Annotated in this window: 59 protein-coding genes (1 of these 59 running past the window's edge); 36 read left to right on the plus strand and 23 right to left on the minus strand. The window is 33.3% G+C overall.

Annotated features, from left to right (window positions below):
• Window positions 1-70: 70 nt before the first annotated feature.
• Window positions 71-706 carry a sulfotransferase family protein gene (locus EIG86_RS04940; RefSeq protein ID WP_127845051.1) on the minus strand — a complete coding sequence of 212 codons (636 nt, stop codon included), beginning with the start codon at window positions 704-706 and terminating at the stop codon, window positions 71-73.
• Window positions 707-902: 196 nt separating this feature from the next.
• Here EIG86_RS04940 and EIG86_RS04945 point away from each other — a divergent pair, with 196 nt between their 5' ends.
• The gene (locus tag EIG86_RS04945) at window positions 903-1,250 is read left to right on the plus strand and encodes a DoxX family protein (protein WP_127845052.1); all 348 of its coding nucleotides are present in this window, start codon (window positions 903-905) and stop codon (window positions 1,248-1,250) included.
• A gap of 4 nt (window positions 1,251-1,254) precedes the next feature.
• Window positions 1,255-1,533, plus strand: a complete 279-nt coding sequence (locus EIG86_RS04950) for a TIGR03643 family protein (protein WP_127845053.1) — start codon at window positions 1,255-1,257, stop codon at window positions 1,531-1,533.
• Here EIG86_RS04950 and EIG86_RS04955 read toward each other — a convergent pair whose 3' ends face one another.
• Window positions 1,534-2,304, minus strand: a complete 771-nt coding sequence (locus EIG86_RS04955; RefSeq protein ID WP_127845054.1) for a S1/P1 nuclease — start codon at window positions 2,302-2,304, stop codon at window positions 1,534-1,536.
• Between the two features lie 149 nt (window positions 2,305-2,453).
• On the opposite strand from EIG86_RS04955, the gene EIG86_RS04960 reads away from it, so the two are divergent.
• Window positions 2,454-2,720 carry a hypothetical protein gene (locus EIG86_RS04960; RefSeq protein WP_127845055.1) on the plus strand — a complete coding sequence of 89 codons (267 nt, stop codon included), beginning with the start codon at window positions 2,454-2,456 and terminating at the stop codon, window positions 2,718-2,720.
• A gap of 46 nt (window positions 2,721-2,766) precedes the next feature.
• Here the strand turns inward: EIG86_RS04960 and EIG86_RS04965 are convergent, their stop codons facing one another.
• From EIG86_RS04965 to EIG86_RS04975, 3 genes are read right to left on the minus strand one after another with little or no spacing between them, the layout of a single operon-like run.
• Window positions 2,767-3,534 carry a DUF4369 domain-containing protein gene (locus EIG86_RS04965; protein ID WP_127845056.1) on the minus strand — a complete coding sequence of 256 codons (768 nt, stop codon included), beginning with the start codon at window positions 3,532-3,534 and terminating at the stop codon, window positions 2,767-2,769.
• A 12-nt stretch (window positions 3,535-3,546) separates the two neighbouring features.
• On the minus strand, window positions 3,547-4,809 hold the full coding sequence (locus tag EIG86_RS04970; RefSeq protein ID WP_127845057.1) for a DUF819 family protein: 1,263 nt from the start codon (window positions 4,807-4,809) through the stop codon (window positions 3,547-3,549).
• 57 nt (window positions 4,810-4,866) lie between these two features.
• Window positions 4,867-5,676, minus strand: a complete 810-nt coding sequence (locus tag EIG86_RS04975) for a Cof-type HAD-IIB family hydrolase (RefSeq protein ID WP_127845058.1) — start codon at window positions 5,674-5,676, stop codon at window positions 4,867-4,869.
• Window positions 5,677-5,808: 132 nt separating this feature from the next.
• Between EIG86_RS04975 and EIG86_RS04980 the strand changes: the two genes are divergently transcribed.
• Window positions 5,809-6,705 carry a tryptophan 2,3-dioxygenase family protein gene (locus tag EIG86_RS04980; protein WP_127845059.1) on the plus strand — a complete coding sequence of 299 codons (897 nt, stop codon included), beginning with the start codon at window positions 5,809-5,811 and terminating at the stop codon, window positions 6,703-6,705.
• Between the two features lie 19 nt (window positions 6,706-6,724).
• A complete protein-coding gene (locus tag EIG86_RS04985) occupies window positions 6,725-7,249 on the plus strand; it encodes a hypothetical protein (protein ID WP_127845060.1) in 525 nt (174 codons plus the stop codon).
• Between the two features lie 38 nt (window positions 7,250-7,287).
• Here EIG86_RS04985 and EIG86_RS04990 read toward each other — a convergent pair whose 3' ends face one another.
• Window positions 7,288-8,451, minus strand: coding sequence for a THUMP domain-containing class I SAM-dependent RNA methyltransferase (locus EIG86_RS04990; protein ID WP_127845061.1), 1,164 nt, complete (start codon window positions 8,449-8,451; stop codon window positions 7,288-7,290).
• A 111-nt stretch (window positions 8,452-8,562) separates the two neighbouring features.
• On the opposite strand from EIG86_RS04990, the gene EIG86_RS04995 reads away from it, so the two are divergent.
• From EIG86_RS04995 to EIG86_RS05015, 5 genes are all read left to right on the plus strand, one after another.
• On the plus strand, window positions 8,563-9,228 hold the full coding sequence (locus tag EIG86_RS04995; protein ID WP_127845062.1) for a ZIP family metal transporter: 666 nt from the start codon (window positions 8,563-8,565) through the stop codon (window positions 9,226-9,228).
• 145 nt (window positions 9,229-9,373) lie between these two features.
• Window positions 9,374-10,765 (plus strand): dihydrolipoyl dehydrogenase, encoded by a 1,392-nt coding sequence (gene lpdA, locus EIG86_RS05000; RefSeq protein ID WP_127845063.1) that lies wholly within the window; start codon window positions 9,374-9,376, stop codon window positions 10,763-10,765.
• 74 nt (window positions 10,766-10,839) lie between these two features.
• The gene (locus EIG86_RS05005; RefSeq protein ID WP_127845064.1) at window positions 10,840-11,628 is read left to right on the plus strand and encodes a TrmH family RNA methyltransferase; all 789 of its coding nucleotides are present in this window, start codon (window positions 10,840-10,842) and stop codon (window positions 11,626-11,628) included.
• A 36-nt stretch (window positions 11,629-11,664) separates the two neighbouring features.
• Complete coding sequence (locus EIG86_RS05010; protein WP_127845065.1) at window positions 11,665-13,377, plus strand: M23 family metallopeptidase; 1,713 nt, start codon at window positions 11,665-11,667, stop codon at window positions 13,375-13,377.
• Between the two features lie 4 nt (window positions 13,378-13,381).
• Complete coding sequence (locus EIG86_RS05015; protein ID WP_192901707.1) at window positions 13,382-15,838, plus strand: TonB-dependent receptor; 2,457 nt, start codon at window positions 13,382-13,384, stop codon at window positions 15,836-15,838.
• On the opposite strand, the gene EIG86_RS05020 is transcribed toward EIG86_RS05015, so the two are convergent.
• Window positions 15,835-16,980, minus strand: a complete 1,146-nt coding sequence (locus EIG86_RS05020; RefSeq protein ID WP_127845066.1) for a cysteine desulfurase family protein — start codon at window positions 16,978-16,980, stop codon at window positions 15,835-15,837. The two genes, EIG86_RS05015 and EIG86_RS05020, sit on opposite strands and share 4 nt — an antisense overlap.
• An 83-nt stretch (window positions 16,981-17,063) precedes the next feature.
• Between EIG86_RS05020 and EIG86_RS05025 the strand changes: the two genes are divergently transcribed.
• Window positions 17,064-18,002, plus strand: a complete 939-nt coding sequence (locus EIG86_RS05025) for a hypothetical protein (protein WP_127845067.1) — start codon at window positions 17,064-17,066, stop codon at window positions 18,000-18,002.
• 6 nt (window positions 18,003-18,008) lie between these two features.
• On the opposite strand, the gene EIG86_RS05030 is transcribed toward EIG86_RS05025, so the two are convergent.
• Both EIG86_RS05030 and EIG86_RS05035 read right to left on the minus strand, forming a co-directional pair.
• The gene (locus EIG86_RS05030) at window positions 18,009-19,436 is read right to left on the minus strand and encodes an SDR family oxidoreductase (RefSeq protein WP_127845068.1); all 1,428 of its coding nucleotides are present in this window, start codon (window positions 19,434-19,436) and stop codon (window positions 18,009-18,011) included.
• Between the two features lie 2 nt (window positions 19,437-19,438).
• A complete protein-coding gene (locus EIG86_RS05035) occupies window positions 19,439-19,864 on the minus strand; it encodes a hypothetical protein (RefSeq protein ID WP_127845069.1) in 426 nt (141 codons plus the stop codon).
• Between the two features lie 88 nt (window positions 19,865-19,952).
• On the opposite strand from EIG86_RS05035, the gene argS reads away from it, so the two are divergent.
• A complete protein-coding gene (argS, locus tag EIG86_RS05040; RefSeq protein WP_127845070.1) occupies window positions 19,953-21,731 on the plus strand; it encodes an arginine--tRNA ligase in 1,779 nt (592 codons plus the stop codon).
• A gap of 349 nt (window positions 21,732-22,080) precedes the next feature.
• On the opposite strand, the gene EIG86_RS05045 is transcribed toward argS, so the two are convergent.
• The 4 genes from EIG86_RS05045 to EIG86_RS05060 form a co-directional block, all read right to left on the minus strand.
• Window positions 22,081-22,722, minus strand: coding sequence for a hypothetical protein (locus EIG86_RS05045; RefSeq protein WP_127845071.1), 642 nt, complete (start codon window positions 22,720-22,722; stop codon window positions 22,081-22,083).
• A 408-nt stretch (window positions 22,723-23,130) separates the two neighbouring features.
• Entirely contained in the window at window positions 23,131-24,672 is a 1,542-nt protein-coding gene (locus EIG86_RS05050; protein WP_127845072.1) for an acyl-CoA carboxylase subunit beta, read from the minus strand.
• Window positions 24,673-24,674: 2 nt separating this feature from the next.
• Entirely contained in the window at window positions 24,675-26,132 is a 1,458-nt protein-coding gene (accC, locus tag EIG86_RS05055; protein ID WP_127845073.1) for an acetyl-CoA carboxylase biotin carboxylase subunit, read from the minus strand.
• A 10-nt stretch (window positions 26,133-26,142) separates the two neighbouring features.
• Entirely contained in the window at window positions 26,143-26,628 is a 486-nt protein-coding gene (locus tag EIG86_RS05060; protein WP_127845074.1) for a biotin/lipoyl-containing protein, read from the minus strand.
• 141 nt (window positions 26,629-26,769) lie between these two features.
• Here EIG86_RS05060 and EIG86_RS05065 point away from each other — a divergent pair, with 141 nt between their 5' ends.
• The 11 genes from EIG86_RS05065 (at window position 26,770) to EIG86_RS05115 (ending at window position 38,343) form a co-directional block, all read left to right on the plus strand.
• Window positions 26,770-27,717 (plus strand): DUF302 domain-containing protein, encoded by a 948-nt coding sequence (locus tag EIG86_RS05065; RefSeq protein WP_127845075.1) that lies wholly within the window; start codon window positions 26,770-26,772, stop codon window positions 27,715-27,717.
• A 91-nt stretch (window positions 27,718-27,808) separates the two neighbouring features.
• A complete protein-coding gene (locus EIG86_RS05070; protein ID WP_127845076.1) occupies window positions 27,809-28,324 on the plus strand; it encodes a DUF4199 domain-containing protein in 516 nt (171 codons plus the stop codon).
• A gap of 4 nt (window positions 28,325-28,328) precedes the next feature.
• Window positions 28,329-29,279 (plus strand): glycosyltransferase family 2 protein, encoded by a 951-nt coding sequence (locus EIG86_RS05075; protein WP_127845077.1) that lies wholly within the window; start codon window positions 28,329-28,331, stop codon window positions 29,277-29,279.
• 10 nt (window positions 29,280-29,289) lie between these two features.
• Window positions 29,290-31,011 (plus strand): phospho-sugar mutase, encoded by a 1,722-nt coding sequence (locus EIG86_RS05080; protein ID WP_127845078.1) that lies wholly within the window; start codon window positions 29,290-29,292, stop codon window positions 31,009-31,011.
• Between the two features lie 23 nt (window positions 31,012-31,034).
• A complete protein-coding gene (locus tag EIG86_RS05085; RefSeq protein WP_127845079.1) occupies window positions 31,035-32,864 on the plus strand; it encodes an ABC transporter ATP-binding protein in 1,830 nt (609 codons plus the stop codon).
• An 11-nt stretch (window positions 32,865-32,875) separates the two neighbouring features.
• Entirely contained in the window at window positions 32,876-33,415 is a 540-nt protein-coding gene (locus tag EIG86_RS05090; RefSeq protein ID WP_127845080.1) for an RNA polymerase sigma factor, read from the plus strand.
• 32 nt (window positions 33,416-33,447) lie between these two features.
• Window positions 33,448-33,963 (plus strand): hypothetical protein, encoded by a 516-nt coding sequence (locus EIG86_RS05095; protein ID WP_127845081.1) that lies wholly within the window; start codon window positions 33,448-33,450, stop codon window positions 33,961-33,963.
• Between the two features lie 3 nt (window positions 33,964-33,966).
• Window positions 33,967-34,401: a hypothetical protein gene (locus tag EIG86_RS05100; protein ID WP_127845082.1), complete on the plus strand. Its 435-nt coding sequence runs from the start codon at window positions 33,967-33,969 to the stop codon at window positions 34,399-34,401.
• A gap of 30 nt (window positions 34,402-34,431) precedes the next feature.
• Complete coding sequence (locus EIG86_RS05105; RefSeq protein ID WP_127845083.1) at window positions 34,432-35,646, plus strand: RsmB/NOP family class I SAM-dependent RNA methyltransferase; 1,215 nt, start codon at window positions 34,432-34,434, stop codon at window positions 35,644-35,646.
• Window positions 35,647-35,652: 6 nt separating this feature from the next.
• A complete protein-coding gene (locus EIG86_RS05110; protein WP_127845084.1) occupies window positions 35,653-37,572 on the plus strand; it encodes an endonuclease in 1,920 nt (639 codons plus the stop codon).
• A 195-nt stretch (window positions 37,573-37,767) separates the two neighbouring features.
• Window positions 37,768-38,343: a hypothetical protein gene (locus tag EIG86_RS05115; RefSeq protein ID WP_127845085.1), complete on the plus strand. Its 576-nt coding sequence runs from the start codon at window positions 37,768-37,770 to the stop codon at window positions 38,341-38,343.
• Between the two features lie 104 nt (window positions 38,344-38,447).
• On the opposite strand, the gene EIG86_RS05120 is transcribed toward EIG86_RS05115, so the two are convergent.
• From EIG86_RS05120 to ruvX, 5 genes are all read right to left on the minus strand, one after another.
• Window positions 38,448-38,936, minus strand: coding sequence for a DUF4168 domain-containing protein (locus tag EIG86_RS05120; protein ID WP_127845086.1), 489 nt, complete (start codon window positions 38,934-38,936; stop codon window positions 38,448-38,450).
• A gap of 115 nt (window positions 38,937-39,051) precedes the next feature.
• A complete protein-coding gene (gene mazG, locus EIG86_RS05125) occupies window positions 39,052-39,825 on the minus strand; it encodes a nucleoside triphosphate pyrophosphohydrolase (protein ID WP_127845087.1) in 774 nt (257 codons plus the stop codon).
• A 95-nt stretch (window positions 39,826-39,920) separates the two neighbouring features.
• Window positions 39,921-40,355, minus strand: coding sequence for a DUF5606 family protein (locus tag EIG86_RS05130; protein WP_127845088.1), 435 nt, complete (start codon window positions 40,353-40,355; stop codon window positions 39,921-39,923).
• Window positions 40,356-40,409: 54 nt separating this feature from the next.
• Entirely contained in the window at window positions 40,410-41,000 is a 591-nt protein-coding gene (gene def / locus EIG86_RS05135) for a peptide deformylase (RefSeq protein WP_127845089.1), read from the minus strand.
• A gap of 121 nt (window positions 41,001-41,121) precedes the next feature.
• On the minus strand, window positions 41,122-41,526 hold the full coding sequence (gene ruvX, locus EIG86_RS05140) for a Holliday junction resolvase RuvX (RefSeq protein WP_127845090.1): 405 nt from the start codon (window positions 41,524-41,526) through the stop codon (window positions 41,122-41,124).
• 86 nt (window positions 41,527-41,612) lie between these two features.
• On the opposite strand from ruvX, the gene EIG86_RS05145 reads away from it, so the two are divergent.
• Genes EIG86_RS05145 through EIG86_RS05155 form a run of 3 tightly spaced genes read left to right on the plus strand, consistent with a single transcriptional unit; the run spans window position 41,613 to window position 44,426 of the window.
• Window positions 41,613-42,428, plus strand: a complete 816-nt coding sequence (locus EIG86_RS05145; protein ID WP_127845091.1) for a 2,3,4,5-tetrahydropyridine-2,6-dicarboxylate N-succinyltransferase — start codon at window positions 41,613-41,615, stop codon at window positions 42,426-42,428.
• 15 nt (window positions 42,429-42,443) lie between these two features.
• Window positions 42,444-43,523 (plus strand): glycosyltransferase family 9 protein, encoded by a 1,080-nt coding sequence (locus tag EIG86_RS05150; protein ID WP_127845092.1) that lies wholly within the window; start codon window positions 42,444-42,446, stop codon window positions 43,521-43,523.
• 42 nt (window positions 43,524-43,565) lie between these two features.
• Window positions 43,566-44,426 (plus strand): ATP-grasp fold amidoligase family protein, encoded by an 861-nt coding sequence (locus EIG86_RS05155; protein WP_127845093.1) that lies wholly within the window; start codon window positions 43,566-43,568, stop codon window positions 44,424-44,426.
• Here EIG86_RS05155 and EIG86_RS05160 read toward each other — a convergent pair.
• Complete coding sequence (locus EIG86_RS05160; RefSeq protein ID WP_127845094.1) at window positions 44,423-45,256, minus strand: glycosyltransferase family 2 protein; 834 nt, start codon at window positions 45,254-45,256, stop codon at window positions 44,423-44,425. The two genes, EIG86_RS05155 and EIG86_RS05160, sit on opposite strands and share 4 nt — an antisense overlap.
• 236 nt (window positions 45,257-45,492) lie before the next feature.
• On the opposite strand from EIG86_RS05160, the gene EIG86_RS05165 reads away from it, so the two are divergent.
• Window positions 45,493-46,284, plus strand: coding sequence for a glycosyltransferase family 2 protein (locus EIG86_RS05165; RefSeq protein ID WP_127845095.1), 792 nt, complete (start codon window positions 45,493-45,495; stop codon window positions 46,282-46,284).
• Here the strand turns inward: EIG86_RS05165 and EIG86_RS05170 are convergent.
• On the minus strand, window positions 46,268-47,023 hold the full coding sequence (locus EIG86_RS05170) for a lipopolysaccharide kinase InaA family protein (protein ID WP_127845096.1): 756 nt from the start codon (window positions 47,021-47,023) through the stop codon (window positions 46,268-46,270). The genes EIG86_RS05165 and EIG86_RS05170 overlap by 17 nt on opposite strands.
• Before the next feature lie 170 nt (window positions 47,024-47,193).
• On the opposite strand from EIG86_RS05170, the gene EIG86_RS05175 reads away from it, so the two are divergent.
• The 6 genes from EIG86_RS05175 to EIG86_RS05200 all read left to right on the plus strand — a co-directional run bounded on the left by EIG86_RS05175 (window position 47,194) and on the right by EIG86_RS05200 (window position 52,911).
• Window positions 47,194-48,264 (plus strand): glycosyltransferase family 4 protein, encoded by a 1,071-nt coding sequence (locus tag EIG86_RS05175; protein WP_127845097.1) that lies wholly within the window; start codon window positions 47,194-47,196, stop codon window positions 48,262-48,264.
• A gap of 3 nt (window positions 48,265-48,267) precedes the next feature.
• The gene (locus tag EIG86_RS05180) at window positions 48,268-49,170 is read left to right on the plus strand and encodes a glycosyltransferase family protein (RefSeq protein WP_127845098.1); all 903 of its coding nucleotides are present in this window, start codon (window positions 48,268-48,270) and stop codon (window positions 49,168-49,170) included.
• 1 nt (window position 49,171) lies between these two features.
• The gene (locus tag EIG86_RS05185; RefSeq protein WP_127845099.1) at window positions 49,172-49,732 is read left to right on the plus strand and encodes an L-threonylcarbamoyladenylate synthase; all 561 of its coding nucleotides are present in this window, start codon (window positions 49,172-49,174) and stop codon (window positions 49,730-49,732) included.
• Between the two features lie 2 nt (window positions 49,733-49,734).
• Complete coding sequence (locus EIG86_RS05190; protein ID WP_127845100.1) at window positions 49,735-51,162, plus strand: CCA tRNA nucleotidyltransferase; 1,428 nt, start codon at window positions 49,735-49,737, stop codon at window positions 51,160-51,162.
• Window positions 51,163-51,257: 95 nt separating this feature from the next.
• On the plus strand, window positions 51,258-52,286 hold the full coding sequence (locus EIG86_RS05195; protein WP_127845101.1) for a COX15/CtaA family protein: 1,029 nt from the start codon (window positions 51,258-51,260) through the stop codon (window positions 52,284-52,286).
• Between the two features lie 103 nt (window positions 52,287-52,389).
• Entirely contained in the window at window positions 52,390-52,911 is a 522-nt protein-coding gene (locus tag EIG86_RS05200; RefSeq protein WP_127845102.1) for an IS1096 element passenger TnpR family protein, read from the plus strand.
• Window positions 52,912-52,913: 2 nt separating this feature from the next.
• Here EIG86_RS05200 and EIG86_RS05205 read toward each other — a convergent pair whose 3' ends face one another.
• Window positions 52,914-54,080, minus strand: a complete 1,167-nt coding sequence (locus tag EIG86_RS05205; RefSeq protein ID WP_127845103.1) for a sensor histidine kinase — start codon at window positions 54,078-54,080, stop codon at window positions 52,914-52,916.
• 143 nt (window positions 54,081-54,223) lie between these two features.
• Here EIG86_RS05205 and EIG86_RS05210 point away from each other — a divergent pair, with 143 nt between their 5' ends.
• Genes EIG86_RS05210 through EIG86_RS05220 form a run of 3 tightly spaced genes read left to right on the plus strand, consistent with a single transcriptional unit; the run spans window position 54,224 to window position 56,436 of the window.
• Complete coding sequence (locus EIG86_RS05210; protein ID WP_127845104.1) at window positions 54,224-55,381, plus strand: 5-(carboxyamino)imidazole ribonucleotide synthase; 1,158 nt, start codon at window positions 54,224-54,226, stop codon at window positions 55,379-55,381.
• Between the two features lie 7 nt (window positions 55,382-55,388).
• A complete protein-coding gene (purE, locus tag EIG86_RS05215; protein ID WP_127845105.1) occupies window positions 55,389-55,868 on the plus strand; it encodes a 5-(carboxyamino)imidazole ribonucleotide mutase in 480 nt (159 codons plus the stop codon).
• A 55-nt stretch (window positions 55,869-55,923) separates the two neighbouring features.
• Window positions 55,924-56,436, plus strand: a complete 513-nt coding sequence (locus EIG86_RS05220) for a DUF4136 domain-containing protein (RefSeq protein WP_127845106.1) — start codon at window positions 55,924-55,926, stop codon at window positions 56,434-56,436.
• A 22-nt stretch (window positions 56,437-56,458) separates the two neighbouring features.
• Here EIG86_RS05220 and EIG86_RS05225 read toward each other — a convergent pair whose 3' ends face one another.
• Together EIG86_RS05225 and ppk1 are read right to left on the minus strand one after the other, a co-directional pair.
• Window positions 56,459-57,367 (minus strand): Ppx/GppA phosphatase family protein, encoded by a 909-nt coding sequence (locus EIG86_RS05225; RefSeq protein ID WP_127845107.1) that lies wholly within the window; start codon window positions 57,365-57,367, stop codon window positions 56,459-56,461.
• A gap of 1 nt (window position 57,368) precedes the next feature.
• A protein-coding gene (ppk1, locus tag EIG86_RS05230) for a polyphosphate kinase 1 (protein WP_127845108.1) crosses the window boundary here: on the minus strand, window positions 57,369-57,671 show its end. Its footprint extends 1,773 nt past the window's final position; the window shows 303 of its 2,076 coding nt (coding positions 1,774-2,076); its start codon lies beyond the right edge, outside the window; it ends in the stop codon at window positions 57,369-57,371.

Raw genomic sequence — 57,671 nt, forward strand, 5'->3', positions numbered from 1 at the left:
CCAAAACCTCCACTATATCCATAAATGAATATCCCTTCGATCTCAATAAAATTAAATAATGAATGCACACTTAACTCATATTTTTTAATAGCAGAATCAATTTCTTTTTAAGTTTTTGAAAAAAGGTTAAATCTTTTGCATTGATATTCGCTTTAGGAAAAGCAACTTTTGGTGTTTCAACATCTAAAAAGCTACAAAGCTTATCCCACGAATCGCCCTGAGTGACGTCAAAAACCAATATATCGCTTTCACGTCCCTCAAAATATTCGTAAATTGACTGATGATGTCTTTTAAAATGTACAGACCAAGCTTCACGATCTATCTTTAACCAAGATTTTTTCATTCCAAAATTTGCCGAAAAACTCTTTTGATTCCTGCGAACATGTTTTTCACGACTATTAAGCCAAGAATCCAAATCTCGTGTGTTTAAAATGAATTTACTATTTGGATATTGTTGATCAAAAAGTTTGAAAACTTTATGAGAAGTTTCATCACGATCCCAATCGGAAAAAGCTTCGTAATGTGAGATTCCTTTCAAAACATGTTCATTATTGTGGTAATTTCTTTCTATGATATCTTTAATGTTATTGCCCTTATCATCAAGAAAATGAACACTTTTGAATCCTAGAATTTTAAAAGCTTCATGCAGAGATGAAGTACCGGTTTTATTCAACCCGATGCAAAATATTTTAGTGTCTGATGTCATATCTTACAAATATAATTTGTTTTGAAATTTCATTTTAAAATTAAGAGACTTATTATTGATGTAACCTTTGCGAAATAGAATTAGCAATGATTATAAAAAAGTACCTAACGAGATAATTTTTAGACAAATTCATAAATCTAGTTTAAATCTGCTATTCTAAATCTTTCAGTTGAAAATATTTCAATACTTTAGTGTAATGAAGTGGGATTTAATACTTATGGCTGCCATATATCTATTTGGCGGAATTATGCATTTTATTAAACCAAAAGCTTACGTCAAAATTATTCCTAAATTTCTACCTAAAAGGCGTACCTTAAACTTAGTTGCAGGCGCTTTTGAAATTATTTTAGCGTTAGGATTGCTTTTTCCAAAAACTAGAAGTTTCGCTTCTATTGGCATCATTTTGATGTTAATTGTCTTTTTAATTGTTCATTTCAATATGTTGAGGGGTGGAAAATATTCATTAGGTTTTCCTAAATGGATTTTAATTTTAAGAATTCCTCTCCAATTTTTTCTAATTTGGTGGGCATATTTATATATTTAAATTTATGAAAGAAAATTTTACAGAAAGAGAAATAGATAGGATTATTGAAATGGCTTGGGAAGACCGCACGCCATTTGAAGCTATTGAATTTCAATTTGGCGTTACGGAAGCAGAAGTTATCAAAATTATGAAACGTGAAATGAAAGCCTCTAGCTTTAGAATGTGGCGAAAACGCGTCCAAGGCCGTTCTACAAAACACCAAAAGTTGAAGCCAGAAAACACCAAAAGATTTAAATCTTCTAGACAAAAACATATCAGTCATAATAAAATTTCTAAGCGCTAATCAGCCATAGATTTCATTTAGAATTTTTGCCAATCTGATACCTGATTTATGAAGTTGCAATTTCAAAACATCAAACCAATCGTACATATAGCGATAACCTAAATAATCGTTTTGGCTTGCTGAATCATAAACTTTTTTAGTCAGTTCTCGATTATCGGCTACCCAATCCAGCAAATCGCCTTTTGTAATGAGTTTAATTTCAGTTTGACCCAGTACTGGCAAGTTTTTAGAAAGTTCAGAATAACTCATTTTGTAACTTTCTATCATGTGCGAATCCCAGACGCGATGTAAGTTTGTAGATTCTCCAAACCAACTGACTTTAAAATCATTAGCACCTCTATCTTCTTCCAATCCAAAATGAAGTGGTTGATGCATGTCTCCAACTAAATGAACCAACATTTTTAGGTAAAATGCTTGATCTTCAGCGGAAGTAGTTTCTGATTTTAGTTTTTCAATACAAGTTTGAATACCTTGAACAACATCACCATTCAAATTTTTTTCTACTTCAGAGTATTTTTTATCAAAAGGCACATTTGCATAATGCCAAGGTTTAAATTGGTCATACTTGTCATCACTTTTTATTTCGTCTGCATAAGTTGAAACTAAAGCTAATGATTTATGATTCAAAATTTTATCTATTTTTCTCTTTGCTTTTTTGCTTAGGTATTGCTGAGCAACAGCACCAACTGTTCGATGTCCATTTTTCCCCCAATCTTCTGAGGCGAAAAGACTTGTTGATAAAAAGTATAGAATTAGTAAACAATAATTCATAGTCATTTTTTTCTTCAAATATAAAAGCGGTTTTTGTAAAAATTGAATTTTAAGTTTAAGTAATTGATAAATTTGAAAGCTGTAGATTTCGAAAATAGCTTTTGTAAACAGAATTAGTTTACTTTTGTGCCCAAATTCAAAAAATAATTATGGGAAGTATTAAAAACTTAAAAAAAGACCTAAACAACGTTTACGGAGAAATTATAGATGCTGTGATGATTCACCAAGAAACGATGGCTCCAGAAGACCAAACTAAATCTGAAGCTTTAGTTGATGACATCATCGCTTCTTTTGATGATTTGGTTGAAAAAATAAATAATAAATCTGTTGAAAAAAGAGCTTCACATTTGAAATCAGTTCAGATAGAGGTTGAAAAACAATCTAATGATTTCATAGAAAGACTGAATAATCTTTAATAAAATAAAACGGCTCAATTTCTTAAGAATTGAGCCGTTTTAGATTTTAAACTATAGAATCCTTCGTTGTTTCTATAGTTTCTGTTTCAAGTGTATTTTCTTCTTTGTTTTCTAACTTTTTTCTAGATTTTATCAAGTCTTCTAACTTTTCTCCGTAAAGAGATTTTCTCACTTTTCTGTCCAAAGAATTGTAAACTGTATCCAAATATTTCACATTAGCATCAAAGGCTTCAGAAAGAATAACGTAAGGTGCGACTTCCAAATCCTTATTATTAATAGCAAAATTAACAGTGTACAAATATTTACGCTTCAAAACATTATTATAAGCTTTATTGATGCTGTCCAATTTTTCTTCGTTATTATTTTTACCCGCTTCAAAATTAGCTTCTACCAAATCTAAATGTTGATTATTAAAACGCTTAATCGTTATTCTGAATTCGTCGTATTTTTGTTGATTTTCAAAATTTGAAATAATTTCCAAATCTATTCCAAAACGTTTTAAAGAAGTTTTGAGTTTCATTTCACCAGGTTCAGCAAAAAAACTTAGAATATCCTCGTAATTATCACCATCTTTTTTGTCCAGTTCTATAAATAAAATCTGCGGTTCTTCTATATATGTTTCGAAAACAAAATTGGATTCACCACTAATTTCAATTGAATCAATATCAACCAAATTAGTATCTACGACCTTCTGTAAATATAATTTTCCTTTTTTGAGGCCTTCAATTTCACCATTGATAGTCAGATTGGTTTTTTCAGATTGACAAGCAAAAAGAAGTGCAGCGATACAAACAAAACAGAATATATTTTTCATATTAAAATTGAATTAAACATTTGAAGCGATTTCCATTAAAATAGTGCAACCTAAAGCAGCGTAAGTCCCCACTACATATCCAAAAACGGCTAGCAAAACACCTACACTTGTCAAAGATGGATGAAATGCTGAAGCCACAACTGGCGCTGATGCCGCACCTCCAACGTTTGCCTGACTACCAACAGCCAAGAAAAAATATGGCGCTTTAATTATTTTTGCAACAATAATTAAAAGCGCAGCATGAATAGTCATCCACACCAATCCAATAGCAAGTAAGCCAGGATTTTCAAAAACTGTAGTTAGATCCATTTTCATACCAATTGTTGCCACTAAAAAATAAATAAATACGCTGCCTATTTTACTGGCGCCAGCACCTTCATATGTTTTGGCTTTAGTGAAAGACAACCCAACTCCAAAAGCGGTTGCCAAAGTAATCATCCAGAAAAATTCTGAAGTGAATGAAGCCAAAGAGGAAGATTTATCATTAAAAACTTCAAAATTAGTTTTCAAAAATGTTGAAACACTATCCGCACCATAATGTGAAATTCCAACAGCTGTGAATGCCAAGCCAAGCATAATCATATAATCTTTTAAATCTGCTTTGCGCGAAACACTTTCAGAGTAATTAGACACTTTTTCTTTCAGTCTTTCAATGGCAGAAGTGTCAGACTTTAGCCAAGTATCTATTTTATTTTTACGACCAATACCTAGTAGAATGATAGCCATCCAGAGATTGGCGATAACGATATCTACCAAAACCATTCCGCCATATTTTTCAGGATTGTATTTGAAAATTTCCAACATTGCAGCTTGATTTGCGCCACCGCCAATCCAACTTCCTGCCAAAGTAGATAAACCACGCCAAACGGCATCAGGCCCTACCCCACCAACGGTTTCCGGAGAAAAAACTGAAATAAGCAAAATAGCAATGGGTCCGCCAATAACAATACCCACGGTTCCGGCAAAAAACATAATCAAAGCCTTATAACCTAAGTTGGCAATTGCTTTCAAATCTATACTCAAAGTCATTAAAACCAAAGAAGCTGGTAAAAAATAACGACTCGCAACGTGGTATAAACTAGAACTTTTGTCATCTATTATACCCAAAGAATTGAAAATAGCTGGTAGTAAGTAACACATCAAGAGTGCTGGGACAAATTTATAGAATTTTTGCCAAAACCCTGTTTTTTGGGAAGATGTGTAAAAAATAAATGCCATTGAAAGCATCAAAACGCCTAAAACAACCGCATCATTAGTAAAAAGTGTTTCTTCCATGGAATTAATTTTGGGTAAAATTAAAAATTCTACTTAATTCTTAAGCTTTAAAATACTTTATTTAAAATTGAAATGGCTATTTAGAAAATCTGCAACACCATCTTCTTTGGCATAACCTATAGTTTGGTGTGCAACTTGTTTGACTTCAGGCTTAGCATTTGCTACTGCTAGTCCTAAACCTATGCTTTTCAACATTTCTATATCATTGTAATTATCCCCAAATCCCATAATTTTATCAAGAGTCAAATTGTATTTTTCTTTTGCTAAAAACTGAATTGCAGACAATTTTGAAATTTGCTTGGGTGCAATTTCAATATAAGTGGGTTTGGAACGGTACAAATGCAAAAATTGGCCGAATTCATTTTGAAGTTTGCTATATATTTTCTCAACAGAATCTGCATCTCCCATACACATGATTTTGTGAGCACCTGTTTTTGAAGCAGACCATAAATCCAGAACTTCAGCATTGGATTTTATTTCTGGATTCACTTTCGTATTGTTAATTTCACGTTCGGTCCAGGTGTCCATCTGCGGTGCAAACCAATCATCTTTGTTATAAAAACTGAGATGCAAATTATCTGTATTCAATTTTGAAATAGCTTTAAGTAAATCAAATTCAATACAAGTGCTTTGTTTTTCTTCACCATCTACTAAAATCAGTCCGCCGTTGTAAGCTATAATTGGCAAGTCTGAAATACCAATTTCAGCTTGCAAATGTTTCATAGCTGAAGGCATTCTGGATGAAATCAAAACAATTGGTAATTTTGCCTTCAAATTTTGAAATGCAGAAATTGTTTTATTTGAAAGTTCTCGCTCCGCATTAAGCAAAGTACCATCAATATCGCTACAAATCAGTTTTATTTCCATTTCAAAATTGAGTTTTAAAATGACAAAGTAAAGATTTTATTCTTGAAAAAGTCTGATGAGATTTGAAGTTTATTTTCAAATGAAATCCACTCTGCTGAACAAATTTTAATAAATTTGTGAAAAATTGAATCAATGAACGACGATCTTCTGAAGAAAATTCAAGATAAATATGAGTCTATGGGTGAAAACCCAGATACTTACCTGAAAGGTTTACTTCACGCCAAACCTATAAATTACTGGGATTACATAGAAGTTGACAGTTTATTGTCGCTTCAAAAACCGAGAACAAATTTTAAAGATGAAAGCGTTTTTATTATCTATCATCAAGTCACAGAATTGACTTTAAAACTGATGATTCATGAAATAAAACAACTGACAGAAGCACCTGCAGAAGAAGCAATTTTTATTGAAAAACTGAGACGTTTGGTGCGTTACACAGATATGCTAATCACTTCTTTCGACGTGATGAAAGACGGCATGAGTTATGAAGATTACAATGAGTTCAGGATGACATTGGCACCTGCAAGTGGTTTCCAAAGTGCGCAATTCAGATATTTAGAAATCTATTGCACACCGCTTATCAATCTGATAAATGAAGAAGGTCTGAAGCATTTACCAAAAAACCCGAGCACAGAAGAATTATTTCAAAATATTTATTGGCGTGACGCTGGTTATGATAGAAAAACTGGTAAAACAACCCATACTTTAAATGCTTTTGAAGATAAATACTTAGCAGATTTTATTAGATTGGCAAACGCTTATAAAGGTCAAACGCTCTACGAACGCTTTGAAGAATTTGACAATCCTAGTGAAAATTTGAAACGCCAAATGCAGGCTTTTGACCATCAATATAATGTAAAATGGCCATTGGTACATTTAAGGACGGCGACCAAGTATTTGGATAAAAAAGGTGAAAACAAAAAAGCAACAGGCGGTTCTGAGTGGAAAAAATACCTTCATCCAAAATTTCAACAACGCACTTTTTTTCCAAAATTATGGAAAGATGAGAGTATGCTGGATTGGGAATAGTTTTTGTTATATTTGAAGTATGAAGTACAATATTTTATTTTTCTTATTACTATCGTTAAATTTTACTTTTACTGCAAAAGCACAAAGTGAATTTGAAGAATTTCAAATGTTTGATATTCGTGAAATGACGAGTTTGAGTTTTTCTCAAGATCCGTTTAGTGTTGCTACTATAGGTAGAACTTTCAACTTACCAGAAGTCGATATTTTTAAAGATAAATTTTCTGTTCGTCCAAAAATAAATATGGTGGAAGCTGCGCAACGCAAAAGTTTTCAAGCACAACAAAAACAAGAACAAGAATTTTCTTTCATAGAAAGACAAACAGCAATGTTCAACGCATTCAAGCCTAAAATAAATAATAACAATTCTTCACCTTGGGCTCCCAACTATAATAATCAGACAATTTATTCTGATTTAAATCGAGTAAAAAATTCAGTTTATGAAGATTTAGGTGATAAATACAGAAGAATGTCTCCGTTTTTTCAAGGTTCTCCTTTCAGAAGTCGTCAAGGCGACGGAGTCTTTTTCAGAGTCAACCGCTATTAATTTTAGGATTTTTCTTATTTCAAGATTCAAATTTTTACTTACGAATCTATATTTTTCTTGGCTTTTTTGGAACCTTCATAAATTTCATATTGCAAAAATCTAGACTCTAATTTTGCATTATATAATTTTATTTTTCTGGAAGGTCTCAGTCCGACATGTTTGATGGCTTCTAAATCTGCCACAATGAACCAAGCGGAAGTTCCTGGATAATTTTGTTTCAAAGTATCCCCGATTTTAGCATAAAACTTTGGTATATCTATATCCAATCTTACGCCATATGGTGGATTGAAAACCATATGCAAATGTCTTTCTGTAGTTTTAAAACTTTCAAAAAAGTCTTGGCGTTCTACTTTTATAAATTCAGATAAATTAGCATTTTCGACATTTGTTTGAGCTTTTTCTACTGCTGAAGGTGCTTTGTCATATCCTTTAATTGTAAAATTGAAAGATCTTACCTTTTTTAAAGCAGATTCGGTAATGATAGCAAATAAATCTTCGTCAAAATCTTGCCATTTCTGAAATGCGAATTTCTCACGATTGATGTTGGCTGGAATTCGGCAAGCAATCATGGCTGCTTCTATCAGTAAAGTTCCGCTTCCACACATTGGATCTAAAAAATCGCACTGTCCATCCCAACCAGATTTCATAAGTAATCCTGCGGCTAAAACTTCATTAATAGGTGCAATATTGGTCGCAGATTTATAGCCTCGTTTAAAAAGTGGTTCACCTGAACTATTCAAAGCGATCGCACAATCGCTTCTGTCAATATGCACATTGACAACACAATCTGGATTATCTGTATCGATATTTGGTCTGGTTTCAAACTTATCACGAAAACGGTCTACAATCGCATCTTTTGCTCTAAAAACCACATAACGTGAATGAGTGAAAATTTCTGAATTCACCGTAGATTCTACAGCAAAAGTTCCGTTTTTGTCAATTAAATTTTCCCATGGATAATTATAAATCGCTTTATAGAAATCTTCTTCGTTAAAAATTTTGAAGTCGAAAATTGGTTTCAGAATGCTAATTGCTGTCCGCAAACTTAAATTTGCCTTATACATAAAACCTTTATCTCCTACGAATGAGACATGCCTTACTCCTGGTTTTACATCCATTGCACCAAGATGTCTCAATTCTTTAGCTAACTCTTGCTCAAATCCGTATAGAGATTTAGCAATCATAGTATAATTATTTTCCATGAAGAAATCATTTTGAAGTGCAAAAATACATTAATTTTGTGGCTTGATTTCATTCAAACATTACCAACTGAACTTCGAATACGTTTTCAAGTTTTATTTAAGTCAATATAAATGAGTCTCATTTTACCAATTATAGCAGTTTTTATCGGTTTTGGTATTGCCTATTTCATTTATCAAAAATCATTAACAATCAACTTAATACTGGCCTTTAGCGGTGCTTTTTTACTTTCTGTCACGGTTTTAGAATTTTTACCAAGCGTGTACAAAAGTGAAACGCCACAGATCGGTATTTTTATTCTGGCAGGAATTCTTTTGCAAATTATTTTAGAATATTTGTCTGGTGGTGCAGAACACGGTCATCTTCATATTTCTAAAGAAAAGCAAACTTTCCCTTGGATTCTGTTTATTAGTTTAAGTATTCATGCGTTTTTGGAAGGTATGCCAATTCATCATAACGACCATTTGCTTTACGCTGTAATCATACACAAAGTACCAATAGCCATTATCATTGCTTCATTTCTGTTCAATACAAGTATGTCTAATTTCAAGGTTTTGGTGTTCTTGGTATTGTTCGCAATTATGACGCCTTTGGGAAGTTTTGTCCAAACTGAAACTGATTTATTGAGTGGATTATCAATTTATCTAGATGCCATCGTTATCGGAATTTTCCTTCATGTTTCAACCACAATTCTATTTGAATCTTCTAGAGATCACAAATTCAACATTTATAAATTTGGAATTATTTTGATTGGAATTGCCCTAGCTTTAGTGATTTGAAAATAGATTCACGAAATGTACTCGTCAAATAGCTTAACAAAAGCCTAAAAGTCAAATTAAAACTGCTTTATTCAATAATTACTCTTTCAAATTTACCTATTATTATTAATTTAGCGTTTTTAAAAATCTTAGCAAATCAAATGTTATGAGTAAATACGATATTATTGTTTTAGGAAGTGGTCCAGGTGGTTATGTCGCTGCCATAAGAGCTTCGCAGCTTGGCTTTAAAACAGCCGTAATTGAAAAAGAAAGTTTAGGCGGTGTTTGTCTCAACTGGGGTTGTATTCCAACAAAGGCTTTACTAAAAAGCGCACAAGTTTTTCAATATTTAAATCATGCTGAAGATTACGGTCTAAGTGTAGAGAATCCTGATAAAGATTTTACAAAAGTTGTCAAGCGCAGTAGAAATATTGCTGAAGGCATGAGCAAAGGTGTTCAGTTCTTGATGAAAAAGAATAAGATTGACGTCATTATGGGTCATGGAACACTAAAAAAAGGAAAAAAAGTTTCAGTAAAAGACGATAAAGATAAAACCACTGAATACGAAGCAGATCATATCATTGTAGCAACAGGAGCTCACTCCAGAGAACTTCCTAGCTTGCCACAAGATGGTAAAAAAGTGATTGGTTATAGAAAAGCAATGACTTTAGAAAAACAACCAGAATCTATGATCGTTGTAGGATCTGGAGCTATTGGTTCTGAATTTGCCAGCTTTTATAATGATATGGGAACAAAAGTGACTTTGGTAGAATTTTTACCAAATATAGTTCCATTAGAAGATGAAGAAGTTTCAAAGCAATTTGAAAAAATCTATAAGAAGAAAGGCATCAAAGTAATGACCAATTCTTCGGTAGAAAGCGTAGATACTTCTGGCAAAAAAGTGAAAGCTAAAGTGAAAACCAAAAAAGGTGAAGAAACCTTAGAAGCAGATATTGTATTGTCTGCAGTTGGTATTAAAACTCACATCGAAAACATCGGCTTGGAAGATGTTGGTATCAAAACAGAAAAGGATAAAATTACAGTCAACGATTTCTACCAAACCAACGTTCCTGGATACTACGCAATTGGTGATGTAACTCATGGTCCAGCTCTTGCTCACGTTGCTTCTGCTGAAGGAATTCTGTGTGTAGAGAAAATTGCTGGTCACAAAGTAGAAGCTTTGGATTATGGTAACATTCCTGGATGTACGTATTCAAGTCCTGAGATTGCAAGTGTTGGTATGACTGAAAAGCAAGCCAAAGAAGCTGGATATGATCTTAAAATTGGAAAATTCCCATTTTCTGCTTCTGGAAAAGCTAGTGCTTCTGGTGCTAAAGACGGTTTTGTGAAAGTTATTTTCGATGCTAAATACGGCGAATGGTTAGGTTGCCATATGATTGGTGCTGGCGTTACAGACATGATTGCAGAAGCAGTTTTAGGTCGAAAACTAGAAACCACAGGCCACGAAGTGCTGAAAGCAGTTCATCCGCATCCAACTATGAGTGAAGCGGTGATGGAAGCTACTGCAGCAGCTTACGACGAAGTGATTCACTTGTAGTTTTTGAAAATATAAATTCTTTATATTTGAAAGCTTCTGATAAAATCAGAAGCTTTCCTTTTTAGTTAAAATATATGAAAGAAATTTCAAGTGTAAATAATCCATTGGTCAAACAAATTATTCAACTTCAGAAAAAGTCAAAACGACGAACTGAAGAAAATTTGTGCATCATAGAAGGAGTCAAAGAAATTGAAATGGCAATTTCTGGAAACTTGAAAATTAAAACAATTTTAGTTTGTCCGGATATCTTTAATAATGAAATAAATATTGAAAATCTTCAAACTGAAATCATTTATGTTTCCAATCAGGTTTTTGAAAAAATTGCTTACCGCAATTCAACAGGCGGAGTTTTAGCAATTGGAGAAACCAAAAATTTCAGCTTACAAAATTTAAATTTAAAAACTAAAAAACCTTTGATTTTGGTTGCCGAAGCTCCTGAAAAACCTGGCAATATCGGTGCTTTTCTTAGAACTTGCGATGCAGCAAAAATCGATGCAGTAATTATTGCCAATCCTAAAACCGATTTATACAACCCAAACATAATTCGGTCAAGTTTAGGTACAGTATTTACAAATGAAATCGCTTCTGGTAAAACTGAGGAAATCATTGAATTTTTAAAAAATAAAAATATCGATATTTACGCTGCAATTTTACAAGAATCCGTGTCGTATTTAGAAGCTGATTTCACAAATTCTTCTGCCATTGTAGTCGGAACCGAAGCTGTCGGGCTTTCAGAAGCTTGGCGAAAAGCAGCGAAGCAAAATATCATCATACCTATGGAAGGAAAAATAGACTCTATGAATGTCTCAGTTTCTGCAGGTATTTTGATTTTTGAAGCCAAACGTCAACGCAAAACACTTTAATTTCATAATTTAGCTAAAAACCAACATGTCCTATTTATGAACTACAAAATCAAATTGAGTGTAATTGCTCTCATGCTGTGCAGTTTTTTTATTACCAAAGCACAAGATATTCCAAAAGACTATTTCAGTAAGCCATTAGAAATTCCCATTTTACTTTCCGGCACGTTTGGTGAATTGCGTAGTAATCATTTTCATGCAGGTTTAGATATAAAAACCAAAGGTCGCGTTGGCTTTCCGGTTAAAGCATCTGCTGAAGGTTATATCGGAAGAATTAAAGTACAACATTTTGGTTATGGAAAAGTGTTATATGTTTATCACCCAAATGGTTATCAAACGGTTTACGCTCATTTGAATGAATTCAATGATGAAATTGAAGCCTTTGTAAAAAAACAGCAGTATAAAAAAGAAAGTTATGAAATTGAACTTTTCCCTGATGAAAATCAATTGAAAGTTAGCCAAGATGATATTATTGCATTTAGCGGAAACTCTGGCTCAAGTGGCGGTCCGCACTTACATTTCGAAATTCGTGACCACAAATCCAGACCGATGAATCCATTTTTATTTGGATTTGAGGAAGTTGAAGATACCAAATCACCAAGAATTGTTCGCCTGCATGTCTATCCACTTTCTCGAGAAGCTCACGTAAATAACAAAAATAAAAGACAACAAATTCGACTAGTCCAGCAAGACGATGGTAACTATATTTCTGAAACGATTGAAGCCTTTGGGAAAATCGGATTCGGCATTGATGCTTATGACCAGTTTGATTTAAGCTATAACAAAAATGGAATTTATGCCGTAGAAACCAAATTAAACGGCAATTTGATTTTTGAAACGACTTTCAATAAATTTTCTTTTTATGAGTCGCGATACATCAACAGAATGATAGATTTTGAATATCTTAAAGTCAACAAAAGAAAAATTCAAAAACTTTATATTGAACCCAATAATCCTTTAGGGTTTTATGAAAATGTGGTGGATGATGGCATAATAAATTTAAATAAAGACAGCATAAATCATAAAGTTGAAATTGAAATTCGTGATTTCAAAAATAATGTTCGAAAAATCACCATTCCTATTAAAACTGAATTTTCAGAAAGTATCGAAGCTTTGGATACAATAGCGGAAACTCCCTATTATGCAAAAGCTAACGAGGCTTCAGCTTTTGAAAAAGGTAAAGTTGACATTTATATTCCAAAAGGTGCGCTTTATGACGATGCTTATCTAGATATTGACTTCGAAGGTTTGAGTGTAGATTTTGACAATTACACCAGACCACTGCACAAATCTGCAACTATCGGATTTGATGTGAGCGAATATAATGATGAAGACAAATCCCAGCTATACATTGCTCGTGTTTTACCTTGGGGAACAAAATATTATGTTAGCACTTATAAACAAAGAGAACGATTTACTACCAAAGTGAATCAATTTGGAAAATATGAATTGCACAGCGATACAGAACCACCAACCATAGAACCAAAAAATTTTACTGACAAAAAATGGATGTCAAATTACAGGTATTTAAAACTAGAAATCGATGACGAAGACACTGGAATAGATAGTTATAGAGCCACGGTAAATGGAGAATTCATCCTGATGGAATATGATTACAAAACCAATACACTCACACACGATTTCAATGATGGTGTCGTTACAGATACTAAAAACAAATTAAAAGTCGTTGTTACAGACAAAGTGGGAAATACTGCTATATTTGAAGCAGAATTTTTCAGAAAAAACAAATAGCAAATTGAAATACACCTATTTACTTCTCATAATTTTTTTTGGTTTTAATAACATCATAGCGCAAACCGCAACCGTCAAAGGAATTATCTTTGATGAAAACCAAGTTCCTATTCCTTCGGCAAACATAACCTACTCGAATAATGGAACGGTCAGTAACGAAAATGGATTTTATATTTTAAAAATCCCGGCCAACCAAGACATAGAGTTAAAAATTAGCTACGTTGGTTTTAAAGCTATAACAGCTACTGTAAATTTGAAACCAAATCAGAGTGAGGAGCTTAATTTTGTTTTAAACACTAATATAGAGCAAATTGGCGAAGTTATTCTGTCTCAAGATGGACGTACCAGAATTGAAGGCATCACCACTATTTCACCAGAAACCGTGAGAAAAATTCCTGGTGCAAATGCAGGTGTAGAAAACCTCTTAAAAACTTTACCTGGCGTTTCTTCCAATAACGAATTGAGTACGCAATATTCAGTTCGAGGTGGAAATTATGATGAAAATTTGGTCTATGTGAATGATATTGAAATTTACAGACCTTTTTTAATCAGGAGCGGACAACAAGAAGGTCTAAGTTTTGTTAACACTGATTTGGTAAGAAATGTAGAATTTTCTGCGGGTGGATTCAAAGCCAGATATGGCGACAAAATGTCATCGGTTTTAGACATAGAATACCGTCGTCCTGTTGATTTCGGTGGTAGTTTTGAAGCTAGTTTTTTAGGCGGAAGTGCTTCTGTAGAAGGTGTTTCAAAAGATAAAAAGTTTTCAGGAATTATTGGTTTACGCTATCGAGACAACTCGCTTTTTGTCAATTCCAAAGAAACTGAAGCTAACTTCAAACCACGTTTTGCAGATGCTCAAACCTACTTAACATATCAATTCAATGAAAATTTTGAGTTGGGATTTTTAGGGAATATTGCTATCAATTCTTATGAATATGAACCTTTCACAAGACAGACAAACTTCGGTACTATAGATGAGCCAAAAGCTTTGTTGATTTTTTATGAAGGACAGGAAATCGATAAATACGAAACTTATTTTGGAGCACTGAAAGGCACTTATAAAAAAGATAATTATACCGGAAAATTCATTGCTTCTGCCTATCACACAAAAGAACAAGAGTATTTTGATATTTTAGCCAACTATCGACTTGGTAGCGTTAGTTCAGATTTTGGTGACGGCAATCTTGGCGAAGTTGAATTCACCGAAGGTGCCGGTTCTCAATTTACCCACGCCAGAAATAATTTGGATGCTCTAATTTTCAACCTACAACATTTGGGTAGTCATGAAATCGATGATCATTTGGTAGAATATGGGGCTCGCTATTCTCATGAAGATATTAGAGATCGATTACAAGAATACGAAATGATAGATTCAGCAGGCTTTACAGTTCGTCCACCCCTACCTGATTTCGCAAATGATCAACCTTACAATCCATATGATGCACCAATAGAATCTTTTCAAAGTATTCGTGCTACGAATTCAACAAAAATAGATCGACTTACTGGTTTTTTGCAATGGAGTTATCGGACTGAATTTGGCAATACCAAAGCATGGTTCAATGCAGGTATTAGAAGTCAAGCATGGCGAATTTCTGGTGAAAATATTGAATCTAATACACAACAAATTGTGAGTCCCAGAGCTCAAATTTCTATAAAACCAAATTGGGATAAAGACATGATTTTTCGTGTATCTGGCGGGATGTATCATCAACCACCATTTTACAGAGAACTCCGTGATTCTACCGGAACAGTTCAACCTAAAGTAAAAGCCCAAGAATCAATTCACATTGTAGTGGGCAACGATTATAGTTTTAAATTATGGAATCGTCCATTCAAACTGGTTTCCGAAGCTTATTATAAAAAGATGAATGACGTCAACCCTTATACAATCGAAAATGTGAGAATTCGCTACAGAGCTAGAAATAATGCAGAAGCCTACGCTTACGGACTAGATTTACGATTGAATGGAGAATTTGTTCCTGGTACTGAAAGTTGGTTCAGTTTTGGATATTTAAAAACAGAAGAACGACAAAACGGACGAGAATATATTCCGAGACCAACAGACCAACGTTTGAAATTTGCTGCATTATTTCAGGATTATATACCAAAAATTCCTAAACTAAAATTGTACCTAAATCTTGTTTACAACACTGGTCTACCAGGCGGTTCGCCACAATTTGAAGATCCCTATGATTTCCAAAGCAGACTTCCAGATTACCAAAGAGTTGACGTTGGCTTTTTCTACGCTTTGAAAGAGCCTAAAGATACTTTAGACGAAAAACACTGGTTGAATGCTTTTGAATCTGTGGATGTTGGTTTTGAGATTTTCAATATGTTCGATCGCCTGAACTCCATCACGAATACATTTGTACGCGATGCTTCTTCAGGAAATCAATTTGCAATTCCAAACTTTTTGAGTCCGAGAGTGTTTAATTTGAAACTTTCTGTGCAGTTTTAATTTGAAAATTCTTTCAAAACTGAAATTACATAATCCAACTCTGCTTCAGTGTTGAATTTTGAAAATGAAAAGCGAATTCCAGGATGTTTCAAGTTAGTGCCATATATTTCGTTCAACACAAAGGAGCCTTGCTGAGCACCACTTTGGCAAGCGCTACCTTTGGAGCAAGCAACGCCTTTCAAATCTAACTGGAATAACATCATATCTGCCTCTGATTGCGCTACTGGCAAACTGACATTGACTAATGTGTAAGTGCTTTTCTCTAAATCTCCAGACAAACCGTTGAATTTAGCCTCTGGGAAATTACTTTTCAATTTAGTGATGAAATACTTTTTAAGGTTTTTGATATATTTTTGATCTTCTTCAAGATGTTTGTATGCCAATTCTAAAGCCTTCTGTAAACCAATAATATTATGAACACTTTCTGTTCCTGCGCGTAATTCTCTTTCTTGGGAACCGCCATGAATTAAGGGCTTCAAATTCTTGCGTTGTTTGACGTAGAGGAAGCCGACACCTTTGGGACCGTGAAATTTATGCGCACTAACTGCAACAAAATCAACTGGAATTTCAGACAAATCCAATTGGTAATGCCCTACAGACTGAACTGTATCGCAATGAAATATTGCATCGTATTTCTGGCAAATTTCTCCGACTTTTTTAATATCCAAGATATTACCAACTTCATTATTAATGTGCATTAAAGAAACTAAAGTTTTAGGCTGATTTTCTTGAGCCAAAAGAGATTCAAGATGAAATAAATCTACAGAACCATTTTCATCTAAGTCAATAAATTCAAGCTTAACTTTATTTTCAAGATTAAGAAATTCAACACAATTTAAAACAGCATGATGTTCAATTTTAGAGGAAATAATTCTCTGAACTCCTAAATCACGAACTGCGCAGTTGATGGACATATTGTCGGCTTCAGTTCCGCCTGATGTAAAAATAATATTAGCCGCAGAAACATTGAATAACTTGGCAATTTCTTTTCTGGCATTTTCAACTGCTGCTTTGGCCTTCCTTCCAAAAGAATGTGTTGATGATGGATTTCCGAAATTTTCTTTTAAACTTTCCAAAATAGCTTCCGAAACTTCGGGGTGAACTGGCGTTGTTGCTGCGTTGTCTAAATAAGCTGATTTCATTCAAATAAATTTTAAATACAAAAGTAATTTAATTTTATATGGTATGCGCTAAGTGTTTTATATTTGAATTTTATTTTTGATATATGAAGAAGTTAATTTTATTTCCATTATTACTTATTATTTTTCAATCTTGTGATGATGGTGACATAATCGTGAGTGATTTTAATTTCAATGAAGATACGAACCTGAATTTATGCCAAGAAGATAACACTAATATTCTACACTATATTGATTCTGAAACCAACGAAGCCATTTCATTTACATTTCAAAATGAAGATTTCGATGGCACTTTTGAAGGTCTTATGCCTCCTGAACCAATTACTATAAATATCAACAATAACAATCGCATAAACTACAGGCTTTTGAGCGGCGAAGCCTCTAGCAACGAGTATTTCTGTCAGGACATTCCCCCAAGTTCACCTTTAGTTGTTGAAGAATATGTCAGCACAACTGGAGGAACAGCCACTATAGAAATCATCATTGAATCTCAAGATGATGATGATGGAATACCTGCTGAAAATGAAGACCGCAATGGAAATGGCAATTACTTTGATGATGATGAAGACGAAGACGGAATTCCCGATTTTCTAGATATTGACGATGATAATGATAATGTTCTTACTGCAACTGAGATTAATAATGAATTTGGAGTAGAATTGGATACCGATGAAGATAATACACCAAATTACCTTGACGAAGATGACGATGGCGATGGCGTGATTACCAGATATGAGGATCTAAACGCTTTCGATAATAATCCCGATGAACCAATCTTAAATCCAGCGGATGATACTAATGAATTTGGACTACCAAATTATTTGAACCCAGATATTACAGAATCTTTAGTCATTGATGAGTTTCGTGAAAACAGAATTACTAGAACTTTTAGAACACAAATTGTTTTCAACGACATTACTTTAAAAAAAGTTGGTAGTGATCAAACCATTACTTTAAGTGTTTTGAGAATGGGATTCATACAAGTCAACTCTAATGATGAAATTCTAGAAATGGATTTTGAATAAAGACAGTTATGATTTAGCAATTTTTGTCAGCATACCATTGAAAATAAAAAAATGAAACGGTAACATACTGTACCAATAAATTCGCCCACGTAAACCTCTCGGTCTAAAAGTCGCATTTTGGTGTACAATATCATCTTCATCGATGTGAAATTCCAACCAAGCTTCACCTGGAATTTTCATTTCAGCAAAAAGCAGAAGTCGTTTTTCTTCTTTATCTGCCATCAAAACCCGCCAAAAATCTAGCGAATCTCCTGGATATAATTTATCAGGATTTGTTCGACCGCGACGCAAACCTACACCGCCAGTCAATTTATCAACATAACCTCTTATTTTCCATAAAAAATTTGCATAATACCAACCATTTTTACCGCCAATCGTCCAAATTCTTTCCAAAGCAAGACTCGGGTTGTCTGTTTTCATCTGTTGAAAATCTCGCAAACATCCATATTTTGGAACTTTAATGTATTTATTTAAATCTTTTTGAGAATAACGGCTACTTACTTTTGAATCTTTCCAACTTGAAATCACTTGATTTTGCTCTATTTTCACAAATGCCATTTGAATAGCTTCTTCATAAGTATGTGTTTCTATTTTCAGCAAATCTTGCAGACGCGTGTCGTTAGCAGTAACATTGACACGCATACTATCTACAAGATTTGCAGCCAATTTATAAGAGGTCGCCGTGACGAAATACAACCAATAAGAAGACAATTTTGGAGTCATCACTGGCACATTTATAATCAACAGACTCAACTGCCGAACTTTGGCATAAGTTTTCATCATTTGCTTATATGTCAACACATTTGGACCAGCAATATCAAAAGAATCATCATAAGTTTCAGATTTACCTATAACACCAATCAAATGTTTCAAAACGTCTCGAATGGCAATGGGCTGGCACTTTGTATTCACCCATTTAGGCGTTATCATCAACGGAAGTTTCTCACACAAATCTCTAATAATTTCAAAAGAAGCACTCCCCGACCCGACTATAATTCCTGCGCGTAAAACTGTAAGATGAAAATCGCCTTTGTACAAAATAGATTCTACATTTTTTCTGGATTCAAGATGTTTAGAAAGATTATCTTCATTTACAATTCCACTAAGAAAAATCACTTGGTTAACCGAAGTGTTTTTCATATAAGCATTAAAATTTTCTGCGGTGGTTTGTTCTTTTTCTGAAAAATCTTTGGTCGAACCTGTCATGGAATGCACCAAATAGAAAGCGGCGTCAATATCTTTGGGAAATAAATCTGGCTTGACTTCGTCCAAAAAATCAACTTCGACTATATCAATTTTAGCTTTCACATCTTTATCCACAGACAAACGGTCAGCGCTTCTAACTGCGCAAACAACTTCATGATTTTCCTCTAATAGCAGCGGCAAAAGTCGCATTCCTATGTAACCGTTAGCTCCTGTAAGTAATATCTTCATATTTAATAATTTTCAAAATCATTACTAAAATTGTCTGTTTTGAACTTTAAAATTTTTTTCAAAAAATCGTGATTCCGTTTTTCTTTTGCTTCTACTTTTATGAAATAATTGTCTCTATAAATAGAATATACCTCAGCCTGACCTTTATACAATTTCAATTTATAATAAGGAACAACTAAAGCGTAAGTATCTAGTAGTGAACGAAATGTAACAATAATCCCTTTTGGACGCATTTCTATACCACAAACATTGAGATTATTATCTAAGATTAAAAGATTATGGATTTGGATACTTGTAGAATGAATATTGAGTTTTCCTGAACCAATACCTCCCATTTTGAAACGCTCTAACCATGGAAATGCTTTTCCAACTTCATTATCGATTTGTTCCTTTATTTTAGGTCGATTATACGATACATTTAATAACATTTTTATTTGAAATATACTGAATTCTATTGGCACTTACTTGAAAGACCTCTTATTTTTAGATTATCTTTGCAACTGAAAAACCATTAGCATGAATTTAGAAAACATACTTTCTCAAAATATTTCAGAATACATTCAAAAAAATCATGACATTTCTGTTGAAAACTTTGAATTTCAACTTACTAGAAAAGAATTTGAAGGCGATTTGACACTGGTAATTTTCCCTTTATTGAAACATATTAAAACCAATCCAGTGCAACTCGGTGAACAAATTGGTGAATATTTGAAATCCAATTCAGATTTGATTACAAAATTCAACGTTGTGAAAGGATTTTTGAACTTGAGTCTAAGCGAACTTTATTTCGCTGAAAAGTTTAAAAGCATTCAACAGACAGAAAATTTCGGATTTGTTTCCACAACAGAACACAGCCCAAATGTAATGGTTGAATATTCTTCACCAAACACCAACAAACCACTGCATTTAGGTCATATCAGAAACAATTTATTAGGCTATTCTGTTGCTGAAATCTTAAAAGCTTCTGGGAAAAATGTGTACAAAACACAGATTATCAACGATCGTGGTATTCATATTTGTAAAAGTATGGTGGCTTGGGAAAAATTTGGTGAAGGCGAAACACCAGAAAGTACTGGTATGAAAGGTGATCATTTGGTTGGAAAATATTATGTAGAATTTGATAAAGCCTACAAAAAAGAAATTCAATCTCTTGTTGATAACGGCACAAGTGAAGACATAGCTAAAAAAGAAGCGCCAATTTTCAAAGACGCCCAAAACATGCTCAAGAAATGGGAAGCCGGTGACGACAAAGTTGTTGCGCTTTGGACAAAAATGAACAATTGGGTTTACGCTGGTTTTGAAGAAACTTATAAAAATTTAGGCGTCGATTTTGATAAAAATTATTACGAAAGCGATACCTACCTTTTAGGCAAAGATCACATCAAAAACGGACTGGAACAAGGTGTGTTTTTCAAAAAAGAAGACGGTAGCGTTTGGATTGATTTGTCTGACGAAGGTTTGGACGAAAAAATCGTTTTAAGAGCCGACGGAACTGCGGTTTATATGACTCAAGATATTGGTACAGCAATTCAGCGTGTTTTGGATTTCAACATCGATGAAATGGTTTACACAGTTGGCAATGAGCAAGATTACCATTTCAAAGTCTTATTTCTGATTTTGAAAAAACTCGGTTTTGCTTGGGCTGAAAATCTTTATCATTTGAGCTATGGCATGGTCGATTTGCCTAGCGGAAAAATGAAAAGTCGTGAAGGTAATGTCGTAGATGCAGATGACCTTATCAAAGAAATGACGTCCACGGCAAAACAAATTTCAGAAGAATTGGGAAAACTTGAAACTTACAATGATTCTGAAAAAGAAGAACTTTACAGAATGATTGGACTCGGTGCTTTGAAATATTACATTCTGAAAGTCGATCCGAAAAAGAGAATTTTGTTCAACCCTGAAGAATCTGTAGATTTTCAAGGGAACACAGGGCCTTTTATTCAATACACTTACGCCAGAATTCAATCCATTTTAAGAAAAGCGAATTTAGCTGAACAACAATTGGATTTGAGTAATTATACATTTGAAGACAAAGAAAAATCCTTGATTAAAGTCTTGGATCAATTTCCTGAAATTATTCAGCAATCTGCAAAACAATATAGCCCAGCATTGATTGCCAATTACGTTTACGATTTAGTGAAAGAATTCAATTCATTTTATCAAAATATCTCAATCTTAGGCGCAGATGAAGACATTCAAATTGAATTTAGAGTGAACTTAGCCAAAGAAGTCGCCGAAGTTATCAAAAACAGCTTTAGATTATTAGGAATCGGCGTGCCTGCTCGTATGTAATTCTATGCTTTTCAAATATAAAAAAGTCCCGAATTGAGAATTGATTTCGGGACTTTTTGTTTAATAAAAAATATTCAATGCTCTGCTTTATAATCCGACTACAATTGAAAAAACTCCTACAAAATATAAATATGTAAAACATTTCTATCATACAAAACAGATAAAAATCATCTTATATAATTCAATTTTCAAATATTTAAAAATTGGTTTTTGACGTTATAAAATTTCGGTTTAAGAATAAACCTATGTATTTGTGATATAATGCTATAGTGGTTTTTTCGGTTTTCGGAGCATGTTCTAGTTAAAAGTGACGATGCTTTGCAAAAGCCTTAACTTTGAATTTAGCATTTCATCCGTCATAATCTATATGCCTTGTTAGCCACCGTTTTATTTCTTCAGTTCTGTCTTTGATATCAATTTTTATTGGTTTGTTATATTGGCTATCTTCTATCTGTATTTCAACTCTTTTCCCATTTTGTTGCCAATCTAACAACTTGGCTTTTGGCAAACTTGTAAACCCTTGATTGCCTATAGTAATTTCTACAGGATATGCATAAGTATCTACACCAAAATTTTTGTTCTTTCCCATTAAAATCAAAGTCCCTTCTGTCAAAATTACATCAGCAAAGTCAAAGTCATAAATTGTTTTATTGATATCTGGCGGGTAAAATTTGTTTTGGTCAAGTAAGTCAAACCCCTTGATATAAATCCCGACATTTTCAAAAACTTGGATTACACGCCCACTTAATTCTTTTATTGCCCGTCCACCTGCACTGTACATCCTGTACGCTTTGCCATATATAAAAAGTTTTAATCCAATAAAGCCTACCGTAATAAATAAAGGTCCAACTATTGCTGTGCCAATATTTGCTTTTATCCCTTGATAAATCAGAGATGTCACAATAGCAACATACGCAAGGTTCAATGGCCAAGTAATAAAGAAGGGAAATCTGGTCTTTTTTATAAACTCAAAAAAAGTTTCCTGTCTCAATGTGGTTTTTTTTAGTGATAACTAACCTCTTATAACAATTAATCATCTTTAGTTTTTCTATATATTTAATCAACGTTAATAGAAAAAACACAACTAAAAAAATTGAATAAACAAGAGACAATTTTAGTAATAAAAACAAAACCATGAAAAATATAATTACATTTAGTACATAACTAACTACATTAAATTTTAAATTTTTCATTTCAAAAATTATTTTTTGATTGTTAATATTGAATTACTCAAATTTTCAAGTTTTGTTTATTCCGATGCTAACTTGATTGGATTTATTTTACGTTTTATTTTCTGTGATTATGTATTAATATGGCTTAAAAAATCCCGAATTGAGAATTCATTTCGGGATTTTTTGTTTTCAATGTAGTTTATATTTCAAGAAATCTAACTGGTAATTTATAAAGGAATATTCCCATGTTTTCGATTTGGTCTTTTTACATCTTTATTTTCAAGCATCGCAAATGCTTTGAGTAATTTACGACGGGTTTCATTCGGCATAATCACTTCATCGATAAATCCACGTTGTGCGGCTTTAAAAGGATTAGCGAATTTTTCTGCATATTCAGCTTCTTTTTCTGAAAGTTTCACTTCAGGATCTTTGGCTGCTTGAATTTCTTTTCTGAAAATAATTTCACTTGCGCCTTTGGCTCCCATTACCGCAATTTCAGCTGTTGGCCAAGCGAAATTCAAATCTGCACCAATATGTTTGGAGTTCATCACATCATAAGCGCCGCCATAAGCTTTTCTGGTAATCACCGTTACACGTGGCACCGTAGCTTCACTCAAGGCGTAGAGCAATTTTGCGCCATGCAAAATAATGCCGTTCCACTCTTGGTCAGTCCCTGGCAAAAAGCCTGGAACATCTACCAAAACTAATAACGGAATGTTGAACGCATCACAAAATCTAACAAATCTGGCTGCTTTTTTTGAGGCATCGACATCCAAAACACCAGCAAGACTCATCGGCTGATTGGCAACTACACCGACGCTTCTACCTCCAATTCTAGAGAATCCAACAATAATATTGTCTGCATAATTTTTATGCACTTCAAAAAAACTATCTTTATCTATTATGCCTTTGATTACATCGTGCATGTCGTAAGGCTTGTTTGGACTGTCTGGAACTAAACTGTCTAGACCTTCTCGGATTTCTTCGTCAAATTTAACTTCAAGTTTTTCAGGTTTCTCCTGATTATTTTGAGGAATATAACTCAAAAGTCTTTTGATATTCTCTAAACACTCAATGTCATTGACTGCTGTAAAATGAGTCACCCCAGATTTGGTGGAATGTGTACTTGCCCCACCAAGTTCTTCTGAAGTCACTTCTTCATTGGTTACAGTTTTGACCACATTTGGACCGGTAACAAACATATAACTTGTGTTTTCTACCATCATAGTAAAATCTGTCATTGCAGGAGAATAAACTGCGCCGCCAGCACAAGGTCCCATAATGGCAGAAATTTGAGGCACAACGCCCGAAGCTTGAACATTTCTGTAGAAAATATCGGCATAACCGCCTAAAGACCGAACACCTTCCTGAATTCTAGCGCCACCAGAATCATTGAGTCCAATAATTGGTGCGCCAACTTTAAGCGCATGATCCATCAATTTACAGATTTTTTCAGCATGAGTTTCAGACAAAGCGCCACCAAAAACAGTAAAATCTTGGGCATAAACATAGACCAATTTTCCATTGACAGTTCCATAACCTGTAACTACACCATCGCCATAAAAAATTTGATCTTGCATTCCAAAATCTGTTGTCCGATGTGTAACTAAAGCACCTATTTCTTCAAATGAACCTTCATCTAATAAATAATCAACACGCTCTCTTGCAGTTAATTTTTTCTTTTCATGTTGTTTGTCAATACGTTTTTGTCCTCCACCAAGTTTGGCTTCCTCTGTTTTTTCACGTAATATTTTTATATTATCACTCATACCTATTTAGATTCTGAATTTATTTCTGGTAAACGTAATTTTTTTTGGTCTTTTTGATATTGCTTCATTGCCATTAAAGCGGCTAAATAAGCTTCATCTTTAGCTTTATTTTCTAAAATTTCAGGCGTATAATGATTTTTCACAAAATGCGTATCAAAATCTCCTGAACGGAATGCTTCATGTTCAAAAACAAATTTTCCGAAAGGTAAAGTTGTTGCTGCGCCTTCAACTTCATAATGGTCAATTGCTTCTAACATTAGCTGTAGAGCCGCTTCACGATTTTTGCCGTAAGTAATGAGTTTGGAAAGCATCGGATCGTAATAAATCGGTATTTCCATGCCTTCTTCAAAACCATCGTCCACACGAATCCCTAATCCTTCTGGTTTTCTGTATCGCGACAAAGTGCCAACACTTGGTAAAAAATCATCGGTTGGGTCTTCAGCATAAACACGCAATTCTAAAGCGTGACCTTGAATTTTCAAATCTTTTTGTTCGAATTCCAAATATTCGCCTCGGGCGATTTTGATTTGTTGTTCCACTAAATCTACGCCAGTGATTAATTCAGTCACAGGGTGCTCAACTTGGAGTCGTGTATTCATTTCTAAAAAATAGAAATTTTTGTTCTCGTCCATCAAAAATTCAACTGTTCCTGCACCAACATAATCACAAGATTTGGCTACATCAATCGCAGCTTGCCCCATTTTATGTCGAATTTCATCCGTTAAAATCACAGATGGCGCTTCTTCAACAACTTTTTGGTGTCGGCGTTGAATCGAACATTCGCGTTCAAAAAGATGAACAACATTTCCGTGCGTATCGGCTAAAACTTGAATTTCGATATGTCTAGGCGAACCAACATATTTTTCTATAAACACAGCGCCATTTCCGAAAGCAGATTCAGCTTCACTGATCGCGCGTTTCATTTGCTCTTCTAATTTACTTTCTACTTCGACGACTCTCATTCCTTTTCCTCCACCTCCAGCTGAAGCCTTAATAAGAATTGGATAACCGATATCTTCCGCAATTTTCTTAGCTTTAACGACATCTGTTAGGGCTTCATCTATGCCGGGAACCATTGGGATATCGTAAGTTTTCACGGTTTCTTTCGCAGAAAGCTTATCGCCCATCACACGAATGGCATGAGATTTTGGACCGATAAAAGTAATTCCGCTGTCTTCAACTTTTTCAGCAAAATTTGCATTTTCACTTAAAAATCCATAACCCGGGTGAATTCCATCTACGTCTAGAGTTTTACAAATTTCTATGATTTTATCACCTAATAAATAAGATTCATTTGAAGGTGCTTTTCCAACGCAAACCGCTTCATCTGCAAATTTTACGTGTGGTGCATTTCTGTCGGCTTCAGAAAAAATGGCAACAGTTTTGATGCCCATTTTTCGTATAGTTTGCATGACTCTTAAGGCAATTTCGCCACGATTAGCAACTAATATTTTTTTCATCTTGCTTATTTTATTCCATTTCTATTAAAATCTGATTTTTTGTCACGGTTTTGCCGGTTTCAACTGCAATAGATTTTATAACGGCATCACGTGGCGCTAGAATGGTGTTTTCCATTTTCATAGCTTCCAAAACCAGTAGATTTTCTCCTTCTTTGACTTCTTGATTTTCTTTGACCATAATGTCTAGAATCATTCCTGGCATCGGGGCTTTCACTTCATTAATTTTCTGTGAAGCCGCCAAAGAAAGTCCCATGTCTTTAATCAAAATATCCAATTCATTGGCAATTTCAACTTCATACAAGTTAGAATTGATTTTGACGGTGTATTTGCGATTTAGGAAATCTGATTTAACAATTTTGGAAGTGACTGATTTATGATCTACCAGCAAATGATAGGTTTGTGGTGAGGTTTGTTGAATGTCTAAATTTTGAATATCATCTTGCTTAAATTCAAAATTATGTTTACCATCAACTTTAGCACTAAGTAAATGTTTCATAAATTCTGTATTGATTTATTTGTAAATATAAAAATTTAAACCTTTTTTTGAAATGAATATCTAAAATCTGTTCAAAAAAATGGTTTATTCCAAGGTCTTATGAATTGCTTTAAATAAATTTGAAGATAAAATAAACGACACATGAAATCGCAATTAATTTCGAAGTACTTTTTTATTTTCCTTATTTCTCTAATCGTTTTGTCTTGTAAAAATGATGTTGACAAACCTAAAGATGAGAAAACTTCTTTAGATGAACCTAAAGTTGAGATTTCTGACGGAATGTTATATAACAAGGTAAAAAGTTTGGATGGTACTTTAAAAAATTTCAAAAGATTCCTCGGAACTAATCCAGGTTTAAATATTTATGCACATATCAACCACAAAGAAAATGCTGACAAAGTCGGAATGGAGCTTGGTGAAAATCAGGTTTTTTTCTTTGATAATCCTAGGTTCAGCTCACCATTAATAAGAGAAAATCCGCTAGTTGCATTAGAATTTCCCAACAGAGTTGCATTCTGTAAAAAAGAAAATGAGTCATTTGTATTTTCCAGAAGTGGAGAATGGATCAAACAACGTTACGGACTGAAATTCAGTCCAGCTCTCCAAAGTTATAACAATTTAGCAAAAACTTTTATCAAACAAGCTTCAATGGCGGAATTTGCTAAAGAAGATTCTATTAAAATCACCAAACATAAAGGTATAGAATCTGTAAAAAGCACGAAAGACTTCAAAAAAACGGTGGCGGGTATTGAAAAAGTTTTAGACGAAAACCAAAAAATTTTCAAAGTGGTGTCTTTAAATTTTAAAGAAAAAGCAGAAGAAATTAATATAGCTTTAGAACCTTTGCATTTATTTATTTTTGGCAATCCGGAAGTCGGAACACAGTTTATGCAAAAAAACCCAAACTTTTCTATTGATTTGCCATTGAGGATTTTGGTTAGAGAAACTCCAGATGGCGAAGTTTTGGTATATTATAATGACATGAATTTTTTAGCTGAAATTCATAATGTTGAATTTGATAATGATTTGCCAACAAAGGTTAATATGATTGTTCAAAAAATAATCAGCGACGGCACTTCTACTGAATAATTTTTTAAGTAAATTTCAATTTCCACCTGAATTGGTGAAGACACAATTCAATTGCCAGTATTGTTTATATTTGCCAAATTAAAATTTCATTATGGAAACACAGGATCTCCCGATCACAAACTATGCTAAAACATTTGGATTAATATTTGGCGCATATTCAATTTTGATTTTGGTTTTATTATACGCATTTGGCTACGAAACCAATACTGGAATCAGTATGCTGAATTTAGCCGTAACTATTGCCATTGTTTGGTATGCCATTCATTTATATAAGCAAGACAATAATGGCATGCTGAGTCTATCCACAGCAATTAAACTCGGTCTGGCAATTGGCGTGATTGGTGGTTTAATTTACGGTATTTACAGTTACTTCCACTACGAATTTTTACAACCAGAAGTTATAGAAGAGATGAAAACTGCCACCGAAACAGAAATGGAAGCAGAAATTGAACGCCAACAAATGAGCGACGAAGAAGCCGAGATGATGCGAAAAACTGCAGGTATTTTTGCTTCTCCTTTTATACTTGGAACTATAGCTTTGGTTTCTATTTTAGTCAAAACTTTTATTTTTGGTTTGATTATCGGTTTGATAAAGCGCAACAAATAATTCAATGCAAATATCCGTCGTCATTCCTTTACTCAACGAAGCTGAATCAATTTCAGAACTTCACCGATGGATAGTTTCTGTAATGGAAAAACATCAATTCAGTTATGAAATAATTTTTATTGATGATGGTAGCAAAGATCAATCATGGGAAATAATACAAGAGATTTCTAGATTTTCTGAATTCGTAAAAGGTATTAAATTTTCAAAAAACTATGGTAAATCTCAAGCTTTGCACGCTGGATTTGCAAAAGCCAGAGGCGATGTCATCATCACAATGGATGCAGATTTGCAAGATAATCCCGAAGAAATCCCTGAATTATATGAAATGATTTCTAAAGGAGGCTTCGACTTGATTTCAGGATGGAAAAAAAAGAGATTTGACTCTGTTATATTTAAAAATTTACCTTCTAAAGTTTTCAATTTAGTTGCCAGATGGACGTCAGGTTTAAAATTACATGATTTCAATTGTGGATTGAAAGCCTACCGACATGATGTTGTAAAAGATATAGATGTTTATGGCGAAATGCATCGCTATATTCCTGTCTTAGCCAAACAAGCCGGATTTGATAAAATAAGTGAAAAAGTAGTAAAACACCAAGCCAGAAAGTATGGTAAAACTAAATTTGGTGCAGAGCGATTTATCAATGGCTTTTTGGATTTGGTAACACTGTGGTTTTTTTCGAAATTTGGAAAACGTCCGATGCATTTTTTTGGAGCGATTGGCGTATTTATGTTTTTGGTTGGTTGCTGCTCTGCCATTTGGATTGGCGCTTCCAAATTGTACAAATTATGGAATGGTCTTCCCAATATTTTGGTCGTAGACAATCCCTGGTTCTACATCGCTTTAACTTCTATGGTCATTGGCGTTCAGTTGTTTTTAGCAGGTTTTTTAGGAGAATTGATTTTGAAAACCAAACACAATCAAAAACGATATTTAATTAAAGAAATGATTTAAAAATAATATTATGAGTAATATTTTAGATAAAGCTAAAGTCTGGCTTAGTGATACTTTCGATAAAAACACTATTACAGAAGTTCAAAATTTAATAGATCATGATCCTCAAAATTTAGAAGAAAGTTTTTTCCAAAATCTGGGTTTCGGAACAGGTGGAATGCGCGGTGTCATGGGCGTTGGCACCAACAGAATCAATAAATATACTTTAGGAAAAAATACTCAAGGTATTTCCAATTATTTAAAAAAAGTTTTTCCAGGTGAAAGCCTGAAGGTTGTGATTGCTTATGATTGCAGACACAACAGCCAAGAATTTGCTTACAAAGTTGCTGATGTATTTTCTGCAAATGGGGTAAAAGTTTTTATTTTTCCTGAACTACGACCAACACCACTACTCTCCTACTCTGTAAGAAATCTGAACTGCCATTGTGGGATCATGCTTACAGCTAGTCATAACCCGCCAGAATACAATGGATACAAAGTGTATTGGCAAGATGGAGGTCAATTGGTTCCACCGCAGGACAAAGAAATTATCCAAGAAATTAACGCTTTAGAATTTACAAATATTAATTTTGAATCCAACCAAAGTTTAATTGAAGAATTGGACGAAAGCGTTGAAAACGATTATTTTGAAAAAGCCATAGAAAATGTTAATTTCAATATTTCGTCTGAAGCCAAAGACAAACTCAATATCACATTCACATCGCTTCATGGCACTTCAATTAAAACCGTTCCGACGCTTTTAGAAAAAGCCGGTTACAAAAACTTACATTTTGTTGAAGAACAATCCGAACCAAATGGCGATTTTCCAACTGTAAAATCTCCCAACCCAGAAGAACCTGAAGCTTTGGAAATGGCGCTAAAACTTGCTGATGAAAAACAAAGCGATCTTGCCATCGGTACAGATCCAGATGGTGACAGATTAGGAATAGCAGTCAGAAATCTGGAAGGCAAAATGACACTTTTGAATGGCAACCAAACCATGATTATGATGACTTGGTATTTGCTTGAAAAAATGAAACAAAACAACCAAATTAATGACAATCATTTCGTAGCGTCTACAATTGTTTCTACTCCAATGATGCAAGTTTTGACTGAAAGTTACGGTGTAGAATATATGGAAAGCTTGACTGGCTTCAAATGGATTGCGAAATTGATAAAAGACAACCCAGAACTTGAATACATTGGCGGCGGAGAAGAAAGCTTCGGCTATATGGTTGGCGATTTTGTTAGAGATAAAGATGCAAATACCGCCATTTTATTGGTTTGTGAAATGGCTGCAGATTTAAAATCTAAAGGTTCTTCAGTTTATGAAAAAATGGTTGAACTTTATACCGAACATGGTTTTTTCAAAGAAAAACTTATTTCACTTGTCAAAAAAGGTATTGAAGGCGCAGAAGAAATCAAGCAAAAAATGATTGATATGCGTGAAAACCCTTTGAAAGAAATCAATGGTGAAAAAGTCGTTTTAATCGAAGATTATTTAAGTGCTGAAGCTAAAAATCTTCAAAATCAGGACACACACAGTTTAGATATTCCGAAGTCAAATGTTTTGATTTATTATACAGAAAACGGAACTAAAGTTGCTGCTAGACCAAGTGGTACAGAACCTAAAATAAAATTTTATATCAGTGTGAATGAACAACTAAAATCAGTTTCAGAATACGAAAATATTTCAAAAAATTTGGATACAAAAATCGAACAAATAATTAAAGATTTAGGCATTACTGCTTAAGTAAAAAATCAGATTTTCTATTAATGAATTATTTCAAAAAAATACTAAGATTTGCCAAGCCCTACAGGCGCTATGCAGTTCTAAACATCATCGCTAATATTTTTTATGCCTTGTTTAGTGCGCTTTCTTTTATCGCATTGATTCCGATGCTGGATGTTTTGTTTGCTGGTGAAAACAAAAAGAAAGTTACAGAAATGCCGACTTACGAAGGTTTGTCTAATGCCAAAGATTATTTTAAAGATTATTTGTCTTACAAAGTTGATTTGATAGCGCAAGATGATGTTTCCATAGCCTTAATGCTGGTCATTATTTTGGTCATTATCTTGTTTTTTTTGAAAAACATTTCAAATTACTTGGCGATGTATTTTATTACCTTTTTAAGAAATGGTGTTCTGAAAGATTTGAGAAATGCATTGTACAAAAAAACCGTAGAACTGCCCTTATCTCATTATTCTGAAAAACGAAAAGGCGACACCATTGCTAGAATTACCAGCGATGTTTTGGAAATTCAACATTCATTTTTATCCATTTTAGTATTGATTGTTAGAGAACCGCTGACCATACTTTTCACAATAGCATTAATGCTTTTTTTGAGTCCACAACTCACGGTTTTTGTATTTATTTTCATACCAATTTCAGGATTTTTGATTTCTATTATCGGAAAATCTTTAAAGAAAAAATCAAGTCGTGTTCAGAAGGAACAAGGTTTGTTTTTATCAATTCTTGAAGAAACACTTGGCGGATTGAAAATCATAAAAGGTTTCAATGCTGAACCAATTTTCAATAAAAAATTTCAAGATTCTACCACCAAATTTTTCGATTTTTCTAATAAATTATTACATCGTCAAAACTTAGCTTCTCCTGCTAGTGAATTTCTTGGTATCAGTGTAATTGCAGTTTTACTTTGGTATGGCGGTAACATGGTTTTAGTTGACGGAAGTTTGGATGGGCCAACTTTTATTGCGTATATGGGTTTGGCGTATAATATTCTTACGCCTGCAAAAGGCATTTCAAAAGCCTCCTATAATGTCAAAAAAGGAAATGCAGCCGCTGAACGTGTTATTGAAATTTTGGAAACCGATTCTAAAATCAAAGACAAACCAAATGCGATTGATAAAACTGATTTTGAATCTGGCATGACCATCGAAAATATTTCATTCAAATATGAAGATGAATATGTTTTGAAAAATTTTAGCGCTAAAGTACAGAAAGGAAAAACCATTGCTTTAGTTGGTCAATCTGGCAGTGGAAAATCTACAATCGCTAACTTAGTGACTCGATTTTATGACATTGAAAATGGCGAAATAAAAATCGATGGCGTCAATATTAAAGACATCACCCAAAAATCATTAAGAAATTTAATGGGCTTGGTTACTCAGGATTCTATTTTATTCAATGACAGTATTAAAGAAAATCTAAAAATTGGTAAGCCCGATGCTACAGATGACGAAATCATATCAGCTTTAAAAATTGCAAACGCCTATGATTTTGTAATGAATCTTCCCAAAGGCATAGACACTAATATTGGCGATAGCGGTGGCAAATTGAGTGGCGGACAACAACAACGAATTTCCATAGCCAGAGCGGTCTTGAAGAATCCACCGATTATGATTTTGGATGAAGCAACGTCTGCTTTAGATACAGAAAGTGAAAAATTAGTTCAGGATGCTTTAGAAAATATGATGCAAAACCGAACTTCGATTGTGATTGCACATCGACTTTCTACGATCAAAAATGCAGATAATATTATTGTTATGCAGCGCGGCGAAATTGTGGAGCAAGGCAAACATGACGAGTTAATACAGAAAAACGGAACCTACAGAAGTTTAGTTGAAATGCAGTCTTTTGAGTAAACCCTAAAAAATTGAAAGAAGAGGACATCATAAAAAATTTACAAAACGGCACGAACCAGGATGAAGCTTTTCGTACACTTATTTCTGAACACAAAGTCAGACTATATTGGCATATCCGTAATATTGTAAAAGTACATGAAGATGCCGATGATGTCCTTCAAAACACATTTTTAAAAGTTTATAAAAATATAGACAAATTTAAAGGAGATAGTAAGTTATTCAGTTGGATGTATCGTATAGGAACTAATGAATCTATAACTTTTTTAAACAAAAAAGCTAAAAAACTAAAAATTTCTGATCAAGAATTCAAAGACTATTTAATAGATTCTCTACAGAGCGATGTTTATTTTGAAGGCGATCAAATTCAGATTGAATTGCAAAAAGCTATAGAAACTCTTCCCGAACAGCAAAAAAAAGTCTTCAACATGCGATATTTTGAAGATTTATCTTACGAAGATATGTCCGAAATTTTAGAATCAAGTATTGGCGCTTTAAAATCTAACTATCATCACGCCAGGAAAAAAGTGGAAAAATTTCTAAAAAATGATTAAACCTTTAGACAAATTATGCGTCTAAAATAGAGATGAAGAATAAGACAAACATATCTGGTAAAAAATCAGGTTTTAAAATCCCTGAACATTACTTTAAGGAATTAGAGGCTCGGATTCTTGAACAAAAATCTCAGGATTCTGAAACTTCAAATATTTCAAGCGGCTTTAATGTTCCAAAGGATTATTTTGAAAATTTTAATCTTGAATTGCCTTACGATTCTGATGAAAAACAACCACGAGTAATCCAATTAACACCTTGGTTGAAATGGATTTCTGCAGCTTGTATTATTGGTTTTGGTTTGTTTGGCACTTTGTATATTGACAGTATTAGTCAGCCTAAAAACAATCTTGAATTCACAGATTTGGATGACGACATGATTGAAAATTATATCGACTACAATATAGAAAATCCAGAAGATTTTATTGATCTCAACAAAAATTCAAATTTTGATGATTTGATTAATAAGAATATTGTAAATTTAAAAGATCAAGATATTTTAAATTATCTTGATGAACACTTGGAAGACAATGAATTTAATGAAGATTAAGCCATGAAAGCAATAATTTTTACTTTACTTTTTTTCATCGGTATTTCTAGTTATGCACAAGATGATAGCGAAAAAATTGAGCAATTAAAAATTGCATATTTCACCGACGAGCTAAACCTGACTTCAAAAGAAGCCAAGAGATTTTGGCCTGTGTATAACAAACACGATAAGTTGTACAATGAGTTAAAAGAAAATAAGTGGAAAAATGTAAAATCACGCTTAAAAGATGTAAAATCTCTAAGCGATTCTGAAGCTGAAGATCTGCTTGAAGATTATATGGCATACAAAAAACAGCGTGTAGATTACAGAGAAGAATTTATAAAAGAATTGAAAACAGTCATTTCTCCTAAACAAATCATGATGCTGAAAAAAGCTGAATATGATTTCCATAAAAAACTTTTAAAACAATATCAATCTGATAAGACTTCTAAAAACTAAATCTTTACTTTTGCAGATTAAACAAAAATCATGCGCTTACATAGAAATTTAGTTTTTGCGGTTATTGATACGCTTCATTCAATTTTTAATGAAGATAAATATGCTGATAAAGAAATCTCAAAAACTCTAAAACGCGATAAACGCTGGGGTTCTAGAGATCGAGGCTTTATTGCAGAAACAACATATGATATTGTAAGATGGAAACGACTTTACGAAGAAATTGCAGAAGTCAAACCACCTTATTCAAGACCAAATTTATTTAGATTATTTACCGTTTGGGCAACACTAAAAGGTATAGAAATACCTGATTGGAAACAATTTGAAGATACGCCAACACGACGCATCAAAGGTCGCTTCGACGAATTGTCGAAAATCACAAAATACAGAGAATCTATTCCTGATTGGCTAGATGAACTCGGAAATAAAGAATTAGGCAAACTTTGGGACAAAGAAATTTCAGCACTAAACGAGCAAGCTCAAGTTGTTTTAAGAACAAATACTCATCAAACAACACCTAAAAAATTACAACAAATACTGGATGAAGAATTCATAGCGACCAAAACGCTCAAAGATTATCCTGAAGCTTTAGAATTGTACGAACGTGCAGATGTTTTTAAAACTGAAGCCTTCAAAAAAGGATTATTTGAAGTTCAAGACGCTTCCTCTCAAAAAATAGCGCATGTTATGGATTTGAAACCAGGTATGCGAGTCATAGATACTTGTGCTGGTGCAGGTGGAAAAAGTTTGCACATTTCAGCTTTGCTAGAGAATAAAGGGCAAGTAATTGCGATGGATATTTATGGTAACAAATTGAAAGAACTCAAGCGTAGAGCTAAACGTGCAGGTGCGCATAATATAGAAACTAGAGAAATAGATTCTACCAAAGTCATTAAGAAATTACATCATTCCGCAGACCGAGTATTAATTGATGCTCCTTGTTCGGGACTTGGTGTTTTAAGGAGAAATCCAGATGCCAAATGGAAACTTAATCCTGAATTTATAGAAAAAATCAAAAAAACACAAGAAGACATTCTTAAAGAATACAGTAAAATGGTAAAACCAGGCGGCAAATTAATCTATGCAACTTGTTCTATATTACCATCTGAAAATCAAGATCAGATTCAAAAATTTTTACTCACACCAGAGGGAGAAAACTTTGAACTAGAGCAAGATGAAAAAATTCTAGCCCATAAATCTGGTTACGATGGGTTTTATTATTCCGTATTATCAAATTCAAAACAATAATTCAAAATGAAATTTACGAGTTCAACTTTTGCCCTTTTGGCATTTATTTTTACACTACAACTATCTGCTCAGGCGCCTACAGGTTATTATGATGATGCAAATGGATTGACTGGCTTTGAATTAAAATCTGCCCTAAATCAAATAATAGACGATATTGATGACAATAATGGTTTCCCTTCCCATCAAGACCAAGGTTATGATGCCTTGTATTCAGCTTATGCTGGGGATTTTAGTGGAGATACGGACAATTATTATGAAGAAGACGGAACTGTCTTAGATATGTATTCTGAACAACCAAATAGTAGCGATAGTTATAATTATAATCATTTCAGTAACCAGTGTGGCAATTACGATGGCGAAGGTGTTTGTTATAACAGAGAACATTTGGTACCTCAATCAACATTCAATTCGGCTTCACCTATGAAAAATGATTATTTTCATGTCATACCGACAGATGGCTCAGTAAATGGTGCTCGTGGTAGTTTTCCTTTTGGAGAAGTTGATGGCAGCGTAGATTATACCTCTACAAATGGTTCCAAGCGTGGACCAAATACATTTCCTGGATATTCAGGAACCGTATTCGAACCTATTGACGAATTCAAAGGTGATATTGCTAGATCGGTTTTATACTTTGCAATTCGCTATGAAAATGAATTCAGTTCAGGTTGGGATGACAACGATGTTTTGGCCAATGACAGCGAGCAATTTTATGATCAATGGTATATTGATTTGCTTATAAGTTGGCATATTTCTGATCCAGTAAGCCAAAAAGAAATCGACAGAAATGAAAATGGCTTCAACTTTCAGGGAAACAGAAATCCACTCATTGACCAACCTGAATTTGTAGACCTTATTTGGAATCCAGATCCAGACACCGAAGCACCAACTGCACCGATGAATTTAGCTGCTAATAATATAGATAGCAACAGTTTTACATTAAGTTGGGATGCTTCTACCGATAATATTGCAGTTAATTCTTACCAAATCGAACAGGACAATGTGATTATTGGTCAAGTCGTCGGAGACGTATTGAGTTTCGATGTTATCGATCTAGAGCCCGAAACACTTTACAATTATAGAGTTTATGCTATAGATGTGGCTGGAAACGTTTCAGATGCAAGCGAAAATTTGGAAGTTACTACAACAGAGGAACCTAACTTTTTACTTGAAGAAGATTTTGAAGATTGTACAACTGTCGATGACAATTTCGTTCCTATAAGTGAATTGAGTAATCTTGATTGGGAATGTACAACTAATTTTGGTGAAAATAATTCTGGCGCCTACCAAATGAATAGTTATAATAATGGACAAGTGCCAAGTTTAGACTGGTTAGTCACTAGTTATCCATTAAATTTTTCTCAATTTGAAAATGCAAATATTAGTTTTTACGCTATCGCAACTTTTGGAAACAGTGCTTTGGAGTTATTGTATTCTGAAGACTATGATGGCAGTGATAATCCATCGGATTTCACTTGGTTGAGCGTTCCAAATATTACAATTCCACTTCACCCTGATGGCAGTAATACAGAAGTTGAATTTATATTTGAAAACGTAGATATTTCGAATATACCTGGCGATGCTTATTTAGCTTTTAGATACGACACTACAAGTGGCGAAGATGCAACAAGATGGACAGTAGATAATGTCATGGTAGAAGGAATAAATGAGCTCACTTCAACTGCTTTTGAAAAAGTTAGTTTCAAGTTATTCCCAAACCCTAATCGACAAAATTCGGTTAATTTAGTATTTGAACAAGCAGTTGATAGAAAAATTGAAGTATTCAATATCAACGGACAAAAACTGCTCACAAAATATGCTGAAGGCAAAACGCTTAATCTTGATATTTCTAGATTAAAATCTGGTGTTTATTTATTTAAAATTAATCAAAATGGTATTTCTGAGGTCAAAAAACTGATAAAACGCTAAATTCATATTCATTAGTAAATTAATTTCATCTAAATCTGTGATATTGAGATGTTTTTATTTGACGAAACCAAGAATAAAGCAATATTATAATATATAGAAATTGAATAAAACTGTTGGTTAAATCTGAAAGTTGGACAAATTAGTCTAGCCAGTAAGTATGAAGTTTAAACACTAAAGTCATTTTAATAAAAAACAATGGGTAAATTTTTAATAATAAGCATTTTGTCTCTTTTGCTAATATCATGTAATTTCAGTAAAAAAAACGATTATAAAGAATCACCAACAGATTCTGAACAATTGATAGAAAAAAAATCGAAAGTAATGAATAATAATTCAGACCAAAATGAAGTAGAATTATCTAAAATAAAATTCCAAGATGTCATTAAAGATATTGAAATTTTCTCAAAATTTGAGCTGCTAAATTCTACGATAATTTCAAATGAAAAAAGAAGAGCACTTCTTCACATTAAAAAAGATAGTCTCCATATTATACTACTTGAAAAATTAAAGAATGACAAAAGCATAACTAGACAAATCACCGATACAATTCATTTTATAAGTGACTCAGAACAACAATATACGAATTTAATTGAATGTGAAAATGTAAATAATCCTCAAACTGAGTTTATTTTTGCTTTTTACAATTACGAAGAGGAAAAAGAGTATTTTGACAATATTGCTTTTGCGTGGAAAGTAGATTTATTAAATGACAAGTTATTACCCGTTGATACTACAGGAATTAGATGCTTAAATATTAGCTACTTGTTGTAAATAAAAAGAGCTCAAAACAATCACTTCATTTGAGTGTTTCTATATTAGGCATAAAAAAATCCGATGCAAATACATCGGATTTTTCGATTTTAAAATGCTAGAAATTATCTGCCTTGTGGCTGACCTCTTTGCATTTGTCCTTGACCACCACCTTGTTTTTTCATCATCATGGCTTGAAGTTTTTGTTGAAGTTCAGGGCTTTGTTGAAGCTTAGCACCAATTTCTTGATATCTTTCGATAGTCATTCCCTCTTCTTTAATTTTTTTCTCCATTTTAGCCTGATTGTTTGCTTGTATTTTTTCTATTTGCTCCATAGCAGCTTTATGTTGCATTGCTTCTTTTTCTGTAAGATCAGGCTCAGAATTAGGATTATTTTTTGCTTGGTAAATTTCATTGAAACGTGTCGCTGTCAACCCTTCTTCTTCTATTGCAGAAACCATTTCTTGTTGAATTTTTTGATTTTCTTGTTGTAAAACCAAATATGCGTTGGCAAATTTCTCAAGTTCAGCATCGCTAACTTTAGCTTCTGTTTGCGCTAGTGTAGAAAATATTCCGATTAGAAATATACCAGCAGTTAAAATTGATTTTTTCATTTTTTTGTTTTTAATTTAATAATTTGAGCAATGATATTCATTTTATAGGAAACTAGAAAAAACATATTTAGTTTCCTTTAATATTTAACGTAATATAATAAATTTTAAAACAATATTATAGTTTTTTAGCTTCATTCCAAAAAACATCCATTTCTTCTAAACTCATCTCAGACACTTTTAAATTATTCTTTTTGCACTGTTTTTCAATATGTTGAAATCTAAAAATGAATTTTTTGTTAGTGCGCTCCAAAGCATTTTCAGGATCTATATTAAGAAATCGCGCATAATTTATCATAGAAAATAAAAGGTCTCCAAATTCAGCTTCCATTTTATCTTTATTGTCATTTTCAACTTCGGTTTGAAACTCCGCTAACTCTTCCTTCACTTTTTCAAAAACCTGCTCTGGTTGTTCCCAGTCGAAGCCAACCCCGGCTACTTTATCTTGAATTCGGCTTGCTTTGACCATCGCTGGAAGTGATTTTGGCACTCCTCCCAAAACACTTTTATTTCCTTCTTTCAGCTTCAGATTTTCCCAATTTTTCTTTACCTCAGTTTCATCTTTAGCTTCAACGTCGCCATAAATATGAGGATGTCTATCAATTAGCTTTTCGCAAAGTTGATTGATGACGTCAGCAATGTCGAAACTTTGCTTTTCACTTCCAATTTTGGAATAAAAAACGATGTGAAGCAACACATCGCCAAGTTCTTTTTTGACCTCATCCAAATCATCGTCTAAAATGGCGTCTCCCAATTCATAGACTTCTTCTATGGTAAGGTTTCGCAAACTTTCCATGGTTTGTTTACGATCCCAAGGACATTTTTCGCGTAACTCATCCATGATGTCCAATAAACGACCAAAAGCCTGAAGTTGATGTTCTCTGTTTTGCATGATTTAGAATTTTATTAAAACTACAAATTTTAAACTAAAAAACTCCAAAACAAAATGCTTTGGAGTTTTCATATTTTCTAATGAAAAACCTACTTTTATTCTTCTTCTGAAGTAGATTTTTCATCTTTCTCTTCTGCCTTAGGATCAGAGAAATCTGTAATGTCTTTAGAAATCAATAAATTGTACCATTGTATTACCTTTTTGATATCGCTAGGATACACACGATCTTGGTCATAATCTGGTAAAATTTCTTCAAAATAAGAGGTTAATTGATCCTTAGAAGATTTATGATCTATAGATTTCTCTCCATTCTCTTTGTCATAAATCTTTTGAAAAACTTCTCTTAAAGGTATTTCTTCTGTATAAGTATAAATAGCGATTTCACTAAGAATACTAACGTTATTTTGCATACTTACCGGCATTTTTTTGCCGTCTATAAGTGATTCTGCAATAAATCCACCTCTAGTTTGAGCTTTCAATTCAAATAATCCGGGTTTACCCGAAATCGATAATATTTTGTCTAATTTCATCTGTCTATTTTTGGCTGGCAAATATGCAACCTCAGTTTATTTTTACAAAAGTTTTTAGCGAACTTTTTTAGCTAGAGGAAATTTCATCCTATAACCAACATTAACTTTACCTTTGGAAATATTGTTCAATTTACTCTTAATCAATCTTTTTTTAAGACTAGAAATGTGATCTGTAAACAAAATCCCCTCTATATGATCATACTCATGTTGAACAACACGCGCCGACAAACCAGAAAGTTCTAAGCTATGTTTTTTGAAATTTTCATCGTAATATTCAATTTCAATATTTGGCTTTCTGAAAACATCTTCATTTATGTTTGGAATGCTCAAACAACCTTCGTTAAAATCCCAATCCACACCAGCTTCTGAAGTAATTGTAGGATTGATAAATACTTTTTTAAAATCTTTTAAGTTAGCTTTTTCAATCTCTGTCAAATTTTCATCTTCAGCGAAAGGCTTGGCATCGACAACAAATAAGCGAATTGGCAAACCAATTTGTGGAGCCGCCAAACCAACCCCACTGGCGTTGTACATGGTTTCAAACATGTTATCGATGAGCGATTGAAGATTTGGATAATCTTCAGATATTTCTTTGGCTTTTTTCTTTAAAACAGGATCGCCGTAAGCGACAATTGGTAAAATCATATCTTCATTTTTTTTGAAGTCAATCTGCAATTGATGTAAAATTCAGTTGGCAAAAATACGGGTTTTATTTCTTTTGAACTTAATTTTAATTGGTTTTCAAAATTTATAAGCGAAATCATTTTCAGTATAAATAATTCTGAAGAATGATTGTTGCGCTTACTTCATCGATTAAAGCTTTATTTTGACGTTGTTTTTTCTTCAAACCAGAATCAATCATAGTTTGAAATGCCATTTTGGAAGTAAAACGCTCGTCCATCCTTTCAACTTTAACTTTTGGAAATAATTCTTGAAAATCTTCGATAAAATATTTAATGTTGGTTTCCAGTTTCATCGCTTGTCCGTCCACGTGTTTGGGTTCGCCAACAACGAGTGTGTCAATATTTTCCTTTGGAATTTGGTCTTTCAGAAAAGCCATCAGTTCTCTAGTGTCAAGCGTTTTCAAACCAGACGCTATCATTTTCATTTCATCAGAAATAGCTATTCCTGTGCGTTTAATTCCAAAATCCAAAGCGAGTACTTTTCCCATATTTTTTAAATAATTTGCAAATATACAACAAGTGAATTTCAAAGTGAATTTGAGCATAAACCTTATATTCGCAAAAAATATTTGATATGACAGATTTAAAAACCAAAATACTTGAAGCTTGGGATAACCGAGATTTACTTCAAAATCCAGATACCATTGCAGCCATCCGAGAAGTCATCAGCAAACTCGACAGCGGCGAATTGCGCTGTGCAGAACCAACTGCAGAAGGCTGGCAAGTGAATGAATGGGTAAAAAAAGGCGTGGTTTTATATTTTCCAATTCAGAAAATGGAAACCATGGAAGCTGGAATTTTTGAATATCACGACAAAATGCCGCTAAAAACTGGTTATAAAGAACGTGGCATTCGTGTCGTACCAAATGCAGTTGCTCGTCACGGAGCTTACATTTCCAGCGGCGTCATTATGATGCCAAGTTACGTCAATATTGGCGCGTATGTGGACGAAGGCACGATGGTGGACACTTGGGCAACAGTCGGAAGTTGTGCGCAAATCGGAAAAAATGTTCATCTCTCTGGCGGTGTTGGCATTGGCGGTGTTTTAGAACCTCTGCAAGCTGCACCAGTTATTATTGAAGATAACGCATTTTTAGGATCGCGCTCTATTGTAGTGGAAGGCGTTCGAGTAGAAAAAGAAGCAGTTTTGGGCGCAAATGTTGTTTTGACAGCTTCCACAAAAATAATTGACGTCACTGGCGATAAACCTAAAGAAATGAAAGGTATTGTTCCCGCGCGTTCAGTAGTTATTCCTGGAAGTTACACCAAAAAATTCCCTGCTGGAGAATTCAACGTGCCTTGCGCTTTGATTATCGGGAAACGCAAAGAAAGCACCAATAAAAAAACGTCTTTAAATGATGCTTTGCGAACTTATGATGTTGCGGTTTAAGGCAAATTCTAATCAATGAAAATTCTTATTATTCAGCAGAAGATGATTGGCGACGTATTAACGTCTTCTATTCTATGCGAAGCGATTAAACAACATAATTCTTCTGCTGAAATCCATTATTTAGTAAATAAAAATACGGTACCAGTTGTTGAAAATAATCCATTTATCGACCAATTAGTGATTTTTTCACCTGAATATGAACAGTCTTCCTTCAAATTTTTTAAATTTCTGCAACAGATTAAAGCTGAAAAATACGATGTTGTTATTGACGTTTATGGAAAATTGAGTAGCGCGTTAATTACTGCGTTTTCAAAAGCTAAAATTAAAATCGGTTTTAGGAAAAAAAAATATTCAAGCCTTTTGTACACGCATTCTTTTTCTAATGAATTGGTTAGAAATAAATCAGTTGGATTGGCTTATGAGAACCGACTAAACTTGTTGCAGCCAATTTTGAATAAACAAGACATCGATTATTCTATTCAGCCTAAAATTTGCATTAGTAATTCTGAAAAAGAAAAAATTTTAAAGCTCGCTGAAGAAGAAAATTTAAATTTAAAAGACAAAACTTTTGCCATGATAAATGTTTTGGGAAGTGATTCAAGCAAAACCTATCCGCTAAAATATATGGCTTCGTTATTGGATGAAATTGTGGCGAATTTCCCAAACCTTTACCTCTTATTCAACTATATTCCAAAACAAGAACCTGATGTTAATCAACTTTTAGCACTTTGCAAACCTGAGACCAAAAGTCGAATTTCCTCATATTACGCTCCAAGTTTGCGAGAATTCATTGTCTTGACTTCTTTTTGTAAAATGGTTATTGGCAATGAAGGTGGTGCAATAAATATGGGAAAAGCTCTGAATTTACCAACTTTTGCAATTTTCTCACCATGGGTAAGAAAAGAAACTTGGGGAACTCACGATGAAGATAAAATGAATAAAACTGTTCATTTGAAAGACTTTGAACCAATTCGTTTTGAAAATTATAGTCAGAAAAACTTCAAGGCAAATTCTGAAAATTTGTACCGAGCCTTCAAACCTGAGTTTATCAAACTAAATTTAGTTAAATTCATCAGTGATAACATAACCAATTAATTCATGGGATCAAAAAAGCTCGCTTACGGTATTATCAAAAAAATGAAATTTCTACCACCAGAAATTTACATGAAATACTACTATAAATATTACACAGGCAAAACACTCAATCTTGAAAATCCGATAGAATTTAATGAAAAAATTCAATGGTTAAAAGTATATTATCATCCGCCAATCTTAACGCAATTGGTGGACAAATATGAAGTTAGAGAATATGTAAAAGAGAAAATAGGTGAAAAATACCTGAATGAATTAATCGCGGTTTATTATAAAGCTTCAGATGTTGACTTTGATGAACTCCCTTCAAAATTTGTTATTAAAGGTGTGCATGGATTTCATTTCAATTTAATCGTTAAAGACAAGTCAAAGCTAAACCGAAAAAAAGCTAAATGGTTGCTTCATAAATGGATGCGTAAAAACCAATATTATCGTGGCGGTTTGGAATGGGCTTATAAAAATGTAACTCCAAAACTGGTTGCAGAAAAATTTTTAGAAGAAATTGGCAAGGATGTCATCAATGATTATAAATTCTTTTGCTTTAATGGCAAACCAAAATTTGTTCAAGTTGACATTGAACGTGGCATTAATGACCAACGTGCCTTTTATGATTTAGATTGGAATAAATTAGAATTCAGAAAAGGTGATATTAGTAATGTAGAAGAAGTTGAAAAACCATCGAATTTTGAAGAAATGGTTGAAATTACCAGAAAATTAGCTCAAAAATTTCCTTTCGTTAGAGTTGATTTGTACAACATAAATGGAAAAATATTATTTGGTGAAATGACATTTTATCCTTCTGATGGCAGAACATCATTTTATCCAGAAAAATATAATAAGATTATAGGTGATTATATTACTTTACCAGAAATCCCTGATGGTCAAAAGGAAATCACTTTAATTTAGTTAGATTTTATTTTTTTAATCCCAAAATCGGTCCACTTGCGATTATCCTCTTTGGTTGCTTTTCGAATCTTAAGATTCTTATCGATAGATTCTTGGGTTTTATAACCGCGCGGGTGGTCTAAATGAATACAAATCGCAGAATATCGAATTTGCTTAGATTTGATACCATAATTGAATAATCGTTCGCCAAGTTCACGATCTTGACCGCCGTATTGCATGCGTTCATCAAAACCATTAACAGCGAAAATATCTGTTTTCCAACCACTTGCGTTGTGTCCATTCCAAGTCGCACCGGTTGGAGTGGAATAATTTAAAAGTTTTTCAGTGAGGCCGCTTGCTGTCAATTTCATATTCTTATAACTTGACGCCAAACCATTATTTTTTAGCCAATTGATATCAAAACAGCGTTGCGATTTGATATCTTCTTCTGTAATCGATTCTGAAATTGACATCGGTAATTTGAAATAACCGCCAGACAAAAAATGACCTCTACTTTTTTCTTGTTGATGAACTTGCAAAAAATCTTTTCTCGGAATACAGTCACCATCAGTCATTACAATATATTCTGCATCGCATTGCAACAAGGCTTTGTTTAGAATTTCAGATTTTTGAAAACCATTGTCTGGATGCCAAACATGCTTCACAGGGACATGAATTCGAGAGGCAAACTCTGAAATAAATTCCTTCGTATCATCCCTAGAACCATCATCTGCTAAAACGATTTCAAAATCTTTAAATATCTGATGCTCAAAACCACAAAGTGTTTTTTTAAGCCAAACTAAGGCATTGTAGGTACTAATTACAACAGATATTTGTGGATGATTTGCCATACCGAATATTATATTGCGAAATTAAAATTTTTATGAATCAAATGACAACTTTGTCCGATTTTTATTAATGCTTGTTTAAATAATATTTGAGTTTTTGGATTTAAAAATTTACAAACTAAAGGCGTCTACCTAATTTAACTTTGATAAAACTTAAACAAAATCTGCATGAATTTCAGAAATATGGTTTTATAACGTCTACAATATTTTACATTTGTAGATTGAAGCATTCTCAACCTATGAGCAACAAAAAAAATAAGATCACCGGTTTGGTCATTACCTTAAATGAGGAGAAAAATATCGCCGGAGTGATTGAAAATTTTGATTTTGTTGACGAAATCATAATCGTCGATTCTTTTAGTGACGACAAAACTTACGAAATTGCTAAAAATAGCGAGGGCGTGAAAATTTTTCAGCATAAATTCATCAATTTTTCTAAACAGAAAAACTTTGCTTTATCCAAAGCTTCTCATGATTGGGTAGTATTTATTGATGCTGATGAGCGTATTTCTAGGAAGGGAAAAAAAGAAATTTTGAAAACTGTTAAAAAAGCTAAACAAGAAGCCTATTTTGCTAAATTTCAATATTTCTATGGTAAAAAACCGATCAGGTATAGTGGTTTTCAAACAGCAAAATCTCATCGTTTATTCAGAAAATCGAAATGTAAATACGATGAAAGCATTAAAGTTCACGAAAAGCTGATTGTCAATGGAACGTCTGGACTTTTGAAATATCGTTTAAATCATTATAGCTTCAGAAATTATGCCCATTACAAAAGTAAAATGAAATTATACGGCAGTCTGAAAGCAAAAAAACTTCATGAAAAAGGAAAATCAGCATATTGGCTAAAAACTAGTGCTAAAATGTTTTATAGATTCATCAGTCACTTTTTCATTAGACTTGGCTTTTTGGATGGAAAGGTCGGCTATCATATTTCAATTCTAAGTGCTTATGAAGTCAAAGTACGCTACAAAAAATTAGCTGAATTGAATGCTCAGCCGAAAACTGAAAAAGCTATTTCCAAAACTTAATTTTCTTTTTCATTGCTTTTTTCTTCTTGAATTTACGCTGAAATTCCTGAGTATAAAACCACATTTTTTCAAAAACTTCCGACTTTGGTTTATTAATGAGTTTGGCATATTCATCGCTCATCACTAATACCATTTCTCGTTTTGATGTCAAACGTCGAAAGTTGTACATTCTCTTTTCAAAATCTAAAGTCCTGAAATTCATCCGGTTTAAATCCACTAATGAAAATTCAATCTGATCTGAATTTAACGTAATCAGCGTATTGCCTGGTGAATGGTCTAGAAATTCAACTTCATTTTCGTGTAAACCATAAGTAAACCTGGTAAATGCGCGTAAAATCTCTTCATGCCTTGGCAAATCCGGCTGATGCACGAGTTCTCTATACGTCAAATCGCAATCTTGGTGCAAACTGATATAGAATGATTTGCTAAAACCCAAACCTGAAAAAAATTCAAAGTAAGCGACTGGTTTTGGTGTACCAATATTTTTGGAATTTAGGATTTGGGCATATTCAAAAGAACGCTTGGCCTTTGACTTTCTAAAGTATTTATAAGCAATTTTGTTGATTAAATTTGGTTCTTTAAAGGATTTTATGTTTAATAATTGACCTTTAAATTCAATGGTTTTGATGACATTTCTGTCTCCATTTCCAAATACTGTCCCAACACTTTCAAAATTTAGAATCAGGTTCTGTAATTCAGTTTTATATTTTAAATAATCAGGATTAAATATAGAATTCATCAATATAAATTATTGGGCAAATTTAATATTTGTTGAGTTGTAAACTGAATTCAAACCAAGTTAGTTTAAAAAAAACTAAAATTTGAAATTATAGATTCAATAAAATCAGTTTTAAGTCTAGGATTTATTATTAAAATCATTAACCTTGTATTTAGAATATTAAATTCAAGATGAGTACAGTATTTTTAGAATCACATAATATCAAAAATCCATATTTTGGCTTTGGGCAATTTAATTATCATTTACTAAATGCTTTTGCGAAAAACCATGCCAAATCATTTGCATTTACTGCACATGTGAAAAATATTAATCATTGGAAGAATGAATTTGGTAATGATTTTAATTTTAAAAAATATTTTTCTTGGAGACGCTATCCCGCACTTAGAATTAGAAAAAAGTATGACATTTGGCACTCATTAAATCAAAACACAAAAATAGAACCTTTTTACAATCTACCTTATTTGCTAACTGTCCATAATATTACACATATTAAAAACCCAAATGATTATTTTTCTGAATCTGAACATATTAGATTTCAAGAAAAATTGAAAAGAAGTCATGCGATTACTTATATTTCAGAATATGCTAAAAAGTCAACGCATGAATTTTTTGAGGTTCCCAAAGTTCAAGAATATGTGATTTACAATGGAAACCCCATAACGCAAGAAACTTTAAAAAAAGATTTTACACCTAAAATAAATCCTGATAAGCCTTTTTTGTTTTCCATTGGAGAATTCACAAAACGAAAAAACTTCGAAAGTTTAATTCATTTAATTAAAGAAATTCCAGAATACCAGCTTATCATTGCTGGAAAAAATTCTACTAAAACTGGTGAAGATATACTCAATCTTATAAAAAAAGAAGGATTAGAGCACAGAGTTCATATACCAGGAATCGTAAGTGATCAAGCTAAACAATATTATTACAAGCATTGTTCAGCATTTTTATTTCCTTCACTAAGAGAAGGTTTTGGACTGCCAGTAATAGAAGCAATGCGATTCAAAAAACCAGTTTTTATTTCTAATAATACTTCACTTCCAGAAATTGGCGGAGAATTGGCGTTTTATTGGAATAATTACGATCCAATTTATATGGCTAAAGTTTTTGAAGAAGGAATGGAAAAATTTTTAGAGAATAAAAGTGTTTTTGAAAATAAGCTTTTGACTCATTCTCAACAATTTTCATGGAAAAAAGCAGCAGAATCTTACTGCCAAGTTTATAACGAATTACTTAAATTATAATCTATGCCAATAAAGAAGATTTTAAATTCAATTGAGAAATCTAGACGTAAAAAAGCTGTTATTAGGCGTATTTTAAACAGCAAACAGAATAATATAGGTGTCTCAAATATTCATCGCTTAGATACTACCAATATTGGAGACTATTATTGTGCACCACATCATTACTTTAAAGAATTACAAAATACAGGACTTGATATTTTTGATTATAAAAAACAAGATGACGAAGTAAGGTCTAATTTTGTAGAAAAAACCTGCAACAATAGCCTTATTATAGGTGGAGGAGGTTTACTAAATAGAGGTGGATTTAAAAGACAGATGAAACTATTCGAATCTTTAACTGAAACACCAAAAAAAATTGTGCTTTGGGGCGTAGGACACAATGAAAAACATCCAAAAACCTATGGCAAAGTAAAAAATTATAATGTTGACGTTAACAAGTTTGGCATGGCAGGCACAAGAGACAAAAATATGCCAGGTGAATATGTTCCATGTGTAAGTTGTATGCACTCACTTTTTGATCAAACCTACACTGAAACTCAGGAAATAGGTGTTATTTTTCATAAAGATACAGTCAAAAAAGACAAAATTGTTAGTCAATTTAAAGATTACCCCTCTACTTCAAACACGACAAATCTAAAAGAAATTATTGAATTTATTGGGGCATCAAAATGTATTATAACAGACAGTTATCATGCCATGTATTGGGGAATTTTGCTAGAGAAAAAAGTAGTTGTAATACCTAATTCTTCTAAGTTTTATGACTTCCATAAACAACCTGTATTCTCAACTTTTAATGATGCAATAAAAGATAGTAAAAAAGCAGAATCGTACTCAGGTGTTTTAGATGAATGCCGGGAGATAAACCAAAATTTTGCAAATAAAACTTTTGATTATTTAAATTTATAAAATGATAGAAGAAATTCAAAATGCCATACAAACCTTGAAACGTGGTGGACTCATCCTCTACCCGACCGATACAGTTTGGGGAATTGGCTGTGATGCAACAAACGCCGATGCTATTGATAAAGTTTTTGCACTGAAGCAACGTTCGGAAAAAAAATCGCTCATTTGTTTGGTATCAGATTTCAAAATGCTGAATCAATATGTGGAAGAAGTTCCAGAAGTGGCTTATGATATTTTAAAATATGCCGACCAACCGACCACAATAATTTACCAAAACCCGATAAGAGTGGCCACAAATCTGATTGCAGAAGACGACACACTTGCCATTCGTGTAGTCAACGATAAATTTGCAAAATCACTTTTGCGCAAATACAAGAAACCAATAGTTTCTACCTCTGCCAACATCAGCGGTCAGCCTACACCTAAAAATTTCGACGAAATCAGCGATGAAATTTTAAAAGGCGTGGACTATGTTGTAAATTTGCAAAAATCAAAAAAAAGTGCCAAACCATCCACTATCATTAAGCTAGATTTAGATGGAAAAGTACAAGTGATTCGCAAATAATTATGCCTAAAAACAATTATAAAGACGCTTTAAATCATAAAATATTCGATTATCTTTCTGAAGCTGCAGACGAACTCCAGATAGAAACTTATGCAATTGGCGGTTTTGTTAGAGACTATTTCCTCAACCGTGGAAAAGCCGAAGACATAGATGTAGTTGCCGTTGGCAATGGTATCGAACTCGCTGAAAAAGTCGCTGAAAAACTACCTGGAAAACCAAAAGTTCAAATATTCAAAACCTACGGCACTGCCATGTTGAAAGTTTTTGATTTGGAAGTTGAATTCGTTGGTGCAAGAAAAGAATCTTACAACGAAAATAGTCGAAATCCTGAAGTTGAACAAGGCACTTTGGAAGACGATCAGAATCGAAGAGATTTCACAATCAATGCCTTGGCGCTTCAATTGAACAAAAACAATTTTGGTAAACTTCTAGATCCATTCGGTGGTTTAGAAGATTTGAAAATGCAGCTCATCAAAACGCCTCTAGATCCTGACATCACCTATTCTGACGATCCGCTTAGGATGATGCGCGCCATTAGATTTGCAGCACAATTGGGTTTCAAAATTGAACCTAAATCTTTAAAAGCTATTAAAGACAATGCATCACGAATTGATATTGTGAGCAACGAACGCATTGTGACCGAAATTCATAAAATCATGTTGGCAGACAAACCTTCTGTTGGTTTCAAAATTATGCACAACACTGGTTTACTAAAACGAATCCTGCCAGAACTTACCAATCTTGAAGGTATTGATGAAATTGATGGACAAAAACATAAGGATAACTTTTGGCACACTTTAGAAGTCGTCGATAATATTGCTTTAGAAACCGACGATTTGTGGTTGCGCTGGGCTGCATTGCTTCACGATATTGGTAAAGCACCAACAAAAAGATTCAGCAAAAGAGTTGGATGGACATTTCACGGTCACGAATTTAAAGGTTCAAAAATGGTATTTCAGATTTTCAAACGTTTGAAAATGCCACTGAATGATAAAATGAAATATGTTCAAAAATTAGTTTTATTAAGCTCAAGACCAATTGCTATTGTAGACGATGATGTTACCGATTCTGCCGTTAGACGCTTAGTCTTTGACGCCGGCGAATATCTGGAAGACTTGATGACACTTTGCGAAGCGGATATCACAACCAAAAACCCAAATCGTTACAGAAAATACCATAACAATTTCAAACTCGTTCGTCAAAAAATTCAAGAAGTTGAAGAGCGTGACAGAATTAGAGATTTCCAACCTCCGGTGAAAGGCCAAGAAATCATGGACACATTTGGTATTGCGCCTTGTAAAGAAGTAGGTGAAATCAAATCAAAAATCAAAGAAGCTATTCTAGATGGTGAAATTCCTAATGAATATGAAGCTGCATTCGAATTCATGTTGAAAGAAGGCGAAAAACTCGGTTTAACGCCAAAAAAGTAGTGAAGCCTAAGAAACAGCTACTAAAAATTGATCAAATTCTGATTTAAATCGAGAATTTCGCAGATAAGATTTAACTTTGTAAAAAACTAAAAATCGTGTTCAGAAAATCTGTAAAAGCTTCGATTATCATTATTTATTTGGTTATTATTGCTGGCGCTGTTGTTAGAATGACTGGCAGTGGAATGGGTTGTCCCGACTGGCCAAAATGTTTTGGATATTTTATTCCACCAACAGAAGAATCCGAATTGGAATGGCATCCTGAACATGAATACTTCGAAGGTCAAGTCATTATTGTGGATGAAACTTTGAAGATTGCGAAAGATGATTTCACTTCTTCAAAATCTTTCGATTCGGTTCATTGGAAAAATTATGACAAACACGATTATGCTAAATTCAACGCAGCACACACATGGATTGAATACATCAATCGTTTATTTGGTGCTTTGGCAGGTTTAGCAATTCTTATTATGACCATTTTATCCTTTCGCTATTATTGGAAAATCAACAATAAAATCATCTTATTCTCATTAATTAGTTTAGTATTATTGTTATTTCAAGCCTGGCTTGGCGCAACAGTTGTCTATTCTTTATTGTCACCCATCAGAATTACGATGCACATGCTAGTCGCGCTTCTGCTCGTAGCTTTGCTAATTTATCTTTTGAAAATTTCTTCTGAAGAAAAAACCGATAAAAACACAAACAAAACCTTTAGAAATCTTTTGATTTTTGCCGCCATTTTGAGTTTAATCCAAGTTGCTATGGGTACGCAAGTCAGACAGTTTGTCGATGAACAAATTGATGTGTTTGGTTACGATGCTAAAACCAAGTGGCTGCAAAATCCAGATTTAGTATTTTACGCGCATCGTTCTTTTTCAATTATTGTTTTTATTATAAACGCCTCGATATGGTGGTTGAACCGAAGCAGAAATTTTGGATTCAAACTCACAAACTGGATGATGATATTAGTCTTTGTTGAAATTATTTCAGGAATTGCTATGTATTATTTAGACTTCCCATTCTTGTCACAACCTTTGCATTTAGTAGTGGCAACTCTTCTCTTCGGAGTTCAATTTTATATTTTAATGCAAAGTTTTGAAGCGAGATTAATTCATTATAGAAAATAAATTCAATTGAAATTTACGAACTTTGCATAAATTTATTTTTAAATTAAATATTTTGAATTTATAAAAATCAAAATATTATTGGAAACAGAATAAAAAACAGCTAATGATTTTTAAATATAGAATAGTTTTAGACACTTTAGACGACGTTATTCGTGATATAGAAATTAGAGATCAAGCAACTCTGGAAGATTTGCATAATGCAATTTCTCAAGCTTTTGGTTTTGACGGCACAGAAATGGCTTCATTTTACAAAAGTGATGAAGAGTGGAATCAAGGCGAAGAATTTCTGCTTTTCGACATGAGTGAAGGTGAAGAAAGTGTAAAGATGATGAACGAAACGAGTCTTGATGAAGTATTTTCTAAATCGCAAACCAAGATGATTTATGTGTACGATTTCTTTAGCATGTGGACATTTTATGTAGAATTAGCCGATATTGCAGAACCTGTAGATGGTCAAGATTATCCAAACCTTTTGTTTGCGCAAGGTCAACTTCCAGATTCTCCGCCAGACAAACAATTTGAAGCAGAAAAGCTAGATGATTTTGATGATGACTCAAATGGCGATGACGATGACATAACCTTTGAGAATTTGGATGATTTCGATTTTGATGAAAATTGGAATTGAGACTATATTGGTCTATTTTTTTCAATTTTAGGCAATTTTATTTCAAAAACACTGCCTTTATCTAGCTCGCTTTTTAAAACTTTTATTTTTCCAAAATGATAGTTTTCAATGATGCGCTTGGACAAAGACAAACCTAAACCCCATCCGCGTTTTTTGGTAGAATATCCAGGTTCAAATATTTTTTTGAATTTTGAATTCGGAATTCCTTTTCCTGTGTCAGAAATTAAGATTTTAACCCAGCTTTTGTCTTCACAAACCTCGAGACGCATCTCTCCTTTTCCTCGCATTGCATCAATCGCATTTTTTGTTAAATTCTCTATTGTCCAGCTTAAAAGAATTGGGTTCAAGTTACAATAGATTGTTTTACTTGGCATAATGATTGAAAAATCGATCAACTTAGAACTTCGTGACTTTAAGTAGTCGAAGGAAACCTGAATGGTTTCATTTAAATTTGTGGGTTTGAGAACCAATTTTGACCCTACTTTGGAAAAACGCTCAGTAATAGTTTGTAAACGATCGATATCTTTCTCAATTTCAGCTATGTAATCTGGATTTACATTTTCACTTTTCAGAATTTCTAACCAACCGACTAAAGACGATAATGGTGTTCCAATTTGGTGCGCCGTTTCTTTAGCCATTCCAGCCCACAGCTTGTTTTGTTCACTTTTTTTGGACGTGATATAGTACACGTATATCAATCCTACTAAAAGAAAAATAACCAATAATAAAATGATTGGATAATATTTGATTTTGGTTAAAACCGACGAATTACCATAATATAAATATTGTTGCCCAGCCTCTTCTAAATCTATCACAAAAGGCTTGTTTTCATTTTTGATAGACTCGAAAAACTGCTGCTTTTTTAAAGAGTCATTTTCAATATTCTTGGGCAAATTATTAGCTTGCTTGAAGTTTTCGTTTTCATCCAAGATAAACATCGGAATATTTTCATTGGTATTTATAATGAATAATTCTAAATTCAAATCCTGATCATCATCGGCGTTGTTGACAGATTCTTGAGCTGCCGACCAAAGTCGCATTTTCTCACGTTCATCTTCCTTAATACGTTCGTAAAAAACGAAAATATTCCAAGTTACCATTCCAATAATCAACACTGAAGCTAATAAAATAAAAATACGGACAAAATTTTTATGCTCAAAAAGTCTCATTCTAAAACTAATTTTCACAATAATAACGAAAAGACGGTCGCAATCGTACACTTTTGAAACTAGTTCTTAAAAAAGTTTCAACCTTTTAAAATTTTCATTTGAAATTCCCATCGAAATGCCATCTAAAGAATTATTTTTGTAATATGATACATTATTTTTCTTCAGATTTTAAGCTCGGAATTTTAGGTGGAGGTCAATTGGGCAAAATGATGCTTTACGACACTAGAAAATACGACATACAAACTTATGTTTTAGATCCAAATCCAGAAGCGCCCTGCAAAATTGCCGCCAATCATTTTGAAACTGGCGATTTAATGGATTATGACAAAGTCATTCAGTTCGGACAAAAAGTTGACCTTTTAACTTTTGAAATTGAGTCTGTGAATGTTGATGCGCTAGAATTTCTTGAAAAACAAGGCAAAAAAGTATTTCCATCTTCAAGTACGCTAAGGAAAATTCAGAATAAAAGTATTCAGAAAGAGTTTTATTTAAAAGAAAATATTCCAACAGCCGATTTTAAAAATTTTGAAAATTTAGAAATATTGAAGTCTGCTTTGAAAGAAGAAAAAATCACTTTCCCATTTGTTTGGAAGAGCAGTCTTGGTGGTTACGATGGTAAAGGCGTTAAGGTTGTAAAATCCGAAAAAGATCTCGAAGAATTATCAAATAGTGATTGTTTGGCTGAAAATTTAGTCGACTTCAAAACAGAAATTGCTGTCGTTGTAGCAAGAAATGAAAGTGGCCAAATTAAAACTTATCCTGTCGTTGAAATGGAATTTCACCCAGAAGCCAATCAGGTAGAATATGTGATTTGTCCAGCAAGAATTTCAGAAGACATAGCGAAGAAAGCTAGACTTTTAGCTGAAAAAGTGTCGGCGAGTTTTCAACATGTTGGGCTTTTAGCAGTAGAAATGTTTTTGACAAAAAATGATGAAATTTTAGTCAATGAAGTTGCACCAAGACCACATAACAGCGGACATTTTAGTATAGAAGGCAGTTTTACCAATCAGTTTGAACAACATTTGAGAGCAATTTTAAATTTGCCTCTCGGTAGTACAGAAAATAAAACAAATTCTGTGATGGTAAATTTAGTCGGTGACGAAAATTACGAAGGTGAAGTGGTTTACAAGAATATTTCAGAAATCATGGCAATGCCGGGTGTAACGCCACATATTTATGGAAAAAAAATGACAAGACCTTTTAGAAAAATGGGACACGTTACCATAATAAATCAAAATTTAGCCGAAGCCAGAGCAGTTGCAGAACAAGTGAAGGGAAAAATAAAAGTAATTTCAAAATAAATAAGCGATGACAAAAGTTGGAGTAATTATGGGCAGTAAAAGCGATTTGCCAGTAATGCAAGATGCTATTGATTTCTTGAAAACATTTGACATAGAAGTTGAGGTGGATATTGTCTCTGCACATCGTACGCCAGATTTGCTGATGGAATACGGCAAAAATGCCCACAAAAGAGGAATCCGCGTAGTTATTGCAGGTGCGGGAGGTGCAGCACATTTACCTGGAATGATTGCTGCTTTGAGTCCACTTCCAGTTATCGGTGTGCCTGTTAAATCTAGAAATTCTATAGATGGATGGGATTCTATACTTTCGATTTTGCAAATGCCTGGCGGTGTTCCTGTTGCTACAGTTGCGCTAGATGGTGCTAAAAATGCAGGAATTTTAGCAGCACAAATTTTAGGCGCAAATGATGATTCAATTTTGAATAAAATTATAGATTACAAAACTGAACTGGCTGAAAAAGTTGAAAACATGAGAAAGGATATTTAATTTTAAGCTAAAATTTGAAATCTATATTCGATTTTACTTATTTTTAAAATAAAAAATGAAATACTTTTTTAGCCTTTTAATTCTTTCAATTTTCTTGTCTTGCAATACGCCAATGGTTTTTGTAGATTATAATGAAAGTGCAAATTTCGAAAAATACGACAGTTTTGATTTTTACGCGATAGAAAATTCTGGGTTGAGTAGATTGGACGAAGACCGCGTTTATAATAGTATCAAAGACTCCCTACAGGCAAAAGGATTTAAGCAGAAACTGATTCCAAAATTCAAAGTCAATTTTTATGCTGAAGTTTTTGAAGAGGCTTCAGGAAATAATGTAAATATTGGCATTGGAACTTTTGGCGGTGGTATTGGCGTTTCTGCTCCACAAAGCGGAAAAAGAAAAATAGCATTGACCATAGAATTCGCTGACGGTTTGACAAACGATTTATTTTGGCAAGCTGTTGTAGAAGCTAGTTTTGACGAAAACCTAAAAGGTAAAGCTAGAGAAGAATTTTTCAACAATTTGGTCAGTGAGGCTTTAGAAGAATATCCTCCAGAGTTAGAAAATTAATTTAGAAATATTCAATTAAATTTTACCTCCCTTTTTTCAACTCTTTATGGTTGTTATAAAGTGATTTTACGATGCCATCGACAAGTCCAATTTTAGGCACATGAACGGATTTGGAACGACTCCATTTCATAGCTGATAAATATATTTTAGTAGCAGGAATAATAACATCGGCACGGTCTTCATTAAGATTTAATTGAGAAATTCGTTCTTCATAAGTCAAGGAATTTAAAAGTTGAAAATAGGAACTCAAATAAAAAAACGATAATGCTTTTCCTGATTTCTTATTACTAGATTTGAAAATGTTATTGATATTTCCACCAGAACCTACCATTTCTATTCTATTGTAATCTTTAGTCATCGTTTTCACCCAAATTTCAGCTTCTTTCCATAATTCTTCTTTCACTGTATTATTCAAAATCCTGACTGTTCCGAGTTTAAAAGATTTGGAAGCTATAGTTTTACCTTGTGAAAACAACGTGAATTCTGTGCTCCCACCGCCAACGTCAACATACAAATAGGTTTTATTGTCATCTACAAGTGAATGCAAGTCAGTAGCTGCAATAATTGCAGCTTCGTCCGTGCCATCTATTATTTCAATTTGAATTTCAGATTCTTGTTCAATTTTTTCAACAAGCGCTTGACCGTTTCTAGCATCACGCATGGCCGAAGTCGCACAAGCTCTATAATCATGAATTTTATGGCACTTCATTAATAAACTGAAAGCATTCATGGCGTCCATCATTCTTTTGATGCTTTCATCAGAAATATAATCTTTGGTAAAGACGTCTTGACCCAATCTAATTGGCACACGAACCAAAGAGGTTTTTTTAAAATTTACTGGTTTATCATCTGGTTCTGTGACTGTTGAAATAAGTAAACGTACAGCGTTTGAACCAATATCTATAGCCGCAAATTTTTTGATTTCTAGCATATTATTTTGCGTTATCTGAAATATTTTTCAATTTTTCTTGGTAATATTTATAAGTTTCGAACTGACTCCTAAATTCAGGTTGATCATTTTTACGATAAGTATTTTCATCTTTTGCTGAAAAATCTCGGGCTTTCACATTGTCTTTCCAACAAATTTCAAAAGTTTCTTTCAGTTCTTTCTTAATTTCTGGGTTATAAATTGGACAAGTTACCTCAACACGATGATCAATATTTCTGGTCATCCAATCTGCCGAAGATATAAAAACCTTGTTGTGCGAATCATTTTCGAAAATATAAAGTCTTGG

It is taken from the genome of Psychroflexus aestuariivivens, assembly GCF_004010055.1.
Classification (GTDB): Bacteria; Bacteroidota; Bacteroidia; order Flavobacteriales; family Flavobacteriaceae; genus Psychroflexus; species Psychroflexus aestuariivivens.

Excerpts from the sequence above, each read along its gene's own strand:
- EIG86_RS05005 (WP_127845064.1), top strand. The coding sequence starts at position 10,840 with ATGAAAGAAATTTCAAGTGTAAATAATCCATTGGTCAAACAAATTATT.
- EIG86_RS05025 (WP_127845067.1), top strand. The coding sequence starts at position 17,064 with ATGAAGAAGTTAATTTTATTTCCATTATTACTTATTATTTTTCAATCT.
- EIG86_RS05200 (WP_127845102.1), top strand. The coding sequence starts at position 52,390 with ATGATTTTTAAATATAGAATAGTTTTAGACACTTTAGACGACGTTATT.
- EIG86_RS05030 (WP_127845068.1), bottom strand. The coding sequence starts at position 19,436 with ATGAAGATATTACTTACAGGAGCTAACGGTTACATAGGAATGCGACTT.
- EIG86_RS05225 (WP_127845107.1), bottom strand. The coding sequence starts at position 57,367 with ATGCTAGAAATCAAAAAATTTGCGGCTATAGATATTGGTTCAAACGCT.
- EIG86_RS05035 (WP_127845069.1), bottom strand. The coding sequence starts at position 19,864 with ATGTTATTAAATGTATCGTATAATCGACCTAAAATAAAGGAACAAATC.
- EIG86_RS05050 (WP_127845072.1), bottom strand. The coding sequence starts at position 24,672 with ATGAGTGATAATATAAAAATATTACGTGAAAAAACAGAGGAAGCCAAA.
- argS (WP_127845070.1), top strand. The coding sequence starts at position 19,953 with ATGAATTTAGAAAACATACTTTCTCAAAATATTTCAGAATACATTCAA.
- purE (WP_127845105.1), top strand. The coding sequence starts at position 55,389 with ATGACAAAAGTTGGAGTAATTATGGGCAGTAAAAGCGATTTGCCAGTA.
- EIG86_RS05010 (WP_127845065.1), top strand. The coding sequence starts at position 11,665 with ATGAACTACAAAATCAAATTGAGTGTAATTGCTCTCATGCTGTGCAGT.
- EIG86_RS05170 (WP_127845096.1), bottom strand. The coding sequence starts at position 47,023 with ATGAATTCTATATTTAATCCTGATTATTTAAAATATAAAACTGAATTA.
- EIG86_RS05020 (WP_127845066.1), bottom strand. The coding sequence starts at position 16,980 with ATGAAATCAGCTTATTTAGACAACGCAGCAACAACGCCAGTTCACCCC.
- EIG86_RS05075 (WP_127845077.1), top strand. The coding sequence starts at position 28,329 with ATGCAAATATCCGTCGTCATTCCTTTACTCAACGAAGCTGAATCAATT.
- EIG86_RS04955 (WP_127845054.1), bottom strand. The coding sequence starts at position 2,304 with ATGAATTATTGTTTACTAATTCTATACTTTTTATCAACAAGTCTTTTC.
- EIG86_RS05085 (WP_127845079.1), top strand. The coding sequence starts at position 31,035 with ATGAATTATTTCAAAAAAATACTAAGATTTGCCAAGCCCTACAGGCGC.
- EIG86_RS05145 (WP_127845091.1), top strand. The coding sequence starts at position 41,613 with ATGACAGATTTAAAAACCAAAATACTTGAAGCTTGGGATAACCGAGAT.
- EIG86_RS05070 (WP_127845076.1), top strand. The coding sequence starts at position 27,809 with ATGGAAACACAGGATCTCCCGATCACAAACTATGCTAAAACATTTGGA.
- EIG86_RS05110 (WP_127845084.1), top strand. The coding sequence starts at position 35,653 with ATGAAATTTACGAGTTCAACTTTTGCCCTTTTGGCATTTATTTTTACA.
- ruvX (WP_127845090.1), bottom strand. The coding sequence starts at position 41,526 with ATGGGAAAAGTACTCGCTTTGGATTTTGGAATTAAACGCACAGGAATA.
- EIG86_RS04975 (WP_127845058.1), bottom strand. The coding sequence starts at position 5,676 with ATGGAAATAAAACTGATTTGTAGCGATATTGATGGTACTTTGCTTAAT.
- EIG86_RS04950 (WP_127845053.1), top strand. The coding sequence starts at position 1,255 with ATGAAAGAAAATTTTACAGAAAGAGAAATAGATAGGATTATTGAAATG.
- EIG86_RS05065 (WP_127845075.1), top strand. The coding sequence starts at position 26,770 with ATGAAATCGCAATTAATTTCGAAGTACTTTTTTATTTTCCTTATTTCT.
- EIG86_RS05210 (WP_127845104.1), top strand. The coding sequence starts at position 54,224 with ATGATACATTATTTTTCTTCAGATTTTAAGCTCGGAATTTTAGGTGGA.
- EIG86_RS04945 (WP_127845052.1), top strand. The coding sequence starts at position 903 with ATGAAGTGGGATTTAATACTTATGGCTGCCATATATCTATTTGGCGGA.
- EIG86_RS05185 (WP_127845099.1), top strand. The coding sequence starts at position 49,172 with ATGATAGAAGAAATTCAAAATGCCATACAAACCTTGAAACGTGGTGGA.
- def (WP_127845089.1), bottom strand. The coding sequence starts at position 41,000 with ATGATTTTACCAATTGTCGCTTACGGCGATCCTGTTTTAAAGAAAAAA.
- EIG86_RS04990 (WP_127845061.1), bottom strand. The coding sequence starts at position 8,451 with ATGGAAAATAATTATACTATGATTGCTAAATCTCTATACGGATTTGAG.
- EIG86_RS05190 (WP_127845100.1), top strand. The coding sequence starts at position 49,735 with ATGCCTAAAAACAATTATAAAGACGCTTTAAATCATAAAATATTCGAT.
- EIG86_RS04960 (WP_127845055.1), top strand. The coding sequence starts at position 2,454 with ATGGGAAGTATTAAAAACTTAAAAAAAGACCTAAACAACGTTTACGGA.
- EIG86_RS04970 (WP_127845057.1), bottom strand. The coding sequence starts at position 4,809 with ATGGAAGAAACACTTTTTACTAATGATGCGGTTGTTTTAGGCGTTTTG.
- EIG86_RS04980 (WP_127845059.1), top strand. The coding sequence starts at position 5,809 with ATGAACGACGATCTTCTGAAGAAAATTCAAGATAAATATGAGTCTATG.
- EIG86_RS04995 (WP_127845062.1), top strand. The coding sequence starts at position 8,563 with ATGAGTCTCATTTTACCAATTATAGCAGTTTTTATCGGTTTTGGTATT.
- EIG86_RS05130 (WP_127845088.1), bottom strand. The coding sequence starts at position 40,355 with ATGAAATTAGACAAAATATTATCGATTTCGGGTAAACCCGGATTATTT.
- EIG86_RS05150 (WP_127845092.1), top strand. The coding sequence starts at position 42,444 with ATGAAAATTCTTATTATTCAGCAGAAGATGATTGGCGACGTATTAACG.
- EIG86_RS05100 (WP_127845082.1), top strand. The coding sequence starts at position 33,967 with ATGAAAGCAATAATTTTTACTTTACTTTTTTTCATCGGTATTTCTAGT.
- mazG (WP_127845087.1), bottom strand. The coding sequence starts at position 39,825 with ATGCAAAACAGAGAACATCAACTTCAGGCTTTTGGTCGTTTATTGGAC.
- EIG86_RS05155 (WP_127845093.1), top strand. The coding sequence starts at position 43,566 with ATGAAATTTCTACCACCAGAAATTTACATGAAATACTACTATAAATAT.
- EIG86_RS05060 (WP_127845074.1), bottom strand. The coding sequence starts at position 26,628 with ATGAAACATTTACTTAGTGCTAAAGTTGATGGTAAACATAATTTTGAA.
- EIG86_RS04965 (WP_127845056.1), bottom strand. The coding sequence starts at position 3,534 with ATGAAAAATATATTCTGTTTTGTTTGTATCGCTGCACTTCTTTTTGCT.
- EIG86_RS05205 (WP_127845103.1), bottom strand. The coding sequence starts at position 54,080 with ATGAGACTTTTTGAGCATAAAAATTTTGTCCGTATTTTTATTTTATTA.
- EIG86_RS05120 (WP_127845086.1), bottom strand. The coding sequence starts at position 38,936 with ATGAAAAAATCAATTTTAACTGCTGGTATATTTCTAATCGGAATATTT.
- EIG86_RS04940 (WP_127845051.1), bottom strand. The coding sequence starts at position 706 with ATGACATCAGACACTAAAATATTTTGCATCGGGTTGAATAAAACCGGT.
- EIG86_RS05095 (WP_127845081.1), top strand. The coding sequence starts at position 33,448 with ATGAAGAATAAGACAAACATATCTGGTAAAAAATCAGGTTTTAAAATC.
- EIG86_RS05105 (WP_127845083.1), top strand. The coding sequence starts at position 34,432 with ATGCGCTTACATAGAAATTTAGTTTTTGCGGTTATTGATACGCTTCAT.
- accC (WP_127845073.1), bottom strand. The coding sequence starts at position 26,132 with ATGAAAAAAATATTAGTTGCTAATCGTGGCGAAATTGCCTTAAGAGTC.
- EIG86_RS04985 (WP_127845060.1), top strand. The coding sequence starts at position 6,725 with ATGAAGTACAATATTTTATTTTTCTTATTACTATCGTTAAATTTTACT.
- lpdA (WP_127845063.1), top strand. The coding sequence starts at position 9,374 with ATGAGTAAATACGATATTATTGTTTTAGGAAGTGGTCCAGGTGGTTAT.
- EIG86_RS05165 (WP_127845095.1), top strand. The coding sequence starts at position 45,493 with ATGAGCAACAAAAAAAATAAGATCACCGGTTTGGTCATTACCTTAAAT.
- EIG86_RS05160 (WP_127845094.1), bottom strand. The coding sequence starts at position 45,256 with ATGGCAAATCATCCACAAATATCTGTTGTAATTAGTACCTACAATGCC.
- EIG86_RS05080 (WP_127845078.1), top strand. The coding sequence starts at position 29,290 with ATGAGTAATATTTTAGATAAAGCTAAAGTCTGGCTTAGTGATACTTTC.
- EIG86_RS05220 (WP_127845106.1), top strand. The coding sequence starts at position 55,924 with ATGAAATACTTTTTTAGCCTTTTAATTCTTTCAATTTTCTTGTCTTGC.
- EIG86_RS05180 (WP_127845098.1), top strand. The coding sequence starts at position 48,268 with ATGCCAATAAAGAAGATTTTAAATTCAATTGAGAAATCTAGACGTAAA.
- EIG86_RS05115 (WP_127845085.1), top strand. The coding sequence starts at position 37,768 with ATGGGTAAATTTTTAATAATAAGCATTTTGTCTCTTTTGCTAATATCA.
- EIG86_RS05175 (WP_127845097.1), top strand. The coding sequence starts at position 47,194 with ATGAGTACAGTATTTTTAGAATCACATAATATCAAAAATCCATATTTT.